Here is a 57,671-nt window from a genome sequence, read left to right on the forward strand (position 1 = left end):
TAAACTATTTTCTTGCGGACATTTTTATTTTATCGGCTGAAAAACAGCCGATAAAATTGTCATGGCGGAAAATAGAATGGTTACAAGAACTATTTATCCACTTTTACGGGACAGTAGTGTAATAATATATCAAATGAAAAACATCATTATCACTTTCTTCTTGATGCTTGCTCCTGCCGGAGTAACAGCCCAATATCAGAAAACACAGGAAAAAGCCCCTCTAGTCAATGTACCTTTGGAAAATTTTGCATCACAGCAGAAAGTTCTTTTTAACTTTGGCTGGAAATTCCAATTGGTTACAAACGAGAATAAAAATACCAATTTTGCCTCACCTGCTTTGGATGACTCTTCCTGGCGTACTCTAGACCTTCCTCATGATTTCCAGTTCGAACAACCCTGGACTGAAAGCGGTGGAGGTGCACGCGGATTCAAACCCATGTGCGAAGGATGGTACCGCAAGTCTTTCCCTACCGATCCGTCGTGGAAAGGGAAACGGGTAATTCTGGATTTCGGAGGTATCATTTATCTGGGCGATGTCTATCTGAACGGTACAAAAATAGCCTCAACAGATTATGGATATGTGGGGCTTGAAGCGGACCTTACCCCCTATCTGAGTCACGACGGAGAAAACGTGGTAGCCGTTTATGCTTCTACTGGTCCCAAGAAAGGTTCACGCTGGTACACGGGAGGCGGTCTGTTCCGTGATGTATATCTGCAGGTGCAGAATCCCACACACATCGCCCGCCACGGAGTGTATATCACCACCCCCGAGGTTTCCTCCTCCCGGGCAACGGTAGCCGTACAGGTAGAGGTGGACGGCTGGCAAAAGCATGATGTACGGGTACGGGCCACCCTCCGCAATCCAGAAGGTGTCATCGTGGGTTCCGTGCAATCCGATATGCCCGAACATACGCACCAAACCTGCACGGAAGTGAAGTTACCGACGCTTACTCTGGAAAATCCACAGCTTTGGTCATGTGAGTTACCACAGCTCTACAATGCTGAAGTGGTAGTGACGGCAGACGGTATGGTGGTGGACAGCTTGACCGAACAGTTCGGTATCCGCAGTCTGGAATTCTCACCGGAGTTCGGTTTCAAACTCAACAGGAAGAAGATATTCCTGCAGGGCAATGCCAACCATCATGATCTGGGCGCACTGGGAGCCGCTAGTTACGACAAGGCCATCGAACGCATGATGCTGCAACTCAAATCCTTCGGTTACAACTGTATCCGCTGCTCACATAATCCGTACAGTGACAGTTTTGCCCGCATTGCAGACCGTGTAGGAATGCTGGTGGTGGACGAACTGACGGACAAATGGAGTGACAATGACTATTGGGGCGGACGTCAGCCGTTCACACATATCTGGCACAAACTGATAACAGAATGGATCAAACGCGATCGTAACCGTCCGTCCATCATTTTGTGGAGCTTGGGAAACGAGCTTCAGATTCGTGAAGGATGGGCAGGCTTCGAAGGAACTAACGATTGGGGAATCACTACCTATAACATATTCAACCAGCTGGTAAAGAGATGGGATCATACACGTCTCACCACTGTAGCCATGTTCCCCGCCCGTGCGGGAGCTATAACTCGGCACGACAAGGAGTTCAACGACTATTTGGTACCGCCCGAACTGGCTTGCGCCACAGAAGTGGCATCGTTCAATTACCAGTCGGACAAATATGACGCTTATTTGAAATACCAACCAGACCTTATCCTGTTTCAAAGTGAGGCTGAAACCAGTAATCTGTTACAGCCTTATTATAATATGGACAGAAAACGGACGGTGGGCATGGCCTATTGGGGCTCCGCCGAGTATTGGGGAGAATCCAACAAATGGCCCAAGAAAGGCTGGAACTACTCCTTCTTTGACCATACCATGCGCCCCTATCCCCAAGCTTACCTTATTAAATCTGCTTTCATGCCGGAAGTTCCCGAAGTGCATATCGGCGTGGTCGATGCGGCGGGGATGGAAAGCATCAGCTGGAATGACGTCATAGTGGGACGCATGGTACTGAACGAGTGCTGGAACCATATCCCGGGCAGCAGACAGTCACTCTTTACCTTCACTAATGCACATTCTGTAGAGTTGTTGGTAAACGGTCAAAGCATGGGAGTTCAGCAAAACGATACAACACAGGCAAACCTGCGTAATATGATTTATTGGAAGGATGTCCCTTATGGCAATGGTGGTTCTGTGGTAGCAATAGCTCGTGACAAGTCGGGCAAAGAAGTGGCTCGTCATCGTATCGAAACTGCCGGAAAGGCTGTGGCACTCCGGATTGAGGCGGAAACGCCGACGGACTGGAAGGCAGACGGTATGGACTTACAATATATAAACGTGACGGCCATAGACAAAAAAGGTCGTCCGGTATGGGACTACAACGAGCCGCTTACTTTACAAATGGAAGGGGCGGCACAGTTGGTGGCATTGGATAACGGGGATCATTATACGGACGAACTCTTTCATGGTATAACTTCCAAACGAATGTATCAGGGAAGAATGCAAATCATTCTCCGAAGCACGAAGATTCCCAGCAATGTGAAGCTGAAAATTAGTTCTGCTGATTTGAAAGAAAAATTCTCATTAAAAACTTCTTTGAAATAAAAAGCTATATCTTTAAAACGGGAAGTATAAATTTTAGTCTATGGTTCAGATATCAATGATTAGAACGGACTATTAGTATCTTAATTACCAATGAAAAAATAAAAGAATATGATGAAATATTTACCATTCTTGTTGTTCCTCTTATTGAACGCAGGAACAGCCACAGCTCAAAACAATTTAGTAATCAATGGTATTCCATGGTTTGATGACAAGGGAAATATTGTCAATGCGCATGGCGCTTGCATTGTGGAAGAAAACGGAAGATATTATCTTTTCGGAGAATGGAAATCGGACAAAAGTAACGCTTTCCCCGGTTTCTCATGTTATTCTTCGGATGACCTTGTAAACTGGAAATTCGAGAATATTGTTCTTAAAGTCCAACCCGATGGCATCCTCGGTCCCAATCGCGTAGGTGAGCGTGTAAAAGTAATGAAATGCCCTAAAACGGGCGAGTATATCATGCTGATGCATGCCGATGATATGGGATACAAAGACCCTTATATTGGTTTAGCTACTTGCAAAACGATTGCAGGTGACTATCAGTTGCAGGGACCGTTGCTATATAAGGGACAACCGGTAAAACGCTGGGATATGGGAACTTTTCAGGACGCCGATGGAAAAGGATATTTACTGATTCATCATGGCCCTGTTTATCGGTTAAGTGATGATTACCGTTCGATAGAGGCTGAAGTGGCTCACATTAAAGGCATGGGTGAATCACCGGCCATGTTCAAAAAGAACGGTGTCTATTTCATGCTTACCTCAAACCTGACCAGTTGGGAGAAGAATGACAACTTTTATTTCACGGCTCCCCAAATAGAAGGTCCTTGGACGAAACAAGGACTGTTCTGTCCGGAAGGCAAACTGACCTACAATTCGCAAACTACATTTGTATTCCTACTGAAATGCGGTAATGATACTATACCTATGTTTATGGGAGACCGTTGGTCGTATCCTCATCAGGCCTCTGCTGCAACGTATGTATGGATGCCTTTGCAGGTAGAAGGCACTAAAATATCCATACCTGAATATTGGCAAGCCTGGGATATTAATGAGCTTAAGCCTGTAAATCCGTTGAGCGGTAGTTTACAAATAGAGAAAAAGCAGATTTACGCTGATAGTTGCTGGCATATTACCAAAGATAAAATGGAGTCAGATGCGAAAGGAAGTGTATTATCGGCTTCGTTTCGAGGAACACGAGCTGCTATCATAGGAGAGTCTACTCCTTTGGGAGGGTATGCTCGGGTAAATGTAATAAATGAGAAAAGGGATACCGTATACAGTTCTTTAATAGATTTCTATAGTAAATATCCAGAGATGGCAATCCGTGTTATTACTCCTGTGATGGAAAAAGGAGAATATACTATTTCTGTAGAAGTTACAGGCATTCGGCCGGTTTGGTCAGACAAAACCAAACGGGTTTATGGCAGTAAAGGAACTTGTGTAAGCATCAATCAAATTTTATATTTTGAGGAGGAATAACGATGAAAAAATACATTCTTACTTTATTTATGTGTATCATAACCCAATTTTTATGGGCGCAATTTAAAATATCTACCGGAAATCCTATAAATGTAGCTTGTAATCCAAACGAGAAAAATGTGGTATGGCAGGCATTAGAGTTGTTTAAACGTGATTATAGGAATGTTTTTTCTGATAGTGTTCGAATCTCAGAATCCCAAGGAAACATCATTGTGGCTACTATGGGTAAGAATAATCCTTTGATGACATCTTTGCAAGTAGACCTTTCTTCCTTAGAAGGGAAAAAGCAGGGCTTCATGATAAAGGTATTGCCAGACAGTAAATTGTTAGTAGTAGGAAGTGACAGGCATGGTACTGCTTATGGTATTATGGAGCTCTCTCGTATGATAGGTGTTTCCCCTTGGGAGTGGTGGGCTGATGTGACTCCAAGAAAAAGAGATTTTTTTGAACTTCCGGAAAATTTTGAGATGGTTCAATCACCATCCGTTGAATATCGAGGAATTTTTATAAATGATGAAGACTGGGGCTTGATGCAATGGAGCAGTTTAAATTATGAGCCCTGGTATAAATCTGGAAGAATCGGACCACGCACTAACGAAAGAATCTTTGAATTGATGCTTCGCTTACGTGCCAATTATTATTGGCCGGCCATGCATGAGTGTACGGAGCCTTTTTTCCTTACGGAAGGAAACCGGGAGATGGCCGAGAAATACGGCATTTATATTGGAGGGTCTCATTGTGAGCCTATGGCTTCAAGTACTGCTGTGGAGTGGTACAGACGGGGAAAGGGGGAGTATGATTATGTAAACAATCCCAATGAGGTATATAAATTCTGGGAGGAACGTGTTAAGGAGATCTCAAAACAAGATATTCTTTATACAATAGGTATGCGTGGGGTACATGACGGACAAATGAATGGAGCAAAAACCGTAGAAGAACAACGTAAGGTGCTGGAGCGTGTATTAGTTGATCAAAGAACATTATTGCAGAAATATGTTAATCCGGACATTACAAAGGTGCCGCAAGTTTTTATTCCATATAAAGAAGTGCTAGATATATACAATTCAGGATTGCAAGTCCCTGAAGATGTGACTTTAATGTGGTGTGATGATAATTATGGGTATATTCGTCATTTCCCAACAGTTGAGGAACGTGCCAGAAAAGGTGGTAATGGTGTGTATTATCATGTTTCTTACTGGGGGCGTCCCCACGATTATCTTTGGTTAGGTATATTCAGTCCTTACCTGCTTTTCCAGCAAATGAAATTAGCTTATGACCGTGGAATACAAAAAATGTGGATTCTCAATGTGGGTGATATTAAACCTGCAGAATATCAAATAGAATTGTTCTTGGATATGGCTTGGGATATAGAAAAAGTTGCAAAAGGTGGAGTTGGGGCTCATTTAGAAAGTTTTTTAAAAAGGGAGTTCGGCGAATCAATAGGTAAAACATTATGTCCTGTCATGAATGAACATTATCGTTTGGCTTATATTAGGAAGCCTGAGTTTATGGGAAATACCCGCGTAGAAGAGTATCGTAATTCTGAATATTTTCAGACGGTAAAGGATTTGTCCTGGAGTTCGGCTTATCTTAAGCAGCGTGTGGAAGATTACAACAAACTTTCGGATAAGGTTCAAATAATAAACTCTCAAATTCCAGATAATCGAAAGGATGCGTTTTTTCAATTGGTAAAATATCCTGTACAAAGTGCTGCCGAGATGAATAAGAAGATGATTTTTGCTCAGTTTGCACGTCACGGTGAAATGGGGTGGGATAAGAGTGATGCGGCTTATGATAGCATTGTGTCATTGACTCAGATTTATAATGTGGGTATACAGAATAATGGGAAGTGGAATTATATGATGGATTTTAAACCCCGTAATTTGTCTGTTTTTGAAAAAGTGAAACGCGTTTCACTTTCAAAATCTATGAAAGAAGAAAGAAGTGATATCGTTTGTATGTGGAATGCTTCGGAATGTAATTCTGGTAGTTTTATTCCTTGTGAAGGATTGGGATATGAAGGAAAGACCGTAAATATACCTAAAGGTAAGGGTATTAATTTTAATTTCCTGAAGATAAACTCAGATTCAATAGGTATTGAACTTTATTTTTTACCCTCTCATCCGGTAGAAGGAGAACATTTACGCTTTACTGTAACTTTGGATGGGAAGGAGACTTCTCCTATTCATTATGAAACAAAGGGGCGCAGTGAAGAATGGAAAGAGAATGTGTTGCGTAATCAGGCATATCGGAGAGTTGTCTTGCCAATTTCATCAGAACTTGAAAATCATTGTCTGGAAATAAAGGCACTTGATGAGGGGATAATTTTAGATCAATTGATTTTAAAGAGAATTTTCTTGTAATAATTTTCTGTTATGCAATGATTCTGTATAGTGTTGAGTACTAGTTTTTTTGTCTAAGTTTTAGAAATAAATATGAATGAAATAATAATAAGGCTTAAGATTATATTTCTTTTGGGGGCTGTAATTTTATCATATCAGGCTGTTGCACAAAAAGTGTCTAAAGTACATTTAAAGTTTGTAAAAGTGGAAGCCCCTTTTCCAATGGACTCTGTTCGTATGTGTATATTTCCTGATCAAGATTTTCCTATAACTCAATATGGTGCTAAGAAGGGAAGTATATTGTTTAATACACGGGCTTTTGCCAAAGCTATCGAAGTTTGTCATCGGGCAGGTGGTGGAAGGGTTATAGTTCCTTCTGGAGAGTGGAAAACAGGTCCTATACATTTGAAAAGCAATGTAAATCTTTATTTGGAAGAAGGAGCTATTATTAGATTCTCAGATAATCCTGATGATTATCTTCCAGCAGTCATGACTTCTTGGGAGGGATTGGAATGTTATAATTATTCTCCTTTGATTTATGCCTTTGAATGTGAGAACATAGGTATTTCAGGAAAAGGAATCCTTTCTCCTGTTATGGATACTTGGCGTATTTGGTTTAAACGACCGAAAGCTCACTTAGATGCATTGAAACAGTTATATGCTATGGGATCAACTGGTGTTCACGTGGAACAACGGCAAATGGCAAAAGGTGAAAACAATCTTCGTCCTCATCTGATTCACTTCAACCGCTGTAGAAATATATTGCTGGAAGATTTTCATATCCGCCAAAGCCCTTTTTGGACTATTCATTTGTATATGTGTAACAGTGGGCTCGTTCGTCGACTTGACGTGCAAGCGCATGGTCATAATAATGATGGTATAGATTTAGAAATGAGTCGAAATTTTCTGATTGAGAATTGTCGATTTGACCAAGGAGACGATGCTGTAGTTATAAAGGCTGGACGTAACCAAGATGCATGGCGTTTGCATACTCCTTGTGAAAATATTGTAATTCGAAATTGTGATATTCTTAATGGACATACGTTGTTAGGAATTGGAAGTGAAATTTCTGGTGGAATACGTAATATTTATATGACTGATTGTAACGCTCCTAGGGAGGTTCATCGCTTACTCTTTCTGAAGACAAATCATCGGCGAGGAGGATTTATAGAGAATATTTATATAGAAAACATTGAAGCGGGAGATATGTTGCGTACATTTGAAATTGATTCAGAGGTTTTATATCAGTGGAAAGACTTAGTTCCAACTTATGAAACTCGTATTACTAAAATAGATAATATTCATGTAAAAAACATTCATTGTCGGTCAACTGATGTTATTTATGATTTGAAAGGAGATGCACGATTGCCGATTCGTAATGTCGTAGTAGAAAATGTACATGTAGATACTGTTCGTCAGTTCATCAACAGATTATTGAATGTAGAAAATTATAGGGAGAATAATATCTCTGTTGGAACATTATTAAAGAGGGATATTCAGTAAATGTCTTTACCTAATAAGATGGCATATGAACTTATAATTTGAAATTTGAGCATCCTGAAAGACTAAAGAAAGGGCCGTATTATTACTCAATACAAAGTTTGATACGACCCTTTTAAATATTATTAGTTATAATCTGTAACTTTGAGAAGTAGTCATTTTAGTTTTGACACACTCTCTTTATTATGATTAAATATTTACAATTTATATCCCCACTGCTCCAAGGCGAACGACCAGTTCTTTTCCACCAGTTCTACCGTCTCAGGCTTGTATTGGTATTTGTTTTTCTTGTAACCTTTCTTTTTATTGACATAAGCTTCGATGTCGGCACGAGCGTCTTCAAAGCCTGGAATCTGCAGTTTTTGGTAGATTTCCTGCGTCATGTCAAATGCATTGGTTTCGTAGTCTTCAAAGCGGACTTCTACCAGGTTGCCTTCCGGAATGAACTTCTTGTCGGCTTCGTACTTGTGGTACAATTTGGCATAAACCGAAAGGATGTTCTCTTGCAGTTCTTCGTTGCTGATGTCCTGCAATTTCAGCGGTTGAATGGTGTTGGTGAAGAAGCTGCGTGTTGATTCAAATACGGTGTACGGGTTACGCATCAGGTAGATGAATTTAGCATTGGGGAACATTTTTACCAGCTCTTTCACACGTCCGGTATGCGGTGGATTTTTGCTGAGGAACTGTGTACCGTGGGTGTTCCACAAAGAAATCTTGATGAGTTTGGTAAAGGTTTCTTCAAACACTTTCAATTCGGCATCGCTGATATCATCGAACAACAGGTACTTATCTGCATATTCCTGCATGTGTTTAGGCAGGAACCAGAAGTTATAGTACGTGTAGGGCATCATGTTAGCCAAGGCAAATTCTTCTTCTTGCGGAAGGTCTACGGCCAGTTCCATGTTGTCTGTCGGGCGTTTGTCCGGCATCAGCCAGCTCATGTTCTTTTTGAAGAAAGGCTGCCCCCACATCATCAGGTGCGGGAATACTGTTTGATAGGTAGTATTATAGCCGAAGTGCTTGTCGCAGGAGAATACGTTGTGCATGAATGTGGTTCCGCTACGCCAGTGTCCGAGGATAAATACCGGATCATGTTCCAGCGGCTTGTCGGCCAACAGCTTTTCGTAACGTCTGTCCTGTAGGGGAGCCAGCGTAGATAACAGGCGACATACGGCCTTGGTCAGGCGGTATTTTCCTTTATACGCTGGATCGATGGTACGACCAGCGGTTATCTGGTTGAAGGTTTTCCAGTCGGCTCCCACTAAAGTATTGATGGGGAGTTTATTGAATTCAAGTAATCCCATTTCTTTTAATTGATAATTAATAATTGGCAATTGACAGTTGAAAAACTCAACTTGTCAATTAAACTTTTAATTCAATTGCGATACCTTGACGTTCCAGTTCTTTTACGGCACGTTTAATGGCATCGTAGTGTTCTGGAGCGATTCCCAGTTTCGGCAGATTGAGGACAGGCAGTTCCATCTGGTTGTGCATGTCTTTGTCGGCCACCTGATTGATAATCATACCTACTGCACTGGTGTTGTTGGTAATCGGGTCAATCAGGATGAAGGCACCGGTAGCTTTGTTCTTTGTATATGGGTCGAAGAATAACTCCTTGGAAGAAGTCAGTACCACATGGGCAATCTGGTTGAGCTGCATAGGAACATCTTCCTTGGTCAGACGTCCGTTTTCTACTGACAGGTGTTCCATGGTGTTGATATCTACCTTGTATTTGATGCTGTCGATACGGGTACGGCTGGTATTGGTGGTCTGTTTCAGGAAGAAAGATTTTTCCATGTCCATCTTTTCTTCGTCCATCCATACGAGCATGGCTTCGAAGTTACGTCCAACCAACGGCATGCTGTCCGGGTGTACCAGCATTTCACCACGGGATACATCGATTTCGTCTTCCAGTGTCAGGGTTACAGACATAGGCGGGAAGGCGTAGTCGAGTTCGCCGTCATAGGTCACGATACTCTTCACGTGAGAACGTTTGCCGGAAGGAAGAGCTACTACTTCATCACCTTTGCGGATGACGCCGGAAGCCACTTTTCCACAGAAACCACGGAAGTCGAGGTTCGGGCGGAGTACATATTGTACTGGATAGCGGAAATCGTTCAGGTTATGGTCGTTACCGATGTGTACGGTTTCAAGGAATTCCAGCAAGGCTGGACCTTCGTACCATGGAGTACGGTCTGATTTTTCTACTACATTGTCACCTTCAAGGGCTGAAAGCGGAATGCACTGTACGTCGGGAACTCCTAATGGAGAGATGAAAGCGGTATATTCGGCTACAATCTTGTCGAATACATCTTTGGAGTAGTCTACCAAGTCCATCTTGTTGACAGCCAATACCACGTGCTTGATACCTAGCAGGGATACCAGATAAGTGTGGCGGCGGGTCTGCGTGATGACACCGGTGCGGGCATCAACCAGGATGACAGCCAAGTTGGCGGTAGAACCACCAGTAATCATGTTACGGGTGTATTGTTCGTGTCCCGGAGTGTCGGCAATGATGAATTTACGGTTGTTGGTAGAGAAATAACGGTAAGCTACATCGATAGTGATACCTTGTTCACGTTCAGCTTTCAGTCCGTCGAGTAGCAGGGCATAGTCGATGTGTTCACCAGCATTTCCCATACGTTTGCTGTCGCGTTCCAAAGCGTCGAGCTGGTCTTCATACAATTTCTTACTATCGAACAGCAGACGACCGATTAGTGTAGATTTACCGTCGTCTACTGAACCTGCGGTCAGGAAACGGAGCAGGTCTTTTTGTTCATCTTTTGCCAGGAATTCTTCGATGGACATCTTGCCTCTGGCTTCTCCTTCCATCGGGTTGCCTGATTTACTTTTATCTAATTCTTCCATGTTGTTGCGTAATTAAAAATATCCTTCACGTTTCTTTTGTTCCATACTGGCTTCCTGGTCGAAGTCGATGACACGGGTAGTACGTTCACTCTTGGTGGTAGTCATCATTTCCTCTACAATCTTTTCGATGGTATCGGCTTCGCTTTCAATGGCTCCTGTCAGCGGCCAGCACCCTAAGGTACGGAAACGGATTTTCTTCATTTCAATCTTGTCGCGGTATTTTTCCGGCAGACGGTCATCGTCGGGCATAATCAACTGTCCGTCCATATTGACTACCGGGCGTTCTTTGGCGAAATACAGCGGTACGATTGGAATATTTTCAAGGCGGATATACTGCCAGATGTCCAGTTCTGTCCAGTTGCTCAATGGAAATACACGGATGCTTTCACCTTTGCGGATACGGGCATTGTAGATGTCCCAAAGTTCCGGACGCTGGTTTTTAGGATCCCACTGGTGGAATTCGTTGCGGAAAGAGAAGATACGTTCTTTGGCACGTGATTTCTCTTCGTCGCGGCGTGCGCCACCGAAGGCAGCGTCAAATTTATATTTGTCGAGGGCATGAAGCAGGGCCTGTGTCTTCATCAGGTCGGTATGTACCTTACTTCCGTGAGTGAAGGGGCCTACGCCTGCCTTGAAAGCTTCCATGTTACTTTCTACAATCAGGTTCCAGCCGTATTTTTTGGCATATTCATCACGGAACTGAATCATTTCCTTGAATTTCCATTTAGAGTCGATGTGCATCAGTGGAAAAGGTACTTTTCCCGGAGCGAAGGCTTTTTCAGCCAGACGGACCATGACGGATGAGTCTTTTCCGATACTGTATAGCATTACCGGATTTTCAAATTCGGCAGCCACCTCACGAATAATGTGAATAGACTCGGCTTCGAGTTCTTTCAGGTGGCTTAAATTGTATTCTTCTTGCATGGTTATATATGTTTATTTTTTGATTACTTTCGGAAGAATCAAGTCGAGCAGCTGGTCAACAGATTCTTTAAGGGATAATTTCGACGTGTCGAGCGAAAGAGCCGGATGGGCTGGCGCTTCGAACGGGGCAGAGATACCGGTGAAGTTTTTGATTTCTCCACGGCGTGCCTTGGCATACAGACCTTTTACATCACGACGCTCACATTCTTCTAATGGCGTGCTGACATAGATTTCTAAGAAATCCTCTTTTCCGATAATTCCGGCAGCCATTTCACGTATCTCATTGTTGGGACTGATAAAAGCAGCCAGAGTGATGATGCCGGTATCAACGAACAGCTTACCGACTTCTGCAATGCGGCGAATGTTTTCTACACGGTCTTCTGCCGAGAATCCTAAGTTATTGTTGATACCGCTGCGGATGTTGTCGCCATCCAGAATACGGCACAGCAGACCGCGCTGCTGCAGTTCACGTTCCAGAGCAATGGCGATGGTACTCTTTCCAGAACCACTCAATCCGGTAAACCAGATCATGAGTCCGTGTTGTTTCAGCAATTCTTCTTTGTCGGCACGACCTAACATGCGGTCGAATATCGGATAGATATGATTTGTTTCTTGGTTGTTCATATATTAAAGCGTATTTAAATCAGTTTTAAAACGGCCATATCAGCGGGATGAGGAAAACGGAAATCAGGAACGTGATGATGTTCAGCGGTAATCCGATGCGGACGAAGTCGGTGAACTTGTAGTTCCCGATACCTTGTACAATCAGGTTGGTCTGATAGCCGATAGGGGTAGAGAAACTGGCTGAGGCTGCCATACAGATGACCACGAAGAAGGGCATCGGGTTGACACCTAACTGGGTGGAAAGGGACAAGGCGATGGGGAAAGCCAGTGCGGCCGCTGCATTGTTGGTAATAAGCTCTGTAAAGATGTTCGTAATGATAAATAGTACGGCCAGCAATACGTAGGGGCCATAATCGTGACTCAGGCTGATGATATATCCAGCCAATAAATCCGCTACTCCTGAATTTTCCATGGCTTTACTAATAGCGAAAGCACAGGCAATCGTAATCAGAATATCCCATGAAATATATTTGGTATACTTCTGTGGAGGGAAAATCTTGCTCCACGCCATAATAACTGTTGTGATGGATACGAAGAAGAACATATCCAGTTTGATGCCTTCAGGAAGGTATTTCTCGATGCCTGGCAGTTCGCCTACGGTGGCTCCCACAATCATGAACAAGAGCAGGAAAAGGGTAAACCAGCGCTTCTTTTTTCCGGCGGGTTCGTATTCCTTTCCGTTGGCCAGCATCAGGAAGACAGATGATTCTCCCCATGTCTGGATAAAGCTGTCGTCGGTTAGTACCACCAGTGTATCTCCTTCTCGGAAGCTCACTTCATTTAAATCGGTATAGGTACGTCCGCTACGGCGAAGTTCCTTGATTTCGGCTCCATAATGGCGCTTGAAATCAAATTCACGAACTCTTTTGTTGATACCCGGAAATCGGGGACCGATAACGGCTTCTACAAGGTGTAGGGAGGAATCGCTATCTTCTTCATTCGTCGTTTCCGGGCGGTTAGCTGGTAGCAGTTTCTTAGAAAACAGAAACAGATAGATGATACCGGCTAGTGCGATGAAGATACCGACCTTTCCTAATTCGAACATGCTGAATCCTTTCATTCCCGCATCAAGAATCATGCTGTGTACCACCAGGTTGGTAGAAGTTCCTATCAGGGTACAGATACCTCCTAAAATCGTTACATACGAAAGAGGTATCAGGAAGTACGTGGCCGGAAGCTTGACATAGTTGGCCCAGCGTTTGATGATGGGGGCAAAAATGACAACAACCGGTGTATTGTTCAGAAATGCCGAAATGAAGGCAATACTGGGCAACATACGTACTTGAGCCTTGAATACGGAAGTCTTTTCCTGAGGAAGCAGTTTCTTGATAAGCTGAGTCAAGGCACCGCTCTGGCGGACACCTTCACTTACCAGAAACAGCATGGCGACGGTAATCATACCTTTGTTGCTGAAGCCTTCCAGCATTTCTTTAGGGGTAAGAATACCCGTACAAAGGAAAATGACAACCACCGAGAACAGAATCATTCCCGGGCGCATCTTGTCCATAATCAATGCGGTCAGCATGGCCACAAGTGAAAGAAGTACGATGATAATCTCGATAGACATAAATTAGTGGGTTATTCTGCAATGAACCAGGGGTTCAGCAGATCTGTTTTATTGTATTGTAGCGGTTCATTCTTTCCAGCCTGATATACTTCCTTCCCGGAAGCACGTATAATAGCATGTCCGGCTGCAGTATCCCACTCCATAGTAGGAGCAAAACGAGGATATACGTCGGCATTCCCTTCAGCAATGAGACATAGCTTTAACGAACTACCCTTGGAGATTGTTTCCACGTGTGCATGTTTTTGCTGCATTTCATGGATGTAATTTTCCGTTTCGGGAGTCAGGTGTGAGCGTGAAGCTACGATGACAAATGTATCGTCTGTCCGGTTGGCATACGGCAGACGTTCGGCTTGCTCCATCAGTGTATCCAGCGACGGATAAGCTTCTATATCGGTAATGTCTTTGATTTTGTAGGCTCCCAGTTCAATGTCGGCAAAATAAAGTTCCTGCTTTACCGGAATGTAAATGACTCCAGCTTCAGGACAACCATTCTTTACATAGGCAATGTTTACGGTAAATTCTCCGTTACGTTTGATAAATTCCTTGGTGCCGTCTAATGGATCGACTACCCACAATTCTTTCCATTGCTGTCTTTCTTCTGGAGCAATTTTAGCTCCTTCTTCGCTCAAAACGGGGTAAGGAGTCGCAGTCAGTGCTTGGGCTATAATTGCATGCGACTTGCGGTCGGCAATGGTCAATGGAGAATTGTCCGCTTTCTTTTCTATTTCAAAATCTGCTTTCGGGTCTGTATAGACAGACATAATTTCTGCTCCCGCAGCAAGGGCGGCCTGAATAGCCGTGTAAAATATATTCTTATCCATAATAGTATAAATCGCTGTAAAATAACTGCTTTTTTATATGCTGGTTGTGGTTTATTATTCGTTTTTTCTGTTCCTGACGATTTTTATAACTTCTTTTAAGAAATTTTGGCCCGATTGTGTGGGTGTTTCCAAATTCGCCACATGTAAAAAGCGCAGTGTGTGAAGGCAAACACAAAAGAAATGGTCAGCAGGGTTTTGTCTGCATCCCATCCTACGGTTTGCTGATGCCATAGTCCGGTAATCACACTCAGAATAGACAAAATAAGTCCCGTCAGGTTTAATACAATATCTCCTTTACGGTGCTTTTGACCATACTCCAGTTTGCTGTGATGGATTCCGTATGAAGCATAGACATCCAATCCGACAAGCATCCATAGCACCAGGCGTATCCATGTATCGGCCGGCAGGAAGCTCATCATGCACAAGCAGGTGAGGATGCCCATAATTGGAACGAAGGGTACGAAGGGAGTCTTGAAGGCACGGGGCACATCGGGCATAGTCTTGCGTACAATCAGGATGGCTGCACAGACTAAGGTGAATGCCAGAAGTGTACCGATACTGGTCATTTCACCTGCTACTTGTGCCGGGATAAATCCCGCCAACAGGCTGACGACTACCATAAACAGGCAGTTGCTGTGTACCGGTGTACGGAAGCGTTGGTTGATTTTGGAGAAGAACGGTGGCAAAAGACCGTCGCGACTCATGCTCAGGAATACACGGCTTTGTCCGAGCAGGGTGACCATGATTACCGAGCAATATCCGAACAGAATAGCCAGGATGATAGCCTTGTTCAACCAAGGATAAGCGGGTTGTATGATGCCTGTGGCATCGGGATGCCCCATCTTTTCAATGGCTACAGCTACCGGAGCAATTCCCACCTGTCCGCTGAAATCGGTATAGTGGGCTACTCCTGTCATGACATGTGCAAAGAGGATATATAAGATGGTGCAGACCAATAAGGATACTAAAATACCGATAGGCATATCCCGTTTCGGATTTTTGGTTTCCTGCGCTGCCGTGCTTACCGCATCGAATCCTAAAAAGGCAAAAAAGACAATCGCTGCTCCACGGAAAATGCCGGAAATTCCGAACTCTCCCAATGTACCGGTATTAGCTGGAATGTAAGGGGTATAGTTGTCATTTTGAATAAACTGCCAACCGAGTACTACGAAAATCAGGATGACTGCTATTTTCAGAAAGACAATCAGTCCGTTAAAGAAAGAACTTCCTGCGGTGCCTCGCATCAAAATCAAGCTCATGAGAACTACGATAATCATGGCTGGAATGTTGACGATACCCCCGTCCCATGGACATGCCGTAAATGCATGGGGTAGCTCAATGCCTACTCCTTGCAGGAATACGGTCATGTAGCGGCTCCAACTGATACTGACTGTGGTAGCTGCTACGGTATATTCCAATACTAAGTCCCATCCGATAATCCAGGCAATAAGCTCTCCCATGGTGGCGTAGGAATAGGTATAGGCACTCCCAGATACCGGAATCATGGAAGCAAATTCTGCATAACAGAGTCCGGCAAAACAACAGCCGATAGCTGCAATGATAAAGGAAAGTGTGATGGCTGGTCCGGTATAAGAAGCAGCTACGGTTCCCGTTATTGAAAATAATCCGGCTCCGATGATTACGCCTACCCCAAGAGCTACCAGGCTGACAGGACCTAGTACTCGTTTAAGGGTACCACTTCCAGTTTCTTTGGCTTCTGCTTGTAAAGCCTCTATACTTTTTCGAATAAAAAGCCCCATTTCTTTGTCTGTTTTTTATTGTCCGACAAAGGTAGGAAAAATTACTGAATATCTTATTTCAGATATTGTGTAACCTTTCCGCTGAGCTGTAGTAAAGAGATTTCGCACATCTTGGTATCGTATTCGGCAGAAAGAATTCGTTCTTCGGCATCAAGCAGACTTTTTTGTGCTTCACGCATTTCAATACCCGATAAGTCACCCAGTAGGTAGCGTTCTTTGGCGATTTCATGGTTTTCCTTGGCAGAAACCAGGTTTTGACGTTCCAGTTCCAGCAGGCGAAGGTTGTTTCGGTAAGCCTGCCACAGGTTGCTCAGGTCGGCCCGTAAACTTTGTTCCAGTTCATCACGGGCAAATTGTGCGTTGCGGATAGCCAGGCTGGCATTTCGTTTTTCCCGTTTCCGGTTACCGTCGAAGATATTGAATCCGATAGTGACACCTCCGCTGAATCCCCAGTTGCTTCGTTGGCGTGTGGCATTTACGTCGTATTTGTTGAGGGTGTATCCGTAACCTGCATTCAGTTGTACGTACGGATAATTACGTGACAATACCTTTTTATAATCCAACTGAGCCAATACGGTGTTTTGGTCCGCTTGCAATAAAGAAGCGTTGGTTTGAAGGGCCCCTTCCCACAAATCATTGAATTCCAGGCTTTCGTTTACGTCAATCACAGAATCTTTTACACTGAGTGGGCGGTCCATGTCCTTGGCGGCCATCAGCTCATTGAGATTGATACGCGAGGTGTGTACCAGCTCTCTTTGTTTGATATACTGCGCACGGTCAGCATTAAAGTCGACGGTGGCCTGTTGATAGTCCAGTCGGGAGAAATTTCCGATATGATAACGTTCTTCTACGATACGCAGGCGTTCTCTGGACAGCGACACAGCATAACGGAAGTTTTTCAAGCGGATTTCCTGTTGGATGTAATTATAATACTCAGCAGTAAGACTGGCAATGAAATCTTCAATGGCAATTCGGGTGTTGGTGGCACCTTGACGTTCCAGTTCTTTCAGTTGTTTGTAAGTGGTGCTGATGTTGAAACCGTCAAAGATGGTCCAGTTCAAATCTACTCCAGCATCCAAGGTCTGGTCATACACACCACGAAGCTTGGTAGTTTCACCTGTAGCCCGTGCCTGCGTATTGCTGTTGTCTGCATTTCCGGTATATCCGGCAGTCAGATCCACAGTGGGCAAGTAACCGGCATTTCCTAATGTCGCATTGTTTTTGCTCATCTGCTCCTCGTTGCGGGTGATGCGGAGTGAATAGTTGTTCGCCAGTCCCTCTTCCAGGCACTGTTTTAGCGTATAGGTGTATTGGGCTTGTGTGGTTATTCCACCTCCCAGCAGACATATCATGAAATAAATAAGCCGTTTCTTCATTTTCTTTCTTTTTTAGCACGGTTTGTCGAAATATACGAATAGATAGCAGGTACAATGTACATGGTCAGGAAGGTAGATACCAACATACCACCCACTACAGCTACTCCCATGGCAATGCGCTGATTGGCTCCTTCTCCCGAGGCAAAAGCCAGCGGCAGCAAGCCCAGGATGGTAGAAGCACTTGTCATCAGGATGGGGCGTAAACGCTGAAGGGCAGCATCGCGGATAGCCTGCATCTTGTCTTCACCTGCTTCTTGCTTTTGGTTGGCAAACTCTACAATCAAAATACCGTTCTTGGCTACCAGACCAATCAGCATGATGATACCAATCTGACTGAAAATGTTCATGGTAATGTCTCCAAAATACATGAATACCAACGCTCCGGCAATGGCCAGAGGAACAGTCAGCATGATGATGAATGGGTCCTTGAAACTTTCAAACTGTGCAGAAAGTATCAGGTAAATCAGTACGAGTGCCAGAATAAAGGCAAACATCAGACTGGAGGAACTTTCGCGATATTCCTTTGAGTCGCCCGACAAAGCCGTACGGAAGGTGTCATCCAGTACGTTGGCTGCAATCTTATCCATCTCGTCCAGACCGTCACCAATGGTTTTTCCTTCAGCCAGTCCGGCAGAAATCGTAGCTGAGATAAAACGGTTGTAGTGATACAGTTTGGGAGGCGCTACGGCTTCTATGAATTCCACCAGGTTATCCAGCTGAATCATTTCACCCTTGTCGCTGCGAATATAGATGGATTTAATATTGGCGGGTTGGTTGCGTTGTTGGCGGTTAATCTGACCGAGAATTTCATATTGCTTCCCGTTCATGTAGAAATATCCCATACGCTGTCCGCTTAATCCGTATTGCAAAGTTTCTCCAATGTCGCGTACGCTTACTCCCATGGTACCCGCTTTGTCGCGGTTGATGGTGACACGCATTTCCGGACTACTGAATTTCAAGTCTACGTCGGCCATCTGGAAGGTCGGGTTGTCGTACACTTGTGCCAGGAACTCCGGTAGAACCTCCTGTAGCTTTTCGATGCTGACAGCCTGTAGCACGTATTGTACCGGCATGCTGGCTCTTCGGCCACCGAAAGAAGATTGCTGCTGCACGAAGGAACGTGCTTTGGTGTGGGTACGGATGGCTTTCGAAATCTGTTCGGCCACCTGCATTTGTGTATAGTCGCGTTCCTTGATATCTTTCAAGGTAATCTGGATGTTTCCGCTACCACTGGATACGCGGGCGGAGACGAAGGCGGCATCCGGAACGATTGAGTCTACCAGCGTGTTGATCTCTTCCGTATAATCGCGTATGTACTCATAGCTGGCCCCTTCTGCCGCACGGGTTCGGATATTGATTTGTGAACGGTCCTCCAACGGAGCCATTTCTGCAGGAATTTCTCCCCATAAATAACCGATGAGCCCTAAGGTGATAATAGTAAACGGAATGGCAATGACACGTTTCCGGAGGAAGGCGTTGAGCGAACGTGAGTAGATACGGTTCATTCCTTCAAAGAAAGGCTCTGTCTTCCGATAGAACCAGTTTTGCTTTTCCCTGTGTTTCAAAAGTTTGGTAGCAAGCATCGGGGTGAATGTCAGGGCTGCAAAAGAAGAGATGATAACCGAACCGGCTACCACGAAACTGAATTCCCTGAACAGACGTCCGCTAGTTCCTTCCATGAACACAATCGGGATAAATACAGCCGCCAGCGTAATGGTAGTAGAGATGACGGCAAAGAAGATTTCCTTGGCTCCTTCAATACCGGCTTCAAAAGGCTTCATTCCCCGTTCGATGCGAATATAAATATTTTCCGTCATAACAATGGCATCGTCCACAACCAGTCCCACAGACAAGACGACAGCCAGCATCGTAAGCACGTTGATGGAGAATCCTGCCACGTACATCACGAAGAATGCTCCAATTAGGGAAACCGGAATCACGATACAGGGTATCAGTGTCACGCGCCAGTCGCGCAAGAAAAGGAAAATGATGATGATAACCAGTACAAAAGCTTCGTATACCGTACTCTCTACTTCTGCAATGGAGGCGCGGATGAAGCGGGTATTATCGAAGCCGTAGGTATATTCTACGTCATCGGGTAAGTCCTTCTGCATCTGCTCCATACGTTCGTACACGGCATCTGCAATATCAATGTGGTTGGCTCCCGGCTGAGGGATAACTACCACACCGACCATGGGCACACCGTTCATTTTCATATAGCTTTTGATGTCGGCAGGTCCCAATTCGGCATACCCGATATCACAGAAGCGTACTACCTGTCCATTCTGTTCCTTTAAGATGATGTTGTTGAATTCTTTAGCCGTATGCATCTGTCCCATGGTGCGCAGGGTAAGCTCCATAGTATTTCCTTCGATACTTCCTGAAGGAAGTTCCAGGTTTTGGTCGTTGATAGCATTCTTGACGTCTACAGGCGTGATTCCGTAACCAGCCATTTTTACCGGGTCCAGCCACAGGCGCATGGAGTAACGTTTCTCTCCCCAAATGGACACGCTGCTGACATCCGGAATGGTCTGTAACTGCTCCTTGACCGTTAAATCGGCTATTTCACTCAGTTCCAGCAGTGAACGGGTATTGCTTTGGATGGCTACCATCAGGATGGGGCTGGCATCCGCATCGGCTTTGGAAACGGTAGGAAGGTCACAGTCACGTGGCAGGTAACGCTGCGCACGTGATACCTTGTCGCGCACATCGTTGGCGGCTGTTTCCAAATCCACTGACAACTCAAACTCTACCGTAATACGGCATTGTCCCTGCTGGCTGGTACTCGACAGGGAGCGGATACCCGGAATACCGTTGATGTTCTGCTCCAGAGGTTCCGTAATCTGGTTTTCAATGACTTCCGCATTCGCTCCCGGATAACTGCAGGTCACTGAGATAATCGGGTTATCCACCGACGGATATTCACGTACTCCTAAAGTCGTATAACCAATCAGTCCGAATAGCAGGATGATGATGGTGAGTACGGTGGCCAGTACCGGCCTTCGTATACTAAGTTCGGATATGTTCATACGGCAGAAGGTTAGTTGATTTGGTCAAGAATTACCGGCATGCCGGTACGTAGCTGCAAGGTACCGGAAGTAAGTATGGTATCTCCTGCAGACAGGCCTTTTAATATTTGTACTTCTGCTTCCGTGCGGATACCTATCTCTACATCCACTGGTTCAGCCAGTCCCGAACGGTACAAGAACACCTTGTTCTTTCCCATTTCCGGCACGATGGCTTCCGAGGGGATGGCAATGGCATCTTGAATTTCCTGTTGTTTCAGCGCGATGTCTGCATAACGTCCGGGGAGCAGTTCTCCATTTCGGTTCGGATAGAGGGCACGTACGGTCAGAGTATGTGTTTCCTCATTGATACGTGACTCAGTTGCATATACTTGCGAATTGAAAGTTTCCAGCCGTCCTTCAATTTTAAAGGTCAGGTTGGTACCTTTCTGAATCTGTCGGGCATAACGTTCCGGCACGGCAAACTCTACTTTCAACGGAGTGATTTTAGTCAGCTTGGCAATGACCGTAGTCGGAGAGGCATAGGCTCCCAGACTGACCTGTCGCAATCCGATGATACCGTCAAACGGAGCGCGGAGTTCCGTCATGGCAATATTGGCCTTTACATTTTCTATGTCGGCATTGAGGGTGGCCAGTTCTGTTTTTACCTGTTCGTAGGCTTCCTTACTGACCGCATCGCGTTGCAGCAAGGCATTTTGGCGAAACACGCGGTCTTCAGCCAGTGGCATTTGGGCTTCCAGGCGTTTCAACTGAGCCTGTAGCTGGCTGTCGTTCACTTTGGCCAGCAACTGTCCCTTTGATACGAAACTACCTTCTGTAAATTCGATGCTGGTAATTTTTCCGGAGGTTTCAAATGACAGATCCACTTCTTCGTCCGGCATCAACTTTCCGCTTACGAACAATTGGTCCGTAAGCAGATGGGGTTTAATAATCTTCGCATTTACATTCAGCGCTTTATTTTTGTCGACTGGTGATTTCTTTTCGGCTGCAGTCAGTTCCTTGTTCTCTCCGGGAGTAAATGTGTGAATGCCCAAAGCGGTCAGCCCTGCACCTACCAAAACGATAATTCCCCATTTGATTCGTTTGTCCATGTGTTTATTAGAGTCTGGTTAAATAATTATTTGGCAAACATATTGATTTATTGAAAGAATACCATGTTTTTTATATTTTTTATAGTTAAAAGAACCCTTTTAGGGAAGTGAAATCGTAATTATCGGGAAGGGATTTGTGAAAAATAGAGACTGAAGTTGTTAATTTTATAGAAAAATGAGAATCGCTTTTTTATATTCGTTATTGTACTGCTATCTTTGCATGCCGATTGTGTATTTATACTATGTTATCTCATATTGTTAGAAAAAATAAGTTTTTCCGGGCCTTATGTATGATGATGTTGTTACTCATACATTTGGATGCGTATGCGTATGAGGTAATAAGTGCATGTCAGATTGATACACAAGAAGAAATGACGATACCTTCTGCCGCTGATACCTTTCAGGAAGAAGATACCAATATCCTTGAGTGGGAGGATTTATCTTATTCAAAAACCTCTGTGCGTTCTTTTTTCTGGTGGTTTGTATTAGGTTCGCTTCCTTCATTTTTCATTTGCTTTCGAAACTTTATTGCTGATATTTCTGTAATAGTCCGTACTGTATCCTTACGCGTATTTCCTGTACGCCCGTATGTGACTTTTTGTACCTTATTGATTTAGTCTTTTCGCGTATTGCGTGAAAAAAAGCGTGTTCCGGTCTGGTGTTATACCCGATCGGAAGGTTATTCTTGTTTTTTTTTATCAAATTACATAGTAATCTTTATTTTGTCATCTTATGAAAAATTTTCTTCACAAGGTTGCAATCTGGTCATGTGTGGCCGGACTGTTGCCTGCCTGTCAGTCGTCAGGCGAAAAACAAGTAAAGAGTAAGGAAACCATACCGGTGACGTTACTTCAACCTACTACTATTGATTTGCCGCGGTCGTATGTGGCCGATATTCAGGCGATTCAGTTTGTGGAAATAAAGGCTCGTGTAGAAGGCTTTATCCAGCAGGTATTGGTCGACGAAGGTCAGCTGGTGAAAAAAGGACAGCCCATGTTCCGTCTGAATTCGGAGAATTATATGGAGGTGCTTAAGGCGGCTGAAGCTAACTACAAGCAGACACAGGCCCAGTTGGAACTGGCGAATTATGAAACTGAACGCGTACAGCGTCTAGTGGATAAACAGATTATTTCACCGATTCGTCTGGACCAGGTAAAACGTGAGCGGGAAGTAGCTCGAATGAAAGTAGAGCAGGCGCGTGCAGAGATGCAACGGGCGCAGATGGAATATAGTTACACCACGATTACCGCTCCTTTTACCGGCTATGTAGACCGTATTCCTTATAAGGTGGGAAGTCTGGTGAACCCGGAAAGTCTGTTGACTACCGTGAGCGATATTTCAGAAATCTTTGCTTATTACAAGGTAAATGAAAGCGAATACTTGCGCTTGAAACGTGCGCAGTTGAGTGGAGAAAACTTGCAGCAGCTGGATAACGTGGAGCTGATTTTGCCCGATGGGTCGGTGTATTCATATAAAGGAAAGCAGGAAACGGTGGAAGGTGACTTTGAACGGGGAACCGGTTCTATCGCATTCCGTGTACGCTTTCCGAATCCTGACGGACTGTTGAAGCATGGAGTAACCGGAAAGGTATGTATGATGACTCATATGGAGGATGTGTACATGATTCCTCAGAAATCGACCTTTGAAATTCAGGACTTTACGTATGTGTATTTATTTAATGAAGAAGGTAAGGTAGAGGTGCGCAGCTTTAACCCGATTGAGCGTTTCCAGAACTATTATGTGACGCAGGATTTTCCGGCGGGTACGACAATTGTGTACGAGGGTGTGCAGTTGGTGAAAGACGGTATGCAGATTAAGGCAGACACCATTCCGTTTGAAGATGTGAGAAAGGAATTGAAGTTGAATATGTTGCAAAGATAAGGGCCTATGTTTAAGTTGTTTATTCGTCGCCCGATTCTTTCGGCAGTTATCTCTGTCATCATCGTTTGTTTGGGAGGTCTGGCATTGGTATCGTTGCCTATTACGCAGTTCCCGGATATTGTGCCTCCTTCGGTAACGGTGACGACCCGTTATACAGGAGCTAGTGCTGATGTGATGGCAAAGACAGTAGCTACTCCGTTGGAACGTGCCATTAATGGCGTACCGGGCATGACCTATATGACCACGGTATGTACGAATGACGGTATGTCGCTCACAACCGTTTATTTTAAGGTTGGAACCGACCCGGATGTAGCCGCAGTAAACGTGCAGAACCGTGTGACCACCGTACTGGATGAGTTGCCCGAAGAGGTAATCCGTGCCGGTGTGGTGACAGAGAAAGAAGTGAACAGTATGTTGATGTACTTGAATGTGTTCAGTACAGATACCACGCATACGGAGAAGTTTGTGTATAACTTTGCCGACATCAATGTGCTTCGTGAGTTGAAACGTATTGACGGAGTGGGGCTGGTAGAAATCATGGGAAGCCGTGACTATGCCATGCGTGTATGGTTGAATCCGGCTCGTATGGCAGCCTATAACTTGGTGCCGCAGGATGTAACGGATGCTATCCGTCGGCAGAACATTGAGGCAGCTCCCGGAAAGACAGGTATCAGTTCTGATAAATTGCCTCAGCAGCTACAGTACGTATTACAGTACACCGGAAAGTTCAGTACCCCCGAAGAGTATGGGGAAATTGTGCTCAAGGCTTTGCCCGACGGTTCGTTGCTGCGTCTGAGGGATGTGGCTACCATCGAATTTGATTCTGAAGATTATAATATGGTATCTATGACCGACGGACGTCCTTCTGCCTCTATTATGATTAAGCAGCGTCCGGGCTCCAATGCACGTGAAGTGATTGAAAATATCAAGCAGCGCATGGAAGAAATCAAGGAAAGTAGTTTTGCTCCCGGTATGGACTATAATATTGCATATGATGTATCCCGCTTTCTGGACGCTTCCATTACTTCTGTGTTGAAGACCTTGTTGGAGGCTTTCTTGTTAGTATTTGTCGTGGTGTATCTTTTCTTGCAGGATTTACGTTCTACACTCATTCCGGCCATTGCCGTACCGGTTTCTTTGATTGGAACCTTCTTCTTCATGCAGATGTTAGGTTTCTCCATTAACATGCTGACCTTGTTTGCACTGGTACTGGCCATCGGTATTGTGGTCGATAATGCGATTGTGGTGGTCGAGGCTGTTCATGTCAAGATGCACGAAGAAAAGCTGAGTCCTTATAAGGCATCTGTAGCCGCTATTAAAGAAATTGGTGGAGCCATCATTGCCATTACGCTGGTCATGTCGGCGGTATTCGTGCCGGTGGGCTTCATGGAAGGTACGGTAGGTATTTTCTACCGTCAGTTCTCTTTGACATTGGCTGTGGCTATCGTGATTTCGGGTATCAATGCGCTTACGCTTTCGCCTGCACTTTGTGCCTTGCTACTCCGACCGGCAGGTCACGGACGCAAGAAAGCTACCTGGCTCCGCAAGTTCTTTGTGGTGTTCAACCGCCGTTACGACCGTTTTGAACGCAGCTATCAGTTAGGATTGCACAAGTATTTAGGACGGAAATCTTTTACTTACGCTACGTTAGTGTTGTTCTTCCTGGCTACGTATGGCATCAATTTGGTACTTCCTACCGGATTTATTCCGAATGAAGACCAGGGTATGATTTATGTAAATGTGGATGCCCCTCCGGGAGCGACGGTGGAGCGAAGCGAAAAGGTACTGAATCAGATTCAGGCTGCTTTGCTGCCTTTTGATGAGATTGAAAGTATCTCTACACTGGCCGGCTACAGTTTGATGACGGAGACAGAAGGAGCCAGCTACGGCATGGGTATGATCAACCTGAAAGCTTGGGATGAGCGTGATAAGGGAGTAGAGGAACTGATGCAGCTGTATAAGGAGCGTACTTCTCATATCAAAGACGCCGACATACAGTTCTTCTTGCCACCTTCCGTGCCCGGTTTCGGTAATGCCAGTGGTTTTGAGCTTCGTTTGCAGGATAAGACGGCAGGCGATTTTCATGATTTTGCGGAAGTGGCCAATACATTGGTGGAGAAGTTGAATGCCGACCCGCGTCTTCAGGGAGTTACGTCTGGTTTTAATCCGAACTTCCCGCAGTATTTGTTGAAAGTGGATTTGGCAAAAGCCGCCAAGTTAGGTGTAGACTTGGATAAGGCCATGGAAACCCTCCAGGCTTATATCGGAAGTTTCTATTCGTCCAACTTTATCCGTTTCGGACAGATGTATAAGGTGATGATTCAGGCTTCACCGGAGTATCGTATGAATCCGGAGGATTTGTATCGCCTGTATGCGAAGAACAACGATGGCAATGTAGTGCCTTATTCAAACTTTATGACCATGGATCGTGTGTTCGGGCCCAGTCAGATTACTCGTTATAACATGTTTACTTCTGCCTTGATTACGGGTGAAGGAGAAGGAGGAATCAGTTCGGGTGAGGTGATTCAGGCCGTAGAAGAAATCAGCAAGGAAGTGCTTCCCCGTGGTTACGACGTGGAATGGTCAGGTATTACCCGTGAGGAAAAGGATTCAGGCGGACAGACCATATTGATTTTCGGAATCTGTCTGTTGTTCGTGTACTTGCTGTTGGCGGCACAGTATGAAAGTCTGCTGTTGCCTTTCCCTGTCATTCTTTCGTTGCCTGCGGGAATCTTCGGTTCTTATTTCTTCCTGCAACTGGCCGGACTTGAGAACAATATTTATGCACAGGTGGCTCTGGTTATGCTGATAGGTTTGTTGGGTAAGAACGCGATTTTGATTATTGAGATGGCCAACCAATATCGTCAGAGCGGACTTTCGATTATGGAAGCTGCAGTGAAAGGGGCAGTAAGCCGTCTGCGCCCTATCTTGATGACTTCGTTTGCCTTTATCTGCGGATTGATTCCGTTGCTGGTAGCCACTGGAGCAGGTGCGTTAGGAAACCGTTCCATCGGTACAGCCGCTGCCGGAGGTATGTTTATTGGAACCTTTGTAGGAATCTTCCTTGTACCCGGTTTGTATATCTTGTTTGAAACCTGGTCGTCTCGTTTAAAGACCGATAAAAAATATGATGAAGATGAAGACTAATAGTTTACGAAATTATATCGCAATTGCCGTTGTTATACTGTTGTCGAGTGGCTGTAAGTCGCCTTCTCTCCTTTCGGAAGAGAAGGTGGCTCTGCCCGAGACTTTTGTCGGGGGAACCTCGGACACGCTGAGTATGGCCAACTTGTCATGGAAAGAATTCTTTCCGGATACCTATTTAAAGGCATATATTGATACGGCACTGGTAAGAAATCATAGCTTCCTGCAAACCTTGGAGAGGGTGTCGCTTGCCCGTGAACAATTACGGGTGGGCCGGGGCGCTTTGCTGCCTGAAGTATCTTTAGGCTTGAGTGCCGGTGTGCAGCGTTTTGGTGAATACACCATGGATGGGGTAGGAAACAGTACGACCAATACCCCTGATTTGGCTAAAGACAAGCATATCCCTGATCCTTATAAAAACTTGAATTTAGGTGTAAGCTTTCAATGGGAAGCCGATGTATGGGGAAAACTGACAGATAAAAAACGTGCAGCAGCATTTCGCTGGATGAATTCGCTGGAGGCTGCGCGCTTGGCACAAGTCATGTTGGTTTCTGAAGTGGCTTCGCAGTATTATCATTTGGTGGGGCTGGATAAGAAATGTGTCATCCTGAAAGAAGAAATCCAGAAGGCACAGGAATCTTATGAACTGACCAATGAGCTGATGAAGGAAGGTGAAGTTTCCCGTTTGTCAGTCGACCAGTTCCAGTCGCGTGGACTGAAGTTGGAAGAAATGCTTCTCGATACGCGTCAGCAGATTACAGAAGCAGAACGTGCATTGGCTCTGTTGTTGGGAAAATTGCCTTTTGAAATCAAGCGTTCCACTTTTGAGGAAATTTCGGAATCGCAATTCCCCGTAGCTTCCGGTATACCGGCCCAGTTACTGTGTAACCGTCCGGATGTGAAAGCTGCCGAACTGGAACTGTTGGCTTGTAAGGCGGATGCTTCTGCTGCCCGTAAGACTTTCTTCCCTTCCTTGCTTATCGGGGGAGGTGGCGGGTTCAATGCCTTTGATTTGAGTAAATGGTTTGTCTCACCTGCTTCTTTGGTTTATGATTTGGCAGCAGGTATCAGTGCTCCTCTATTCAAGCGGCATGAAATCAGGGCTTTGTGGAATGAATCGAAAGCACGTCAGCGTATGGCATTGCTGGAATATCACCGGGTGGCATTGAAATCCTATCAGGAAGTAGCCGATTTGCTGGAGGCATCTGAGCGGATGGACGAACGTAAATTGTTGAAAGCCAAGGAAAGTCGTGTGCATCGCCGTTCCATTGAGAATGCGAACGAATTGTTCCGTACCGGTTTTGTAGGTTATCTGGACGTGTTGTCAGCTGATGAACGCTATTTGGATTGCGAGCTGGAACGTATCGACTTGAATGTAGCTTATTGTCAGCTTCATACCCTTCTTTACCGTTCTTTGGGAGGAGGACGTTTCTGATATTACCCTATATTATAAAAACAGCCCCGCTCTGATGTTAACATATTATCGGAGCGGGGCTGTTTTTATTTGCTGTTAGTATGCGGAACGGTATTTTCCTTCTTCTTTATCTTCTAAGATATTCAGGTAGGAAGTGTACCTTGATTCACTGATGTAGTGATTTTCTACGGCTTCACGTACGGCACATCCAGGTTCATGGCGGTGGGTACAGTTGCCATATTTGCATTGGGCAGAGAATTCAAAGATTTCTTTGAAATAGTGTCCCACCTCTTCGTCTTTCATGTCAAACGTACCAAATCCCTTGATACCCGGTGTGTCAATGATGTATCCGTCGCCTGCCACCGGAAACATTTCTGAGAATGTGGTGGTGTGCATACCTTTGTTATGTGCGGTGGAGATTTCTCCTGTCTTGACGTTCTGTTCGGGCAGGATGGCATTGATGAGGGTGGATTTTCCCACACCGGAGTGGCCGGAAAATAAGGTTACTTTTCCTTCTAATGCCTGTTTGATTTCGTCTACTCCCGTACCGTCTAAGGCAGAAATCCGGTAACACGGGTAGCCGATGTGCGTGTATAAGTTTGTCAAGCCATCCAGGTAATGCAGTTCTTCTTCCGTATAGCGGTCTACCTTGTTGAATACCAGGCAGACTGGCACTCGATAAGCTTCTGCAGAGGCCAGAAAACGGTCAATGAAGACTGTCGAAGTCTCCGGATAGTTCACTGTAACCACCAGCATGCACTGGTCCAGATTGGCTGCAATGATGTGTGACTGTTTGGAAAGATTGGAAGAACGGCGGATGATGTAATTTTTCCGGTCTTCAATTTCAGTAATGAATGCGGTTCCCTCCGCATTGACATTGATTTGTACACGGTCGCCCACCGCAATGGGGTTCGTGCTGCGTATTCCTTTCAGGCGGAAATTTCCTTTTATCTTACATTCAATCAGCTTTCCCTCGTCCGTCTTGACCAGGTACCAGCTTCCCGTATTTTTAATGACCAGACCTTTTTCCAAAATGAATATGTGCAAAATTAAAAAGAGGAGGGAAGAGACCATAAGGACTCTTCTCTCCTCGTGTATGGTGAATAAGATTATACTGTCATGATTTCTTTGTCCTTGGCAGCCAGCATATCGTCAATCTGCTTGATGTACTTGTCGTGTACTTTTTGCAGTTTGGCTTCCGAGTTCTTCTGTTCATCTTCCGGCATACCATCTTTTACGGCTTTTTTCAGTGCATCGATGGCGTCGCGGCGTGCGTTGCGCACACTTACTTTTGCAGTTTCACCTTCACCCTTGCACTGCTTGCTCAACTGTTTACGGCGTTCCTCTGTCAACGGCGGGATACCGATACGGATGATTTCACCGTTGTTTTCCGGCATGATACCCAGTTCAGAGTCGATGATAGCCTTTTCAATTACGCGAAACATGCTTTTGTCCCACGGCTTGATGGCGATGCTGCGCGCATCAGGAGTAGTTACTGCTGCTACGTTATTGATGGGCACCATGCTTCCGTAAGAATCTACGCGGATACCGTCCAACAAACGTACGTCAGCCTTTCCGGCACGGATGTGAGCCAGTGACTCATCCAGGTACATGACTGCCATATCCATTTTCTCTTCAGCTTCGCTGATAATTGTTTTAGAATCTGCCATATATTTCTTGCATTTATAGGTTTTATATTCGTTGATAAGTATTTATGTGAACAAAAATAAGCTATTTTTTATTTCCTTGCAATACTTCTGAAAATAAGTTTGTGTCTTCCGGTTTCGGAAATATCCTGAAAAACTTCTTATCTTTGTTTTATCACTATAAAACAGCACGGTTGTATGATTACACTTTATTTGGCGCGCCACGGGCAGACGGTGGAGAACCTGAGCCGTATTTTTCAAGGGCACTTGCCCGGTACATTGACAGAAGAAGGAAAAAAACAGGCGATGGAATTAGGAGAGTCCCTGCGGGATATTGCACTGGATGCAGTGGTCAGCAGTGATTTGCAACGGGTAGTGGATACCGTGCAACTGGCTGTTGGGAGCCGGCAGCTGCCTTGGCAACAGACTACGTTGTTGAGGGAAACAGACTGGGGGCCTTGGACTGGATTGTCTGTGGGTAGTGTCGATTTAAGTAATCCTCCTGCTGGAGTGGAAACTCGCCAGATGATGTACGACCGGGCCGGCACTTTTTTGGACTATCTGTGGCAGCATTATGACGGAAAACGTGTGTTGGTAGTGGCACACGGACAAATCAATCGTTGCCTGGAAGCCCGTATTACAGGTGTTTCGCTGGAGGAACTGTGTACGGTTCCACTGATGAAAAATGCAGAACTTCATCGTTACGAACTGGCACGTGAATAAACAAAAACGGCAAGACCAGGATGCGTTTCCAGTCTTGCCATATATTTTTTGATTCAAATGAATAATCAGTTGTGTACCAGCGTACCGATGCTTTCGCCAGACATTACCTTTTTCAGGTTGCCCACTGTATCCATGTCGAATACAATAATTGGCAGGTTGTTTTCCTTACACATACAAGTAGCGGTCAGGTCCATTACTTTCAGTCCTCTTGCCAGTACTTCATCGTAAGTGATGTCATCGAACTTGGTGGCAGTCGGATCCTTTTCCGGATCGGCAGTATAGATACCGTCCACGCGCGTACCTTTCAGCATCACGTCGGCTTCAATTTCAATACCTCTCAATGAAGAACCAGTGTCTGTAGTAAAGAACGGATTACCTGTTCCGGCCGACATGATTACTACTTCTCCGTTTTCCATGGCTTCAATGGCTTTCCATTTGGTGTAAAACTCGCCGATGGGTTCCATGCGGATGGCTGTCAGTACGCGGGCCTTTACACCGGCTGCTACCAAGGCAGAACTTAATCCCAGGCTGTTGATAACCGTAGCCAGCATACCCATCTGGTCACCTTTCACACGGTCGAATCCTTTTCCGGCTCCAGACAATCCGCGGAAGATGTTACCGCCACCAATCACGATACCAATCTGTACCCCCATGTCGTGGATTTCCTTGATTTGCTGTGCATATTCGCCCAGACGTTTTTCGTCAATACCGTATTTCTTTTCTCCCATCAAGCTTTCGCCGCTGAGTTTTAACAGGATGCGTTTGAATTTTGCCATAGTTCTTTTGTTTTAGTAATTTGGAACAAAGGTAGAAATAATTGGGGATATGTGGCGTATTTCAATGACGAAAAAGAATTGTGGATTGATATTTGTAAGTAATTTATTTTTACAAATATTCAGATTGTTTGCTTTTTTTGCTATATTTGTGTCTATAACTCAATAAATTTAAAGAAATGGATTATTATTTATTGATTGGTGGATTGAAGAAGGGCCCATTCGGCTTTGAAGAATTATTACAGAATGGGCTTACAGCTGATGTGCTGGTATGGCACGTAGGTATGACCGATTGGCGAAAAGCGTCCGAGATGGAGGAGTTGGGTGAGTTGCTGGCTCAATTGCCGCCTCCGCCCCCTAACACTTCTGCTGCGTCTCCTTCTGTACCGCCTAAGTCTTGGCTGGTGGAATCAATTTTAGTTACTTGTCTTTGCTGCCTTCCTTTTGGAGTGGTTGGTATTGTCTACGCTGCAAAGGTTGATTCCGCTTTTAATTCCGGTCGTTACAATGATGCCTTGCGCTATTCACAAACCGCTAAAAACTGGACTTTGTGGGGCTTTTTTGTCGCGCTAGGCTGCATTGTGTTGTACCTCCTTTTTTTAGGAATGATTGCATTGATTGGTAGTCAATCATTATATTAATGTTACTTTAAAAATTTAATCTATGAGTGAACAAGTATGTCCGAAAACGTGGATGGCAGAGTCTATCCTTGTTACAGTGTTTTGTTGCTTGCCTTTTGGTATAGCTGGAATTGTTTTTGCTAGTAAAGTGAGTTCGTTATATGCAGCAGGTAATTATGAAGCTGCTCTTCAGGCCAGTAAAGATGCCGGGAAGTGGACGAAGATTGGCTTCATTGTGGGACTGGTTGTAATCGTATTGTATCTGCTCGTATATGGAGCTGCATTCTTTTCGATGCTAAATTAAAGAAATGACTAAGCATTGGAAATACTTGGGAATAGGAGGAGGGATGATTCTGGCTGGAGTGGTATATTATACATTAAACCCAACTTCTTCTTCTCTTTTTCCCAAGTGTCCTTTTTTTGTATGGACCGGATGGAAATGTCCGGGGTGCGGTTCACAGCGGGCTGTTCATGCTTTGTTACATGGAGATGTGGCAGCAGCATGGGGGTACAATGCCTTATTGGTCGTTTCTTTACCGATTATCATAGGACTGTTTTATGTTGAGTCTATTCGTTCCAAGTACCCCAAACTTTATATAAAGGTACATCGGCCTCTTTTCATTTGGATTTATTTCTTTATTGTGATAGCCTGGTGGTTATGCCGCAATTGGATGGGGTGGTAGGTGTTTAATTTTTCCAGGGAAGTTTGTAGGAAAAATAGTAAAAGGCTTGCACAATGCCTCGCAGTGCCAGGTACACAATAAAAGCCATCCATAACGCATGATTCCCTAACGTGGTATGGAGTCCATAATAGAGTAGGAAGAAGCTGGCCGAGGCCACTAACATGGAGCGAAGCATCACGCGGGTAGCTGTGGCACCGATACAGATTCCATCGAGCAGAAAGGCCGAGAATCCTGCCAGCGGAATGGCCAGCACCCAATAGATATATTCCTCAGAAGCCGAAATGACAGAAGTGTCGTTGGTGAGCAAGCCGAGAAAACTTTTTCCTCCTGCTCCGTAGAGTAACGTGAACAGTAGTGACAAGGCGATTCCCCACTTAAAAAGATGTCGTATGGTCAGTCTTAGCGACTGGTCGTCTTTGGCCCCGATGTATTTTCCGGTCAGCGCCTCTCCTGCGTAGGCAAATCCATCCATGAAATAAGAAAAGAGGGTGAATAGCTGCATCAGCAGGGCATTCACGGCCAATACCACATCCCCGTAGGCCGCACCTGTAGAGGTGAAGAAGACGGTAACTGCAATCAGGCAGAGCGTACGGAAAAAAATATCCCGGTTTGCCTGGAAGAAACGCTTCATTTCCATACGGTCGAACAGGGCTTTCTGGCGAAGGTATTTTCGGAGCGGACGGTAATAAGTCAGCCAGAGCAGACAGGCCATACCCAGTCCGGCATATTGTGCTACGAGCGTGCCTAATGCCACGCCTTCTACTTTCATCTTCAGTACGAATACAAAAAACAGGCTGGCTGCTATATTGACAATGTTCTGGGTGATGGCGATGAACATTGGGAAACGGGAATTCTGCATGCCGATGTACCAGCCCGTGAAGCCATAGAGCCCTAAAGTGGCCGGTGCCCCCCAGATACAGATGTGGAAATATAAGGTCGCTAATTGCCGGACCTCCTCGCTGGTGTCCATGCACATAAATGCGATATTTCGTATCGGATATTGCAGTAACAGCAAGGCAAGCGCCAGTAACAGACTGATGCTCAGTGAACGAAGCAGGATACGCGTCACTTCCTGCAGGTCATGTCTTCCATAAGCCTGTGCCGTAAGTCCTCCGGTCCCCATGCGGAGGAAACCGAACAGCCAGTAAATTATATTGAACAGCATGCCTCCCACCGCAATGGCACCAATGTAAGATGCGGCTCCCAAGTGGCCTACAATGCTGACGTCAATCAGACCTAACAGGGGAACTGTGATATTGGAAACGATGGAAGGAAGGGCGATGTGAAGAATCTGTCGGTCTGTACGTGTCATAAGATGTATTCCACTTCCTTAAATAAATATCCCCTTGTCTGTCCGTCCTCGTCTTCCAGTATCAGTCGTCCGTTCGGTTCGATGTCGGCAATGCGTGCCCGGAAGTCCCCGTCTTTATCGCGGAACAGATGTAATCCTTCTTTTCGGTAAAGCGCCTCCTTGTAGCGTGTTTCCAGCACTTCTGTCCGGTTCTCTTTCAGAAGTTGATAGTACTCCGTCACTTTTTCTATAATCTGTTCCAGTATCTCCCGCGGGTTATATTGGTTGCCCGTAATCTGGCATAATGATACCGGATTAGGGGCATCGCTGAGAAAACGTTCTTGGTTCAGGTTGACGCCGCTACCCGAAATGGAACGGCTGATATGGATGCCTGTCAGGTCATTTTCGATCAGTGTGCCGCAAATTTTCTTGTCTTTCCAGTAAATATCGTTCGGCCATTTGATGGAAATGCCTTCTGTGTAGGTGGACAGTACATCGTGCAGTGCCAGGGCGGTCACTTGTGAAAGGTAGAACTGACGGTGTGCCTCCAGAAAATCCGGATAAACAACAAAACTGAAGAGCAGGTTCTTTCCGGCTTCCGACTCCCAGCTGTTGCCGCGCTGGCCGCGTCCAGCCGACTGGAAAGATGAATACACGGTGGTCAGTTCCGCACACACTTCTTTCTGGCAGAGTGTCGCCAGATATGTGTTGGTAGAAGTCGTTTCTGCCAATATAATAGGTTCAGGATATGTCATTGTTTTTTCTGTTTCAAAGTTAGTTCCACACGGGCGGGAAAAAGGCGTCCTCAATGTGTTCTATGTGGAGGGGAGGGCGGTTTCCTACTACCGTAATAATATCAAAGCGAACTGGAAGGTCAATGGCAAACTTTCGGACGTATGCATCCGTAGAGGCTACGATGCTTCTTATCTTACGCCTGTCCACCGCATCCTCCGGCTGTCCGAAACAGGCATCGCTTCGCGTCTTTACCTCCACAATGACCAGTTCACCGTCTTTCTGTGCCACGATGTCCAGGTCACGGTGTCCGGAGTGCCAGTTTCGATGCCTGATTTCATACCCTTTCTCCAGCAGGTACTTCACGGCCGCATTTTCTCCTTCTTTTCCCAGTTCATTATGTAATGCCATTTTTCCGCTTTTTCGCAAAAATACGCATTTTTATGCTTCCATTTTAACAGAATACGCTAATTTTGCACCGAAGATGGTAAATAGCGGAAAAAAAAGAAAAAAAGTACCAGTCAGTAATCCTCCCCGCCGCCAGCGGATGGTTTGTCTGATGAGCGAAGAAGAGGTGCGAATTGTAGACCGTTATCTGGAGAAATACCAGATAACCAACAAGGCACGCTGGCTTCGCGAGACTGTATTGGCTTTTATCCATCAGAATATGGAGGAAGATTATCCTACTCTTTTTAAGGAACACGATATGCGCAGATAAGTTATGGCAGACGATTCTTTTTACATGAAACAGGCTCTGGCTGAGGCCGCACGGGCAGCAGAAAGAGGAGAGGTTCCGGTGGGAGCCGTGGTAGTCTGCCGTGACCGTATCCTGGCGCGTGCGCATAACCTGACCGAAACACTGCACGATGTGACAGCCCATGCCGAGATGCAGGCACTTACTGCCGCTGCCAATTCGTTAGGAGCAAAATATTTGACAGACTGCACGCTCTACGTTACTGTGGAGCCTTGTGTGATGTGTGCCGGTGCCATTGCCTGGTCGCAGGTCGGTCGGCTCGTTTTCGGTGCAGAAGACGAGAAAAGAGGCTACCAGCGCTATGCACCTCAAGCCTTGCATCCGAAGACCGTGGTCGTGAAAGGGGTGCTGGCCGATGAATGTGCCGGGCTGATGAAAGATTTCTTCCGGAAGAGGAGATGATGGTTTATTTGATTTCTTCGAACTCTACGTATTCCCCTTCGTCTTTATCAAAAATCTTTTTGCGTTGACGCACAGGTATATCTCCTTGTGTGGAGTAAGAATCTGTTGTCTCTTCCTGACGAGGGTTCGACTGATAGTTTTGAGAAGAGTAAGTTGTTCTCTGACCCGAATTCTTACCTTGCATACGACGCTTGAATCCGAATACCAGACTGACGACTTTGGAAAGAATGAGCAATCCAATCACCAGAACAACCAGTATGATAAAAAATAGAAAGCCTAAAATATGGAACATTGTCTTTTGTTTTTAATGTGAGATATGCAAAAAATGTGCCATACGATTTCTAAGCTATTTCTTATATGTCAGTAATGACAGAATGATATACCAGACAATGACAGCCGCAAATCCGCTCAGTTGGAAAATAATTAGCAGAGGGATACTGACAATCAGAAAAATATAGCTTATCTTGTTATGCCCCCATGACAGGTCTTTAAACTTCAGTGAAAACATCGGGAGTTCTGCCACCAGCAGCAGTGACATGATTACTACTAAGATGAACAAGTATAAAGCGTTGAAATGGTCGGATACTAAAAAATTGTGTGCACCTACGGTCAGTGAGCCCCAGAATAATGCATTGGCTGGAGTCGGCATTCCGATAAAGGAGGAAGTCTGTCGTTCATCCAAATTAAACTTGGCTAATCGTAAGGCAGAGAAAACAGCTATCAGGAAAGCTGTATAGGGTATGATTCCTGACAATGGCAGAAGAAAATCCGGATAATGTACTTCTTTAAACAAAGAAAATGCGATGGCAGCCGGTGCAAGTCCAAAAGTGATATCATCTGCCAGTGAATCAAGTTCTTTTCCTATGGGAGAAGATACATGTAGCAGACGGGCGGTCATTCCATCAAAAAAGTCGAATGTGGCTCCTAATACAATAAAAAGCAGAGCCAGTTCATATTTACAATGAAAAGCCATATAGCTGGCTATGCATCCACAAAACAAGTTGCAACTTGTAATGGTGTTGGGAATGTTCCGGGTTATCACATTTGCCATATCTTATTATATAATAAGGTGTAAATATTGTATTTCAGGTTTAAGGCAGACGGGCAATTACCGTTTCATTACCGGTGGTTTTTTGTCCCATGCTGACGCAGACTTCTGTGCCCAGTGGCAGATATACATCTACCCGTGAGCCGAATTTGATAAATCCCATGTGTTCGTCAATATAACAATCTTCACCCGGTACTGCATAGGTAACGATGCGTCTTGCTACTGCACCTGCAATCTGGCGTGCCATTACTGTATGGCCCTCAGGAGTTTCAATTACCACCATGGAGCGTTCGTTTTCCGTACTGGCTTTGGGAAGCCATGCTTTCATAAAACGTCCGTTATGATGGTCTACATGCTTTACCACTCCGTCTACAGGATACCAGTTGGCATGTACATTGGTGATGTCCATGAAAATGGAAATCATCAGTCGGCGGTCATGGAAATATTCGTGTTCATCCACCTCCTCAATTACCACGATACGTCCGTCGGCAGGAGCCACTACGGTTTTTTCCGTATCTCCTTTGAACAATCGAATCGGGCAGCGGAAAAAATTGGCCATCAGTAGGTACAGAATGATACTAATGGCCGCTACAATATAAAATGGTATCCGACATTCTATCCCCCAATATAAAGCGGAGTTTACAAGAAGCAATAATATTGCGCTGGTAATCAGAATGTGAGTTCCTTCATGGTGGAGGCGGATTTTTTTTAGTTTCTTTATTTTGTTCATTCGGGTCATAACAAAGTTGAATGTTTTTATCGTGCGAAGATAGGGCTAATTTGAGAACTCTGCAAATAATAGAAACAGAAAAACAAGCTAAGGTGAATATTTCCTCTTTAAATAAAGAGGAAAAAAAGATGATTTTGATATCTGCTGAAAAAACGCAAGGGCGTTTGATTTTAAACTCTTTGACGTTTTAACTGAAACACAAGTACATTTTAAAGGAAACGTACTTGCGTTTTAGTTGAAATGTACTTGTGTTTTTGAGGGTGATGTAAAAGCATTTGGAGGTATAATTTTATTTGTGAAATAGATGTTCTTTATCATGTTTGTTTTCGTATGTATCTGATAGATAGGTGTTTATAAAGTTTGTGGTTTTTGTTTTTTTAGCTAATGAATATTTTTGTCCCCTTAAATGAACTATTTTGTCACTTCTTTCTATAATAAAACGGTACATTTGTCACGAAAACTTTAAAATCTAAATTTAATCTAAATTCATTGTATGCAAACTGAATTCCGTACTATTCTATGGAGAAGGGGATTGAGCATGATGCTGTTCGTCTTATTCTCTATGACTGTGGCTATGGCCTAGGTGCTCGTGAAGGGTACTGTGATTGACAAGACAGGAGAAAGTGTCATCGGTGCCAGTATTCAAGTAAAAGGTACTACTCAGGGAACCATTACCGATATTGATGGTAAGTTTTCGTTAGGAGTACCTGACAAAAAATCCGTTATTGTGATTTCTTTTATTGGCTATGCCACAAAAGAACTCCAGGTGGATCCCTCTAAACCAATGTCTATTGTATTGGAAGAAGATACAAAGGTATTGGATGAAGTTGTAGTCGTTGGTTACCAGGAAGTGAGAAAAAAAGACCTGACTGGTTCTGTAGCCAAGGCGGATATGAATGAATTGTTAAATACTCCAGTAGGGTCATTTGACCAGACACTGGGGGGACGTATTGCGGGTGTAAATGTGTCTTCTGGAGAAGGTACTCCGGGTGGAACGATGAATATTGTAATTCGTGGTAATAACTCATTGACACAGGATAACTCTCCACTTTATGTAATTGATGGTTTCCCGGTGGAAGATGCTGCCATTGCAAGTACTATCAACCCTTCTGATATTGAATCATTGAATATTTTGAAGGATGCTTCGGCTACGGCTATTTATGGTGCTCGTGGTGCAAATGGTGTAGTTATTATTACGACTAAAAAAGGTAAGGTAGGTAAGGCACAAATTACATATGATGGAAGTGTAACCATGCAGCATGTGACTCGTACCATTCCGATGATGGATGCATACGAATTTGTAAAATTACAGGCAGAAACATATCCTGCATCCATTGCAAATTCGACAGGTGGATACCTTATGGAATATCAAGGAAAACAATGGACTCTGGAAGATTATCGTGATATTTTCCAAGATGACTGGCAAGATGAAATTTTGCGTACAGCTTTGCAGCATAATCATAATATAAGAATTACGGGAGGTACAGAAGGTGTCTGTTACAATGCATCTGTATCTTATTATAATCAAGATGGTATTTTGCTGAATTCAGGTTATGAACGTTTTCAGGCGCGTGCAAATACGGTTGTGAAAAGAGATAAATTGGATATTAGTCTGACTACAAACTATTCTCGTAGTATACAGACTGGTAGCACTCCATCAGAAACTTCTTATAGTGGTATGAATAACCTGTTCTATAGTGTATGGGGATATCGTCCTGTTACTTATCCGAACAAGTCTATGGAGTCATTGCTGAATGATGTGATGGATGAGGCTATTGATAGCAGTAATGACTACCGTTTCAATCCTATCCGTTCTTTAAAAGAAGAATATCGCAAGTACTATATTAATACAATACTTCGGTAAATTTTTACCGAAAGATTAAAAGTTAAACAATAGAACCGGCAAAAGCTGGTTCGGAAACACTAAAGAGGTCATTGAAATGTTGTCAAAAACGAATGGTTAAGCATGAAGAAATGTGCTGAAAAAAGAGAGCTAACCTGCTGATAATAAAGGTAAAAAAGTATTGCATAATTCGTTATTTCTTAGTAAATTAGAAGTCTCTGAACTCTTCTGATTATGACTAAAGAAACACTCCTTATGCAATACCAATCCGAGTGCCTGTCGGCTCTCAAATCAGTAGCGAATGAAATTTTGATGTATGGAGGGAATTTTGTCATAAAAGGTGACGGAGCAGACAAGACGTTCCTGGAAATGGAAACTCCTAACTTGCCTAAAAAGAAATCGGATATGTATTCTTCACCAGTAATGATTAATATCAAGCATAATTTATGGCTGGGAGCTGAGTATGAAGTGACCGGAAATGCGGAAAAAGGCGCGTTTAAGGTGAAAGTGGCTGGAGCATCAAATTTCAAGGTCGGTGAGTGGGTATGCTTGTATTTGCATGACAATAATCCTGAACTGGTGAGAAGGGAATTGCTTCCGTATACTTGGGAATCTACTATGACAAATATTTCTACAGAAGGTGTGCAGGTGGAAGATTACCATCAGAGTGTGAGCGAGGCTGCTTCTATTATCTCTAGTGCGAACTTCTCTGCTTATAAAATTAATATTACCGGGAATCGCGGACATTCGGCCATTCGCTCCCAAGGTTCCAGCAGGGTGTTTATTGGTGCAGTACGTGATTGTACGGACGGACCGTTGGCAGACCAATACCCTACGTTTCAGACTAATGCCGGACAATATCATGCTTGTGGCGTATCGAAACCTAGTATGGGAGCTGTTATTTGGAGGGTAACCTGGGGGGATGATGCTTGCTTTGAATCGCATGCTACTCAGCCTCGTGCTACGTTGATTGATAATTGTACGGGTGGTTTTGTGCAGTCCAAACAAGGGGGAGATGCTAATCAGGTACCGAATCATTTGAATGATCTTACTATCTGGAATATGTGTGCTACGAAGACAGCTGTAAATGGAGGCGGAACACTACCTGGTAATGGTGAGTTTGACTGGTGGCGTATGGGATGGAAATACTGGAAGATTTTGCCTCCGGTAGTTGTGGGGTTCCATGGGGCTTCAGTTAAATTCGTAAAGGAGCAGGTAAAATTAGATGAGAGTAATGGCATTCCAGTGGAACCTCAATCGCTTTACGAGGCGCAGTTGAAGCATCGTTTAGGGACTGTCCCAGCTTGGTTAAATGCGTTGAAGCAGTTTTAATGAAATTTCTTTGTTTGTTTTATGTTTTCCTGTCCGAAGCTATATGTTTCTGGGAGCAGAAATTTATATTTCCCAATTAGCAAACGAATAGCTCTCTGACGGAAAACATAAAAAATTTTTTGATGTCATGCTTTTTTGTTTAAGAGGTTTTGTTGTCAACTTTTACCTTATTCTTTTAAAATAAGAATCCCGTTCTTCGGTATTTATACACGCGAAGAACGGGATTCTTGTCATTTATAAACCTCGTGTATCAGTCTTTGTCTATTTTAAGAATACCACCAGTCGTAGAATTGAAAACGACCCGTGTATTGATTTTTTTGTCAAACAGACCATCTACCAGTACTTCGGTATGCCCGAACTGGGTAAACGACATTTCGTCGTTGAAAAGTTTTTTGCCTTGATAGCTGACTGTGACATTGCCTTTACCGGGTACATTGTAAATGACACCGTCAATTTTTTTCTTCTTTTTCCCTTCTTCTTCAGGCACAGGCAAGGTGGAAGTGTTTCGAATGGAAATGTAAATCGGATCACCCGCCAGATTGTTCGTAGGAAGCACTCCTAGTTGGGCAGAAAAACGGGCGGCAATTTGTTCTTGTGCATTGTTGTCGGGTTCTACTAAAAACGTAAAGACTTTGTCTTTGCGGTCAGTAGTACCGGTAAATGTTTGGGTCAGCGCTTTTTCTTGTTTGTTCAGCTGGTCAATAACCAGTTGCAGGGAAGCCCCGTCCTTTGGCATGGTTTCTGCCTGGCCGCGCAGGATGATATTTTTGCTGTCGCGTATGTTGTAAATTTCGCGTGCTGTCAGTTCGGCCATCTTGGCACTGGAACCGGCCATGAGGATGTCTTCTGTCATGTACTTGCGGGCATTTTCATGTGGCTCGGGTGTCTCCAGTTTATAGTCAGGGGCAGATTCTTTCTCTGTAGAGGTTGTATTGATGGCTTTTACGATACCTTTATCTGTCAGTTCCACATTGGACGCCACACTTTTATCTTTCAGTTTCATGATGTAAGCTTTGGTGGAGTCGGGTACTCCCACAAGGCGTACATGAATATCCTTGATTTCCCAGTGACTTTCGGGCTGTGTATTGACATCATTTAAACGCAGGTAGCGGCTGGCGTAGAGGCTGAAGTCGCCTGGCTGGTAGTTTACTTTGGTTGCAATGATGTCAATAGCAACTTTGGTCTTAGGCAAGAAGTACACGATGCCTTCGCCTGCTTGTGGTACATAGCTTTCCTGGGAGTAGGCATTCAGAGAGGCCAGTAGTCCCAATGCAATGATTCCTCTTTTCATATTGTCTGTCATTTAGTTTCCATTAGTTGTTTCCAGGCTTCAGGCAGTGCTTCTACAATATCTCCGGAAGTCATGCTGATAACGCCTTTTTGCTGGCAAGCAATGTCGCCAGCCAGACCGTGTACATATACACCCAGTCGGCAGGCTTCTTCGTGTGTATAGCCTTGTGAAAGCAGTGAAAGGATAATACCGGTAAGTACATCACCGCTTCCGGCTGTGGCCATACCCGGATTGCCTGTCGGATTGAAATAGGTCACTCCGTCAGGGGTAATGACGGCGCTCCATGCCCCTTTCAGTACGATGTAGCATTGCAGGTGGGCTGCCAGCTCTTTAGCCTTTGACAAGCGTTCATAGCTGTTGCTGCAGCGTCCGATGATGCGTTCCAGTTCCTTGACATGTGGAGTCAGGATGCTGTGGCGAGGAATACGGGTCAGGTAGTTGCGGTAGTTGCTGAAGATATTGAGCGCATCTGCATCCAGCACCAAAGGAATATAACAGTTGCTTACCTGGTCAAACAGTGCCTGCACCGTGATTTCTTCCTGTCCCAGTCCCGGGCCGATGGCTACGGCCTGGAAGTTGTCGAGGTCGGCAGCTTCGGCAAAGCAGCGGTCGTGTACGTCATCTTGCACCATGGCTTCGGGCACATTGCTCTGTAGCAGATCATGGTTACATACAGGAGTGTGTACGGTAAGTAGTCCGATGCCTGAACGTAGGCAGGCACGTGAAGCTAACAAAGCGGCACCTCCCATCCCGTAGGAACCGGCTATCAACAGACCGTGGCCGAACATGCCTTTGTGGGCAAACTTCTTTCTCGGCTTGATGAGCGCACGCATTTCGCTGGCTTCTGTAATATAATAGGGAGTTTTTGCTGCTTCGATGAATTCACGGCTGATGCCGATGTCGAGTAATTGCCATTCGCCTACTACATCTGCATTTTCAGCAAAAAGGAAGGAGAGTTTAGGCAACTGGATACTTAGGGTCAGGTCGGCCTTGATGATATTTTGTCGGATGTTGTGGGTGTTGTCTTCTCCCATCAGTCCGGAAGGGATGTCGATGGATACTACCTGGGCAGGAGAGGCATTGATGTATTGTACTACGGCAGCAAATCCTCCGCTCAGCGGTTTTTGCAGTCCGGAACCGAACAGACCATCTATGACTACATCGTGACTGCCCAGATGGGGAGGATCGAACTGGTTGCTGACTTCGGTGTAGTTGGCAAAACCGCTTTCTTTCAGGCGCTGTACGTTTGTAAGACATTCTTCAGAAAGTGTACCTTTTACGTTGAACAAATAGACTTCTACCGGGTAGTTTTTCAGGAAAAGAATCCGGGCTACGGCCAGTGCATCTCCGCCATTGTTCCCGGGACCGGCAAATACGACAAGACGGTGTGATTTGTCATATCGCTCGCTAATGGCTTGTGCCAGCAGGCCAGCGGCTTTTTCCATAAGGTTGATTGACAATATAGATTCATGGGTGATGGTATATGCATCAGCCTCCTTTTGTTGTGTACAACTTAAAATTTTCATTGTATATATAAAATAGCTATTTTGTCGGTAAAAGTACGAAAAAAGCCTCGAATGGGATATATATTCTATTGAAAATATCTTTAAATACTCAGGGGGAAGTGTGGCGGTTTTAGGGAAAATCCGTAAATTTGCACAATTTCTAAAACTAGATTATAACATGGATACGATTCAGATTAAAGACAAGCGTTTCAAAACGTTTATCCCAGAGGCGGATATCCTGAAGGAGGTGGCACGTGTGGCCAATGAAATCAATCATGACTTGGAGGGTGAAAATCCGTTGTTTTTGAGTGTGTTGAATGGCTCGTTCATGTTTACGGCCGATTTGATGAAACATCTGACGATTCCATGTGAGATTTCGTTTGTGAAATTGGCCTCGTATGCAGGAACGGCTTCTACAGGAAAGGTGAAAGAACTGGTAGGACTGAATGAAGATATTTCAGGACGTACGGTAGTAATCGTGGAAGATATAGTAGACACGGGTCTGACTATGCAACGTTTGCTGGAAACCTTGAAGGCGCGTAATCCGAAAGAAATCCGTATTGCCACGCTGCTGGTGAAACCGGATAAGTTGCAGGTGGAACTGGATATAAACTATGTAGCGATGAATATTCCGAATGATTTTATCGTGGGCTACGGATTGGATTACGATGGCTTCGGACGGAACTACCGCGACATCTATACAGTGATGGAATAATTTTTTTATTTATTATAAGACAACATGTTGAATATTGTAATTTTTGGTGCTCCGGGTTCAGGTAAAGGAACTCAGAGTGCTCGTATTGTGGAAAAATATGGCTTGAACCATATTTCTACGGGAGATGTATTGCGTGCAGAAATCAAGAACGGCACGGAACTGGGTAAAACAGCAAAAGGTTATATCGACAATGGTCAGTTGATTCCGGATGCATTGATGATTGATATTCTGGCTAGCGTATTCGACAGCTTCAAGGATAGCAAAGGTGTGATTTTCGATGGATTTCCTCGTACAATCGCTCAGGCTGAGGCTTTGAAAGAAATGTTGAAGGTACGCGGACAGGAAGTTTCTATCATGCTTGACCTGGAAGTTCCTGAAGATGAACTGATGACTCGTCTGATCAAACGTGGACAGGAATCTGGTCGTGCTGACGACAATGAAGAAACTATCAAGAAGCGTCTGGTAGTATACCACTCTCAGACTGCTCCGTTGATTGACTGGTACAAGAACGACGGTAAATATTGCCACATTCAGGGATTGGGTACTATGGACGGTATCTTCGCTGATATTTGCGCGGCTATTGATAAACTTTAAATAATAAAAAAACTGGCGGGCCGGTGACGGTCTGCCAGTTCTTAAACTTGAATTTATGGCTGAATCGAATTTTGTTGATTATGTAAAAATCTACTGCCGCTCCGGAAAGGGAGGCCGTGGCTCGGTGCACATGCGCCGTGAGAAGTATATGCCCAACGGAGGTCCGGACGGTGGCGACGGTGGTAGAGGAGGTCATGTGATTTTGCGGGGAAACCGCAATTACTGGACATTGCTGCACCTGAAGTACGATCGTCATGTGTTTGCGGAACACGGAGGTAACGGCTCGAAAAACAAGAGTTTCGGAAAGGACGGGGCAGATAAAGTCATTGAAGTGCCTTGTGGAACGGTAGTATATAATGCCGAAACAGGGGAATACGTGTGCGACGTAACGGAGCACGGACAGGAAGTCATCTTGCTGAAAGGCGGACGCGGAGGATTGGGAAACTGGCATTTCCGTACAGCAACCCGTCAGGCACCCCGTTTTGCCCAACCGGGTGAACCGATGCAGGAGATGACGGTGATTTTGGAATTGAAATTATTGGCGGATGTAGGTTTGGTAGGTTTTCCGAATGCCGGAAAATCTACTTTGCTTTCTTCGGTTTCTGCCGCACGTCCGAAAATTGCCAATTATCCTTTTACCACGCTGGAACCGAACCTGGGAATTGTGTCTTATCACGAAGGGAAGTCTTTCGTGATGGCGGATATTCCGGGTATCATTGAGGGAGCCAGTGAAGGAAAGGGGTTGGGACTGAGGTTTTTGCGTCATATTGAGCGCAACTCATTGCTGTTGTTTATGGTACCGGGTGATACGGATGACATACGCAAAGAGTATGAGATTCTGTTAAACGAACTGGCTACCTTTAATCCGGAGATGCTGGACAAGCAGCGTGTGTTGGCCATTACGAAATGTGACATGCTGGACGAGGAACTGATGCAGATGCTGGAACCTACATTACCTGAAGATATACCTCATGTTTTTATTTCTTCGGTATCAGGAATGGGCATTCAACAGTTGAAAGATTTGCTTTGGGCCGAACTGAATAAAGACAGTAACCAGTTGGAAGCAGTACGTCGGGAAGCTATCGTACATCGTCCGAAAGATATGACCAAGCTTCGTAAGGAGTTGGAAGATATGGGTGAAGACGAAGACTTTGACTATGAGTATGAAGACGTGGATGATGAAGATGACTTTGACTACGAGTACGAAGAGGAAGACTGGGAGGACGAACCACAAAAGTAATGAATAATCTGACTGATGATAAAAGAATGTTGGTGTACGGCCCGAATAGTCTGCACACCGACATTTTTTGTTTCTCTACGACACGTCACGGCGGTTGCAGTGAGGGGAATTATGCTTCGTTTAACTGCAACCATTATTGTGGTGATGTGCCCGATAAGGTAGAACGGAACCGGGAACTGCTATGCTCGTTGTTGCCTGTGCGTCCACGGATGATGGTTGTTCCTCATCAAACACACGATACAGTGGTGAGAGTTGTGGATGAAGCTTTTTTACAACTCTCTTCAGAGGAACAATTGAATCAACTGGAAGGAGTGGATGCGATGGTTAGCGACATGAGGCAGGTCTGTCTTTGCATTTCTACTGCCGATTGTATCCCGGTACTTTGCTATGATACAAAACGGAAAGTAATTGCGGCGATACATGCCGGATGGCGGGGAACAGTGAAGCGCATCGTGGAAAAGACGTTGGACAAGATGGCGGCACTTTATGGTACGAAGGGAGAAGATGTGCAGGCTTATATCGGGCCAGGTATTTCTCTGGATGCTTTTGAGGTGGGAGATGAGGTGTATGAAGCCTTTGAAGCAGCAGGATTTGATATGGCTTGCATTGCCCGTAGAGATGAAAAGTGGCACCTCGACCTTTGGGAAGCCAACCGGATGCAGTTGCTGTCTAAAGGAGTAAAGAAGGATAATGTGGAAGTAGCAGGGATTTGTACCTATCAAAATTATACGGATTTCTTCTCGGCACGTCGGCTGGGCATTCGTTCCGGGCGTATTTTGTCGGGGATTATGCGGATGTAGAACCATTTAAGAAAATAGCGAAATGGATTTGAAAATTGAAGTATCAGAGGAATTACGGCAGGCTTGGCCGCTGTTTCGTGGAGCCGCTGTATTTGCGACGGTAAAGAATTCTCCATATAGTGAAGAACTGTGGAAACGTATCGGTGAGTTTACGGAACTCTATCGTCAGAAATATACCATTGATTCTATCAAAGAGATGCCTGCCATTCAGGCCACTCGTCAGGCTTATAAGAAATGTGGGAAAGATCCCAGCCGTTACCGTCCTTCTTCAGAAGCTTTATGCCGACGTTTGTTGAGAGGACTGTCACTTTATCAGATAGATACGCTGGTCGATTTGATTAATTTGGCATCCATCAATAGCGGACATTCCATCGGAGGCTTTGACCGGGATAAGATTCAAGGAAACAAGCTGGTATTAGGTATCGGAAAGGCGGGTGAGCCTTACGAAGGTATTGGGCGTGGAGAATTGAACATTGAGGGAATGCCGGTATATCGAGATGCCGTGGGAGGTGTAGGTACACCGACAAGCGATAATGAGCGGACAAAGATTTCATCGGAAACTACTCATCTGTTAGCCATCATGAATGCGTACAGTGGGAGTGACGGTTTGGAGGAAGCCGTAAACTATATGGTAAACTTACTGAAAGAATTTGCGGATGCTCAGGATGTAGAACTTTATTATTTTGAGTAATATGAATCGCTTGATTGTAATACTTGGGCTGTTGTTCCTTTGTATGGGAAATATACAGGCTGATGAACCTGTGAAAACAGGATTTACACACATGGAGCGTAGTCATATCAGGGTGCATACACCGGGACTGTTTTCAAAGGGAAATAGCGTGGAGATACACTTGGAGTGTCTGGCTGATTCACAGTTCTGTTTTCCACTTCCTGGAGGGAAGGTCATTTCTGCTTATGGAAGTCGCGGTGGACATTCGGGAGCAGATATAAAGACCAAGGCCAATGATTCCATTCTTTGTGTGTTCGACGGTGTGGTACGCATGGCCAAAAGTTATGGTGGATATGGAAAGGTAATTGTGGTGCGGCATTTTAATGGACTGGAAACTGTGTACAGTCATAATTCCAAAAACTTTGTTGCATCGGGTGATTCGGTAAAGGCGGGTCAGGTAATCGCATTGACCGGACGTACCGGACGTGCTACGACAGAGCATCTGCATTTTGAACTCAGGGCTAACGGACAACATTTTAATCCCGGATTATTATTTAATATGTCTACCCGTGTCCCTTTGAAACGTACACTGGTATGTACGAAAACAGGAAAACATGTGAAATTATCTCCTAAAAAATGAAAGAATATGGATATTGAAAAGATATTGACAGAAGGAATAGTGTTTAGAGGCGGGAAGTCTTCTGACGGAAAAAAGAAAGAAGAGAAAGTAAAGACCAAGGCGAAGAAGAAAACCTATATTACAGGTTTGCATGGTTCTGGCTCTGCCAAGATGAAAGCGGAATATCGCCGTCGGAGAGCCAACAGACACAAACAGGGATGAGAGTGAACAAAAAACTGTATTCAGTTGTTAATATATTTGTAAAACTAAAAAAAGAAGATTATGAGAAAATTATTTTTACTAGTAGTGATTGTAATGGCTGCAATCTCGGCCAGCGCACAGGAAGGTATTTATTTAGGTGGTGGTATCAGTTTGTGGAGAAACAATGATGTAGATAAGACTTCATTCTCTATCACACCGGATGTAGGTTATAACTTGAGTGAAAAATGGGCCGTAGGGGTGGAATTGGCTTATGCACACAATGGTTATGATGGTGATAAGCTCAATAGCAATGCGTTTGCTTTGGCTCCGTATGCACGTTACTCTTTCTATGAAAACAAGATTGTGCGTTTGTTCTTGGATATGGGATTTGGATTCTCTACTTACAAGGCAAAACATGCGGATTCTGTAAATGGTTTTGAAATCGGAGTGAAACCGGGATTGGCAGTAAAATTGAATGATAATTTCAGCTTTATTACTAAAGTAGGTTTTGCAGGTTATCGTGACGACTACTATCGTAATATGAACGGAAATGGATTTGGCGTTGCTTTGGATGGCGAGAATATTTCCATTGGTATTGAGTACGAATTCTAATAAGGACGATTGAATAACTAATAGATAGGGAGCAAAAAGAGGTGAAAACTTCTTTTTTGCTCCCTTTTTATTTGTATCTCCGCTTTATCTTTTTAAATTTGTGTAATTCATTATTATTTGAGCTTATGAAAAAGATTGCATGCATAGTGACAGGTTTGTTCGTAGCTTTGACAATGGCCGCACAGACAAAAGTAACCTGGAGTATGGAACTCGGACTGGGTATGAGTTCCTGGATGGGAAAGGATGCCGGAGATTCTTCTCCATTGTTTAACCAGAAGGTTGGGGTAGGAATTGATGTACCTTTGAGTGGACTGGTATCATTTCAGACCGGATTGTATTGGGCATCGAAGGGAGCAAGCATAGATGTGGATTATGTAGGGGCTAATACGCAGAATGTGGTGGATATGCACGTAAACCAGAATTATTTTGAGATGCCTTTGCTGGCTGCCTTTCATGTAGGTACAGCTGCTAATTTTGATATGGTGTTTACGGCAGGTCCTTATTTGGCTTATGGGGTAAACGGTAAGCGGAATATCGACATTGATGACTTGACTGTTTCTTCTAACACTTTCGGTGAATCAAAGATTGAAGGAGAAATCGTTCCAGGACTACGTCGTTTTGATGCCGGTGTGATGGCTGGTGTGGCACTCGACTTTAAACGCTGGACGGTAGGACTTGACGGAGAATTTGGATGCTGCAAATTAGCCAGCAATTCAAAGACACGTAATTTGGCGTTCTTCTTCACTGCTGGCTATAAATTCTAATTCTTAGAAATTTTATGTATGCTGGATGGCCTGTGCCGTTTCTTTACGGGCAGGCTATGCAGCATTTTGAGCGCTGCCAAGTGGCGGTCGCGCCAGATTCGGTAGCTGACACGATTACAAGAAAAACAGTTCCTAATAGACATATCCAGCCGAACAACTCTTTCAGGCTGGTCAGCATGGTCTGGGTGTTTACTTCTTCATAGAGTTGCATGAGTGATACATCCGGCATCCACTCGTGCAGGTTGTCCATGTTTCTGCTTAATAATCCCCAGTTGTCACATTGCAGGTGCTTCATCCAGCGGTTCAATATGGCTGATCCCAGCGGGGTTGCAATGCTGGTACGAATGAAACTGAGTACACATAAAGACTGGAAGAAATGCTTGAAGGGTATATGCTTTGCTACATAAATGGTCAGCGAAATATAAAGCACTCCATGACCGATGCCTTTTAAAAAGTTGGGCAGATACAAACTTTCAATATTCAAATCGGGGTATATCAGAAAATACATGTAATACTGGTACATGACTATCAGTGTAAATCCGAAAGAAATCAATAGTTTATATCCTTTCTTTAATACTGCTTGCCGGAAGAATACGATACCTGCTCCAGCCAGGATTCCTGCAAATACACACCAGTTCAATGAAATGGCATTTAGCGTATCGTACTGTAAGATGGAGGTCATGAATGCATTCTGCAGTACGGAGGAGGTGGTGAGAAACAGACAGAGCATCAAGAACAGGAACAATACTACGGGGAATTTCTTGTAGCGGAATACCTGCGGGTCTATATACGGATGCCGTATGGAAGTCATCCGGTTGATGTTTATCAACAAGGATACTACGGTTATTACAATGCAGGAGCGAATCTGCACGCTGTCCAGCCAGTCGTAAAATCTCCATAGATGCAAATAAAAACAATTGCGAACAGCATGACTGTCCATAAGAGGAGGCCTATCCAGTCTATGCCATATAAAGGAATCTTTTTACCTAGTCTAATGGTTCGAGTCAGGCACATGACACAAATCCATACCACCATTAGCATGCCGATGAAGGAGGCATAGCCTGCCATGGTTACATCTTCCTGGATACATCCTAATGCGCTCGACATTTGGGTAGCAGCCGGTAGGAAAACTCCTCCGTTAAACTGAAAGACCATGGCAAAGAAGAGCGACAGGACGATGCAGACCGGAGTCGGTAAGAATTCTTTGAAGTAAGGAATCTGAGGACGTGGTTCAGCCATTTTCTTGTTTACTGTTTAACGTAACATTCTACATTCATTCCGGCTCTCAGGCGTTGCAAATCTTCCGGGCGGTTGTTTTCCGTAAACTCGATACGGACTGGGATGCGCTGTTCTACCTTTACGAAGTTGCCCGCCGAGTTATTTTGTGGAATAAGTGAATAGGAAGCTCCGGTAGCATCCGAAATAGAAGCAATACGTCCCTCAAATTTCACATCAGGGATGGCGTCTACTCTTACTTCTACCAGCTGGTTTCTCTTCATGTCGGTAGTCTGAGTTTCCTTGTAGTTGTCAATGACCCATTTCTCCGTACCGTCTACCAGAGTAACCAAGGCTTGTCCAGGCTGAACTAACTCTCCTTCATGAATGTTTTTTCGTCCGGTTACCCGTCTGTAGTAGCCAGAATCACTGTATAAGAGAGGTTCAGTTTGGCCAGGTTGAGCGAGCCTCTGCCAGTTTGATGGCCGACTCATTCTGTTCCAGTCGCTGGGTTTGCTCCTGTTTCTGGAGTAAAGTCGATTGTTTCTGGCGCAACAGCTGTTCATAGCGTGCCTGTGTCGCTTCATAATCCGTTTTTACCCGGTCGAATTGCTGGGGAGTAACGGCTTCTTCTTTCAGCAATTCCTGATAACGTTTGTAATCCGTCTGTGCATTTTACAGGCGGATTCGCTGTTCATCAATAGCTGCATCCGTTACGAGGATGTTGTTCTGTGTGGTGTTGATAGTGGTATGCATGGCACTCTTTCCAGCCAGTGCATTGCGATAGTCGGCTTCGGCCTGTGCCACTTTCAAACGATACTCCGTATCTTCTATGATGGCCAGGGTATCTCCTTTTTTCACTGTCTGGTATTCCTCAAAGCAGATTTTCTTGATGAAGCCTTGCACCCGTGTGCTGACTGGGGTCAGGTGTTGTTTCACCTGGGCATTGTCTGTATATTCCACATTACCTAAATGGATAAATTTGCCGCAAACCCAGCTGATACCGGCTACGAGGACCAGCAGTATAAAGAAATTAGAAATAGCTCTTTTTTTGTTTCGCATCATATATTTTTTCGTTTTTGTGTAAATATGCATTTCATTAAAGTGTTCCCGTAATTTTTTTCAGCAGGTAATATTGATATAATATACCTATCTGGTAGTTGGCCAGCTGCAATTCCATATCCAGCTGCATGTTGCTGGCATCCAGCATATCGGTAATCAGTGACAGACCGTTCAGGTAACGTTGCCGCACGATGCGGAAGTTTTCATGTGCCAGCTGTACGCTTTTTTGCTGGGTATGCAGTCTTACGTAAGCTTCATTCAGGTTTACGTACGCTTCGTGCACTTTGTTCTTTATTTCTTCCTTGACCAGCTGGTAGTTCTTTTCTGCTTTTTAGGTAGCTATCCGTGCCTGTTTCAGTTTCTTCTTGCTCTTGAACAAAGCATCCAGGTTGAACGAGATACCTACTCCGGCAAACCAGTAGTTGAAGTTGTTGTTCAATGGTGGAACTTCTATCAGAATCGGCCCATTAAACTCATTAGTTGCCGTCAGGCTGATGTGAGGCCTGCGTTCAGAACGAATTAGGTTTTGCCACTCCCAACCATTTCAATCGTGTGTTCCGCCAGATTACGGGCGTATCACCTAATGCTTTTGTAAAAAATGACTGAGTCCCTTTCTCTGCCTGAAACAGGACAAAAGAAAAGGACCCAGCAATGAGTATAAATTAAATCAGCTTATACGTAAGTTTCCAGGAAAGATACTTCTCCTTCCGGTACAACTTCCAGGTTCTGGGTAGTAGCCGGGAACAATACAGATTCACCTGCTTTTACGCTGATGCGGTTGCCTTCGTTGTCAGTAACGGTGCAGGCTCCCTTCATGCAGATGTAAATAACAAACGAATCCAGTTCGCTGTAGTCCATGTTCATGGCTTCTGTCAGGTTGTAAACAGAAGTAGTGAAGTACGGACAGCTTACCAGTTCCACCGGTTCGTCTTTACGCGGTTCATAGTGCGTACGATAATCATCAGATACAGTATAGTCGATGGCATCTTTTGAGAGTTCCGTATGCAGTTCGCGCAAGTTACCGTTCTTGTCTCTACGGTTGAAGTCATAAATACGGTAAGTGATGTTGGAAGTCTGCTGTATTTCTGCCAGGAAGCATCCGGCTCCGATGCTGTGGATACGTCCTGCCGGCAAGAAGAATACATCGCCCGGCTGTACGTCATATTTGTCGAGGGCATCGCAAATCGTATTGTTTTCAATCATGTCGGCATATTCCTGCGGAGTAATCTGTTTTTTCAGACCTGAATACAGGTGTGCCTGTCCACCGGTATTGTCGATGATATACCACATTTCTGTTTTACCCATAGACTGGTGGCGTTTCATGGCCAGTTCATCGTCAGGGTGTACCTGAATAGACAAATCCTGCTTGGCGTCAATAAACTTGATAAGCAAAGGGAACTTGCCCTGGAATCGCTTGTAGTTTTCTTCTCCCACCAGCTTTCCTTTATATTCTTCCATCAGCTGAGTCAGGTTCTTGCCGGCATCTGCACCTTCTGCTACTACAGATTCGTCGCCCGGTACATCTGAGATTTCCCAGCTTTCTCCCACTTGTTCCTGCTGACAGTCTAATTGTTTGAAAGGAATAATACGTTCTCCTCCCCAAAGGGTCGATTTTAAAATAGGTTTGAATTTCAAAGGATACATAATCTTATTTATTTTGGTCTGTACAAAAATAGGAAAAACTATGATTATACCTTATATAATTGGGTGAGAAAAAAAAGATATGAAGTATTCTTTTGATTTCTCAAATCAGAAATACAAACGTAATCTTCGTGTAAATGAAATGTACATCCCATGCAGTTCTGCTGTAACATAAACACTCCATCTTTGCAACGGAAAAAAGAAATGCATGAATAGATTATGAGATTAGGTTTTAAGGAGATTGTTTTTGTTTCAGGTTTCTTTGCTTGTTCTACTATGCCGATGGTAGCAGAGACTATAAAAGGTACCATTGTAGACAAGCAGACTAAAGAACCATTGACGGGAGCTACCGTACAAGTGCTTGGAAGTACAGTAGGGGCTGTAGCCGATCTTGACGGAAATTATATTTTGGATGTCCCCGGTGGAGTATATGACCTTGTGGTGAAATACGTGGGATACACCGACATTAAGGCTGGGGCTGTAAAAGCCAAAGGTAAAGATGTGGTGCTGAACTTTGAGATGGAAAGCGATGCACAGGCTTTGAGCGAAGTCTCCGTTGTAGCACGTAAAAACCTGGAAGGTGAACGTACGTTGAGCATGGAACGTCAGAAAGCCACTGTAGCCATTGAAAACCTTGGGGCGAAAGAAATGAGCGTGAAAGGCATCAGTAATGTACAGGAAGGCGTGAAGAAGATAACCGGTATCTCGATTGCCAGTGCAGGACAGCTGATTGTGCGCGGATTGGGCGACCGTTATAGTACGACTACTTTGAACGGACTGCCGATTGCTTCCCCGAATCCAGATAACAAACTGATTCCATTGGATTTGTTTCCTTCAAGTACGGTACGGAACATTACGGTAAGTAAGGTATATGAAGCTGGAACTTTTGCAGATTATTCAGGAGCACACATCGATATCAGTACCAAAGAAAATACCGGAAAAGACTTTTTCTCCATCGGTTTCAATACAGGAGGCCGGTTCAATACAATTTTCCAGGATTTCTATAAAATGGATCAGCAGTATTCCTTGTTCCGTAATCCGGGCATTAATCAGAAGTACATTGACATGTCTAAGGCGGACTTTTCTACTGCCATTACGAAGGAAAATCCTTTTCATACAACCTTCGATGTGAATAAGAGTACAAGTCTTCCGGAATTTGGCGGTAATATAGCCGGTGGAAAGAACTGGGATGTAAATGGACAGAATCTGAGTCTGTTGGCCGCGTTGAGTGCAAGCAATACCAATGAAACCACAAAAGATGCTTTTTATCGTACACTTGAGGCCGGAGGTACTACCCTCGACCGGTTTGACTACGACAGTTACCGTCAGGAACTGAAACTGGCAGGACTTGGTAACCTGGCTTATACACTTAGAGAGGCCGACCGTATTGGGTATACCTTTTTCTATGCACGTAATGCGGAGAATACCTACATGTTGCGACAAGGAGAAGACTATGAAGACAATGAACTGATAGGTAATAACTCTGTAACCCACATTTATACACTTCAAAATCATCAGTTGAACGGACACCATGAGTTTGGAAAGCAGTGGGACTTGAACTGGAGCGGTTCGTACAGCAAGACTTCCAGTGAAGAACCAGACCGCAGACAGGTGATGTTTGAAAAGGCAGGAAACTCTCTGGAACTGTTCGACCTGAACAAGCAGGAGAATATGCGTTATTTCGGCTCGCTGAATGAAGAAGAATGGGTGGGCGATTTGCGAAGTTCTTATCGCTATGGAGACAATAACCTGATACGTATGGGAGCTACTTATAAAGACAAGAGCCGTACGTTCCGTTCTACACGTTTCTACTATGATGTAAGCCGTTTCAATCCTGAAATAGAGGATATTTACCAGAGTTCCGGCTTTATGGGGTATGACCATATTGCCAATGGAGACATTTCTATAATCCGTGACCAGCAGCCGAAAGACCAGTATGATGCCGGACATTCCATTTATGCCGGATTTATTGATGCGGAATATTACCCGACAGCCAATTTCCTGGTGAACATAGGAGTACGTTATGAATACAGCCACCAGTGGGTAAATTATGCGACTGATGGAGGTGAAGCCAAACGGAATGAGGTAAACTGCCATGATTTCTTCCCGGCATTAAACTTGAAATATACCGTGAACGATGCCAACAGTCTGCGCTTCTCGTTCTCACGTACGGTAACTCGTCCGTCATTTATCGAAATGGCTCCTTTCCTCTATCAGGAATCGTATGGAGCAGCCATGATCCGAGGTAATGCAGAATTGAAGAACGGATATAACTACAATATCGACTTACGTTACGAACGCTTCGACCAGCAGAACAGCAACAATATGTTCTCTATTACGGGTTATGCAAAAATCCTGGAAGACCCGATTGAACGTACACAGACCTTGTCGGGTGGTGCGGCTGTTCACTCTTTCCAGAATGCAGATACGGGTGTGGCTGCCGGAGTGGAAGTGGAATTCCGCAGAGAACTGTTCCGCGACTTCCGCGTAGGAGCCAACGCTTCTTACATGTACACCAACGTACAATTGCCGGAAGGTGGAGCCTATACCAACGCACAGCGTTCCCTGCAGGGAGCTTCTCCTTATCTGGTGAATGCGGATATCAGCTATGCTCCTAAGTTTAAGAACGATACACAGCTGACTGCTACACTGCTCTATAACCTGCAAGGACCACGCATTCATGCGGTAGGTATTTCCGGATTGGGCGACGTGAAACAGGAGGATTTGCATACGCTGGATTTCGTAGCCACTTACAAACTGAATGACCACTGGAACTTTAAGTTGCAGATGACTGACTTGCTGAATCAGGACATCGTCTTCAAGCAGGAAGTGAAAGACGGCAGAAAGCTGGAAGTGGAACGCTACGGAAGAGGAACTACTTTTGAATTAGGTTTTAGCTATACATTATAAAAATTCATAAAGGAAAAAATTTGAACACTATTCTAAACTTTTTATTAACGAGAAAAGTATGAAAACAATGAACTTGAAATTTATGTCGATGGCTGCAATCGCTGCTATGACTTTGTGTACTGCTTGTAGTGAAGATGACAACACTCCGAATCCGGAACCTCCTGTTGCAGATGCGTATTCTTCTGAGTTGTTCTTGGCTACAGCAAACAATAACGCAATCAATTATAATTTCAGCAATACATTTACAAACAAATTTGTCGGTACGATTGACGGTGGAGCCGACGTGACGAAGGTAGATAATTTCTTTGAAGCAGCTGCTTATCGTGGTGCAGTTCCGGCTAATAATGACTGGACAGCCGGATGGATTCGTACAAGCGGCAACGGTGATGAAACAAGTGCCAATGCTGAAGAAATTCTGCAAGGCGAACTGACTGCCAATAAAACTTTATTGAAGAATAAAGTATATGCACTTAGCGGTGAATATATTGTGAAGACTGGCGCTACACTGACTATTGAAGAAGGTGTGAAAATTGTTGCCATGACCGACGATGAGTCTGTAGACTATATCTTGGTACAGCAGGGTGCTAAGATTGAGGCTGTAGGAACAAAAGAAAATCCGATCATCATGACCTCAGACAAAAAGGAGTCTGGTGCATGGGGCGGTTTGCACATCTGCGGTAAAGCTCATACCAATGCAGAAGGTGGTACCGGTAAATCAGAAATCGGTGATGCAGCTTATGGAGGTTCTGCTGACAATGATAACTCTGGTACGCTGAAATATATTCGTCTGGAAAATACGGGATATGCATTGGACTCTGAACATG

Annotated in this window: 48 protein-coding genes and 5 pseudogenes (1 of these 53 running past the window's edge); 27 read left to right on the forward strand and 26 right to left on the reverse strand. The window is 44.5% G+C overall.

Annotated features, from left to right (window positions below; translation table 11 throughout):
- The first annotated feature begins 133 nt into the window (after positions 1–133).
- The 4 genes from WKT20_RS06545 to WKT20_RS06560 all read left to right on the forward strand — a co-directional run bounded on the left by WKT20_RS06545 (position 134) and on the right by WKT20_RS06560 (position 7,938).
- Positions 134–2,611, forward strand: a complete 2,478-nt coding sequence (locus WKT20_RS06545; RefSeq protein ID WP_340417056.1) for a glycoside hydrolase family 2 TIM barrel-domain containing protein — start codon at positions 134–136, stop codon at positions 2,609–2,611.
- A 108-nt stretch (positions 2,612–2,719) separates the two neighbouring features.
- On the forward strand, positions 2,720–4,093 hold the full coding sequence (locus WKT20_RS06550; RefSeq protein WP_340417057.1) for a family 43 glycosylhydrolase: 1,374 nt from the start codon (positions 2,720–2,722) through the stop codon (positions 4,091–4,093).
- Positions 4,094–4,095: 2 nt separating this feature from the next.
- Positions 4,096–6,456, forward strand: a complete 2,361-nt coding sequence (locus WKT20_RS06555) for a glycosyl hydrolase 115 family protein (RefSeq protein ID WP_340417058.1) — start codon at positions 4,096–4,098, stop codon at positions 6,454–6,456.
- A gap of 72 nt (positions 6,457–6,528) precedes the next feature.
- Positions 6,529–7,938: an alpha-d-galacturonidase gene (locus WKT20_RS06560; RefSeq protein WP_340417059.1), complete on the forward strand. Its 1,410-nt coding sequence runs from the start codon at positions 6,529–6,531 to the stop codon at positions 7,936–7,938.
- Positions 7,939–8,132: 194 nt separating this feature from the next.
- On the opposite strand, the gene WKT20_RS06565 is transcribed toward WKT20_RS06560, so the two are convergent.
- The 10 genes from WKT20_RS06565 to WKT20_RS06610 all read right to left on the reverse strand — a co-directional run bounded on the left by WKT20_RS06565 (position 8,133) and on the right by WKT20_RS06610 (position 21,992).
- Positions 8,133–9,239: a sulfotransferase family protein gene (locus WKT20_RS06565; RefSeq protein ID WP_118441666.1), complete on the reverse strand. Its 1,107-nt coding sequence runs from the start codon at positions 9,237–9,239 to the stop codon at positions 8,133–8,135.
- Between the two features lie 58 nt (positions 9,240–9,297).
- The gene (cysN, locus tag WKT20_RS06570) at positions 9,298–10,743 is read right to left on the reverse strand and encodes a sulfate adenylyltransferase subunit CysN (protein WP_445323267.1); all 1,446 of its coding nucleotides are present in this window, start codon (positions 10,741–10,743) and stop codon (positions 9,298–9,300) included.
- 72 nt (positions 10,744–10,815) lie between these two features.
- Positions 10,816–11,727: a sulfate adenylyltransferase subunit CysD gene (gene cysD, locus WKT20_RS06575; protein ID WP_007559812.1), complete on the reverse strand. Its 912-nt coding sequence runs from the start codon at positions 11,725–11,727 to the stop codon at positions 10,816–10,818.
- Between the two features lie 12 nt (positions 11,728–11,739).
- Positions 11,740–12,351, reverse strand: a complete 612-nt coding sequence (gene cysC, locus WKT20_RS06580; protein ID WP_022054053.1) for an adenylyl-sulfate kinase — start codon at positions 12,349–12,351, stop codon at positions 11,740–11,742.
- A 25-nt stretch (positions 12,352–12,376) separates the two neighbouring features.
- On the reverse strand, positions 12,377–13,918 hold the full coding sequence (locus WKT20_RS06585) for an SLC13 family permease (protein WP_117701733.1): 1,542 nt from the start codon (positions 13,916–13,918) through the stop codon (positions 12,377–12,379).
- 11 nt (positions 13,919–13,929) lie between these two features.
- Positions 13,930–14,739 carry a 3'(2'),5'-bisphosphate nucleotidase CysQ gene (gene cysQ / locus WKT20_RS06590; RefSeq protein WP_340417061.1) on the reverse strand — a complete coding sequence of 270 codons (810 nt, stop codon included), beginning with the start codon at positions 14,737–14,739 and terminating at the stop codon, positions 13,930–13,932.
- A gap of 95 nt (positions 14,740–14,834) precedes the next feature.
- Entirely contained in the window at positions 14,835–16,499 is a 1,665-nt protein-coding gene (locus tag WKT20_RS06595; RefSeq protein WP_340417062.1) for an amino acid permease, read from the reverse strand.
- Between the two features lie 53 nt (positions 16,500–16,552).
- Entirely contained in the window at positions 16,553–17,875 is a 1,323-nt protein-coding gene (locus WKT20_RS06600) for a TolC family protein (protein ID WP_340417063.1), read from the reverse strand.
- Positions 17,872–20,904, reverse strand: coding sequence for an efflux RND transporter permease subunit (locus WKT20_RS06605; protein WP_340417064.1), 3,033 nt, complete (start codon positions 20,902–20,904; stop codon positions 17,872–17,874). Before WKT20_RS06605 ends, WKT20_RS06600 begins: the two co-directional genes overlap by 4 nt.
- A gap of 11 nt (positions 20,905–20,915) precedes the next feature.
- The gene (locus WKT20_RS06610; protein WP_118163876.1) at positions 20,916–21,992 is read right to left on the reverse strand and encodes an efflux RND transporter periplasmic adaptor subunit; all 1,077 of its coding nucleotides are present in this window, start codon (positions 21,990–21,992) and stop codon (positions 20,916–20,918) included.
- A 732-nt stretch (positions 21,993–22,724) separates the two neighbouring features.
- On the opposite strand from WKT20_RS06610, the gene WKT20_RS06615 reads away from it, so the two are divergent.
- Genes WKT20_RS06615 through WKT20_RS06625 form a run of 3 tightly spaced genes read left to right on the forward strand, consistent with a single transcriptional unit; the run spans position 22,725 to position 28,452 of the window.
- Positions 22,725–23,873, forward strand: coding sequence for an efflux RND transporter periplasmic adaptor subunit (locus WKT20_RS06615; RefSeq protein WP_117701726.1), 1,149 nt, complete (start codon positions 22,725–22,727; stop codon positions 23,871–23,873).
- Positions 23,874–23,879: 6 nt separating this feature from the next.
- A complete protein-coding gene (locus tag WKT20_RS06620) occupies positions 23,880–27,020 on the forward strand; it encodes an efflux RND transporter permease subunit (RefSeq protein ID WP_117670388.1) in 3,141 nt (1,046 codons plus the stop codon).
- Complete coding sequence (locus tag WKT20_RS06625) at positions 27,001–28,452, forward strand: efflux transporter outer membrane subunit (protein ID WP_445323266.1); 1,452 nt, start codon at positions 27,001–27,003, stop codon at positions 28,450–28,452. Before WKT20_RS06620 ends, WKT20_RS06625 begins: the two co-directional genes overlap by 20 nt.
- Before the next feature lie 75 nt (positions 28,453–28,527).
- Here the strand turns inward: WKT20_RS06625 and rsgA are convergent, their stop codons facing one another.
- On the reverse strand, positions 28,528–29,505 hold the full coding sequence (gene rsgA / locus WKT20_RS06630) for a ribosome small subunit-dependent GTPase A (RefSeq protein WP_117701725.1): 978 nt from the start codon (positions 29,503–29,505) through the stop codon (positions 28,528–28,530).
- 35 nt (positions 29,506–29,540) lie between these two features.
- Positions 29,541–30,101, reverse strand: a complete 561-nt coding sequence (frr, locus tag WKT20_RS06635) for a ribosome recycling factor (protein ID WP_007559793.1) — start codon at positions 30,099–30,101, stop codon at positions 29,541–29,543.
- 174 nt (positions 30,102–30,275) lie between these two features.
- Between frr and WKT20_RS06640 the strand changes: the two genes are divergently transcribed.
- Positions 30,276–30,800, forward strand: a complete 525-nt coding sequence (locus WKT20_RS06640; RefSeq protein ID WP_118163883.1) for a histidine phosphatase family protein — start codon at positions 30,276–30,278, stop codon at positions 30,798–30,800.
- Positions 30,801–30,865: 65 nt separating this feature from the next.
- Here the strand turns inward: WKT20_RS06640 and pyrH are convergent, their stop codons facing one another.
- A complete protein-coding gene (gene pyrH / locus WKT20_RS06645; RefSeq protein ID WP_340417066.1) occupies positions 30,866–31,576 on the reverse strand; it encodes a UMP kinase in 711 nt (236 codons plus the stop codon).
- Positions 31,577–31,752: 176 nt separating this feature from the next.
- On the opposite strand from pyrH, the gene WKT20_RS06650 reads away from it, so the two are divergent.
- The 3 genes from WKT20_RS06650 to WKT20_RS06660 are packed head-to-tail and all read left to right on the forward strand — an operon-like array spanning position 31,753 to position 32,876.
- Positions 31,753–32,214 (forward strand): CD225/dispanin family protein, encoded by a 462-nt coding sequence (locus WKT20_RS06650; protein ID WP_118163885.1) that lies wholly within the window; start codon positions 31,753–31,755, stop codon positions 32,212–32,214.
- A gap of 22 nt (positions 32,215–32,236) precedes the next feature.
- On the forward strand, positions 32,237–32,497 hold the full coding sequence (locus WKT20_RS06655) for a CD225/dispanin family protein (protein ID WP_118163887.1): 261 nt from the start codon (positions 32,237–32,239) through the stop codon (positions 32,495–32,497).
- A gap of 4 nt (positions 32,498–32,501) precedes the next feature.
- Positions 32,502–32,876, forward strand: a complete 375-nt coding sequence (locus WKT20_RS06660; RefSeq protein WP_118163889.1) for a DUF2752 domain-containing protein — start codon at positions 32,502–32,504, stop codon at positions 32,874–32,876.
- Between the two features lie 4 nt (positions 32,877–32,880).
- Here the strand turns inward: WKT20_RS06660 and WKT20_RS06665 are convergent, their stop codons facing one another.
- The 3 genes from WKT20_RS06665 to WKT20_RS06675 are packed head-to-tail and all read right to left on the reverse strand — an operon-like array spanning position 32,881 to position 35,310.
- Complete coding sequence (locus tag WKT20_RS06665) at positions 32,881–34,188, reverse strand: MATE family efflux transporter (protein WP_118163892.1); 1,308 nt, start codon at positions 34,186–34,188, stop codon at positions 32,881–32,883.
- Positions 34,185–34,922: a biotin--[acetyl-CoA-carboxylase] ligase gene (locus WKT20_RS06670; RefSeq protein ID WP_118163894.1), complete on the reverse strand. Its 738-nt coding sequence runs from the start codon at positions 34,920–34,922 to the stop codon at positions 34,185–34,187. Before WKT20_RS06670 ends, WKT20_RS06665 begins: the two co-directional genes overlap by 4 nt.
- Positions 34,923–34,941: 19 nt before the next feature.
- Positions 34,942–35,310, reverse strand: a complete 369-nt coding sequence (locus WKT20_RS06675) for a YraN family protein (protein WP_340417067.1) — start codon at positions 35,308–35,310, stop codon at positions 34,942–34,944.
- A gap of 73 nt (positions 35,311–35,383) precedes the next feature.
- On the opposite strand from WKT20_RS06675, the gene WKT20_RS06680 reads away from it, so the two are divergent.
- The gene (locus WKT20_RS06680) at positions 35,384–35,617 is read left to right on the forward strand and encodes a hypothetical protein (protein WP_007559774.1); all 234 of its coding nucleotides are present in this window, start codon (positions 35,384–35,386) and stop codon (positions 35,615–35,617) included.
- 3 nt (positions 35,618–35,620) lie between these two features.
- A complete protein-coding gene (locus tag WKT20_RS06685) occupies positions 35,621–36,055 on the forward strand; it encodes a nucleoside deaminase (protein WP_007559773.1) in 435 nt (144 codons plus the stop codon).
- 4 nt (positions 36,056–36,059) lie between these two features.
- Here WKT20_RS06685 and WKT20_RS06690 read toward each other — a convergent pair whose 3' ends face one another.
- The 3 genes from WKT20_RS06690 to WKT20_RS06700 are packed head-to-tail and all read right to left on the reverse strand — an operon-like array spanning position 36,060 to position 37,833.
- Positions 36,060–36,347, reverse strand: coding sequence for a DUF4834 family protein (locus WKT20_RS06690; protein ID WP_340417068.1), 288 nt, complete (start codon positions 36,345–36,347; stop codon positions 36,060–36,062).
- A gap of 54 nt (positions 36,348–36,401) precedes the next feature.
- Positions 36,402–37,106, reverse strand: a complete 705-nt coding sequence (locus WKT20_RS06695) for a CDP-alcohol phosphatidyltransferase family protein (RefSeq protein WP_117701719.1) — start codon at positions 37,104–37,106, stop codon at positions 36,402–36,404.
- Between the two features lie 40 nt (positions 37,107–37,146).
- The gene (locus WKT20_RS06700) at positions 37,147–37,833 is read right to left on the reverse strand and encodes a phosphatidylserine decarboxylase family protein (RefSeq protein ID WP_117701718.1); all 687 of its coding nucleotides are present in this window, start codon (positions 37,831–37,833) and stop codon (positions 37,147–37,149) included.
- Between the two features lie 583 nt (positions 37,834–38,416).
- Here WKT20_RS06700 and WKT20_RS06705 point away from each other — a divergent pair.
- Both WKT20_RS06705 and WKT20_RS18310 read left to right on the forward strand, forming a co-directional pair.
- A pseudogene (locus WKT20_RS06705) lies at positions 38,417–39,688 on the forward strand (SusC/RagA family TonB-linked outer membrane protein); the annotation flags it as partial.
- A 645-nt stretch (positions 39,689–40,333) separates the two neighbouring features.
- Positions 40,334–41,008: pseudogene (locus tag WKT20_RS18310) on the forward strand (DUF4955 domain-containing protein); the annotation flags it as partial.
- A 250-nt stretch (positions 41,009–41,258) separates the two neighbouring features.
- Here WKT20_RS18310 and WKT20_RS06715 read toward each other — a convergent pair.
- Together WKT20_RS06715 and WKT20_RS06720 are read right to left on the reverse strand one after the other, a co-directional pair.
- The gene (locus WKT20_RS06715) at positions 41,259–42,299 is read right to left on the reverse strand and encodes a DUF4831 family protein (protein ID WP_117701756.1); all 1,041 of its coding nucleotides are present in this window, start codon (positions 42,297–42,299) and stop codon (positions 41,259–41,261) included.
- 8 nt (positions 42,300–42,307) lie between these two features.
- The gene (locus WKT20_RS06720) at positions 42,308–43,825 is read right to left on the reverse strand and encodes an NAD(P)H-hydrate dehydratase (protein WP_117701717.1); all 1,518 of its coding nucleotides are present in this window, start codon (positions 43,823–43,825) and stop codon (positions 42,308–42,310) included.
- A 157-nt stretch (positions 43,826–43,982) separates the two neighbouring features.
- Here WKT20_RS06720 and hpt point away from each other — a divergent pair, with 157 nt between their 5' ends.
- The 9 genes from hpt (at position 43,983) to WKT20_RS06765 (ending at position 50,019) form a co-directional block, all read left to right on the forward strand.
- Positions 43,983–44,519: a hypoxanthine phosphoribosyltransferase gene (gene hpt / locus WKT20_RS06725; RefSeq protein WP_117701716.1), complete on the forward strand. Its 537-nt coding sequence runs from the start codon at positions 43,983–43,985 to the stop codon at positions 44,517–44,519.
- Between the two features lie 24 nt (positions 44,520–44,543).
- A complete protein-coding gene (locus tag WKT20_RS06730) occupies positions 44,544–45,113 on the forward strand; it encodes an adenylate kinase (protein WP_007559755.1) in 570 nt (189 codons plus the stop codon).
- Positions 45,114–45,168: 55 nt separating this feature from the next.
- On the forward strand, positions 45,169–46,353 hold the full coding sequence (gene obgE / locus WKT20_RS06735) for a GTPase ObgE (RefSeq protein WP_117701715.1): 1,185 nt from the start codon (positions 45,169–45,171) through the stop codon (positions 46,351–46,353).
- On the forward strand, positions 46,353–47,153 hold the full coding sequence (pgeF, locus tag WKT20_RS06740; RefSeq protein ID WP_118441672.1) for a peptidoglycan editing factor PgeF: 801 nt from the start codon (positions 46,353–46,355) through the stop codon (positions 47,151–47,153). The genes obgE and pgeF overlap by 1 nt, the downstream gene beginning before the upstream one ends.
- Positions 47,154–47,181: 28 nt before the next feature.
- Complete coding sequence (locus tag WKT20_RS06745) at positions 47,182–47,844, forward strand: B3/B4 domain-containing protein (protein ID WP_117701755.1); 663 nt, start codon at positions 47,182–47,184, stop codon at positions 47,842–47,844.
- A gap of 1 nt (position 47,845) precedes the next feature.
- Positions 47,846–48,463: a M23 family metallopeptidase gene (locus tag WKT20_RS06750; RefSeq protein ID WP_118243271.1), complete on the forward strand. Its 618-nt coding sequence runs from the start codon at positions 47,846–47,848 to the stop codon at positions 48,461–48,463.
- 6 nt (positions 48,464–48,469) lie between these two features.
- Positions 48,470–48,664 carry a hypothetical protein gene (locus WKT20_RS06755; protein WP_007559749.1) on the forward strand — a complete coding sequence of 65 codons (195 nt, stop codon included), beginning with the start codon at positions 48,470–48,472 and terminating at the stop codon, positions 48,662–48,664.
- A 60-nt stretch (positions 48,665–48,724) separates the two neighbouring features.
- On the forward strand, positions 48,725–49,255 hold the full coding sequence (locus tag WKT20_RS06760; protein WP_117701712.1) for an outer membrane beta-barrel protein: 531 nt from the start codon (positions 48,725–48,727) through the stop codon (positions 49,253–49,255).
- Between the two features lie 125 nt (positions 49,256–49,380).
- Positions 49,381–50,019: a porin family protein gene (locus WKT20_RS06765; RefSeq protein WP_340417071.1), complete on the forward strand. Its 639-nt coding sequence runs from the start codon at positions 49,381–49,383 to the stop codon at positions 50,017–50,019.
- Positions 50,020–50,062: 43 nt separating this feature from the next.
- On the opposite strand, the gene WKT20_RS06770 is transcribed toward WKT20_RS06765, so the two are convergent.
- The 4 genes and pseudogenes from WKT20_RS06770 to WKT20_RS06785 form a co-directional block, all read right to left on the reverse strand.
- Positions 50,063–50,830 carry a hypothetical protein gene (locus WKT20_RS06770; protein WP_340417072.1) on the reverse strand — a complete coding sequence of 256 codons (768 nt, stop codon included), beginning with the start codon at positions 50,828–50,830 and terminating at the stop codon, positions 50,063–50,065.
- A 35-nt stretch (positions 50,831–50,865) separates the two neighbouring features.
- Positions 50,866–51,258 carry a hypothetical protein gene (locus WKT20_RS06775; RefSeq protein ID WP_340417073.1) on the reverse strand — a complete coding sequence of 131 codons (393 nt, stop codon included), beginning with the start codon at positions 51,256–51,258 and terminating at the stop codon, positions 50,866–50,868.
- Positions 51,259–51,266: 8 nt separating this feature from the next.
- A pseudogene (locus WKT20_RS06780) lies at positions 51,267–52,299 on the reverse strand (HlyD family secretion protein).
- A 34-nt stretch (positions 52,300–52,333) separates the two neighbouring features.
- A pseudogene (locus tag WKT20_RS06785) lies at positions 52,334–52,612 on the reverse strand (TolC family protein); the annotation flags it as partial.
- A 233-nt stretch (positions 52,613–52,845) separates the two neighbouring features.
- Here WKT20_RS06785 and WKT20_RS06790 point away from each other — a divergent pair.
- Positions 52,846–52,902, forward strand: a pseudogene (locus WKT20_RS06790) (hypothetical protein); the annotation flags it as partial.
- Positions 52,903–52,968: 66 nt separating this feature from the next.
- On the opposite strand, the gene WKT20_RS06795 reads toward WKT20_RS06790, so the two are convergent.
- Positions 52,969–53,940, reverse strand: coding sequence for a type I phosphomannose isomerase catalytic subunit (locus tag WKT20_RS06795; protein ID WP_340417074.1), 972 nt, complete (start codon positions 53,938–53,940; stop codon positions 52,969–52,971).
- Positions 53,941–54,156: 216 nt separating this feature from the next.
- Between WKT20_RS06795 and WKT20_RS06800 the strand changes: the two genes are divergently transcribed.
- Together WKT20_RS06800 and WKT20_RS06805 are read left to right on the forward strand one after the other, a co-directional pair.
- A complete protein-coding gene (locus WKT20_RS06800) occupies positions 54,157–56,847 on the forward strand; it encodes a TonB-dependent receptor (RefSeq protein ID WP_340417075.1) in 2,691 nt (896 codons plus the stop codon).
- Positions 56,848–56,905: 58 nt separating this feature from the next.
- On the forward strand, positions 56,906–57,671 hold the 5' portion of the coding sequence (locus WKT20_RS06805) for a hypothetical protein (RefSeq protein WP_340417076.1). It continues 518 nt past the right edge of the window; only the first 766 of its 1,284 coding nucleotides appear in the window; the start codon lies at positions 56,906–56,908; its stop codon lies beyond the right edge, outside the window.

It is taken from the genome of Phocaeicola sp. ICN-14070, assembly GCF_037892625.1.
GTDB classification, from domain to species: Bacteria; Bacteroidota; Bacteroidia; order Bacteroidales; family Bacteroidaceae; genus Phocaeicola; species Phocaeicola plebeius.

Excerpts from the sequence above, each read along its gene's own strand:
- WKT20_RS06545 (WP_340417056.1), top strand. The coding sequence starts at position 134 with ATGAAAAACATCATTATCACTTTCTTCTTGATGCTTGCTCCTGCCGGA.
- WKT20_RS06550 (WP_340417057.1), top strand. The coding sequence starts at position 2,720 with ATGATGAAATATTTACCATTCTTGTTGTTCCTCTTATTGAACGCAGGA.
- WKT20_RS06555 (WP_340417058.1), top strand. The coding sequence starts at position 4,096 with ATGAAAAAATACATTCTTACTTTATTTATGTGTATCATAACCCAATTT.
- WKT20_RS06560 (WP_340417059.1), top strand. The coding sequence starts at position 6,529 with ATGAATGAAATAATAATAAGGCTTAAGATTATATTTCTTTTGGGGGCT.
- WKT20_RS06565 (WP_118441666.1), bottom strand. The coding sequence starts at position 9,239 with ATGGGATTACTTGAATTCAATAAACTCCCCATCAATACTTTAGTGGGA.
- cysN (WP_445323267.1), bottom strand. The coding sequence starts at position 10,743 with ATGTCCATCGAAGAATTCCTGGCAAAAGATGAACAAAAAGACCTGCTC.
- cysD (WP_007559812.1), bottom strand. The coding sequence starts at position 11,727 with ATGCAAGAAGAATACAATTTAAGCCACCTGAAAGAACTCGAAGCCGAG.
- cysC (WP_022054053.1), bottom strand. The coding sequence starts at position 12,351 with ATGAACAACCAAGAAACAAATCATATCTATCCGATATTCGACCGCATG.
- WKT20_RS06585 (WP_117701733.1), bottom strand. The coding sequence starts at position 13,918 with ATGTCTATCGAGATTATCATCGTACTTCTTTCACTTGTGGCCATGCTG.
- cysQ (WP_340417061.1), bottom strand. The coding sequence starts at position 14,739 with ATGGATAAGAATATATTTTACACGGCTATTCAGGCCGCCCTTGCTGCG.
- WKT20_RS06595 (WP_340417062.1), bottom strand. The coding sequence starts at position 16,499 with ATGGGGCTTTTTATTCGAAAAAGTATAGAGGCTTTACAAGCAGAAGCC.
- WKT20_RS06600 (WP_340417063.1), bottom strand. The coding sequence starts at position 17,875 with ATGAAGAAACGGCTTATTTATTTCATGATATGTCTGCTGGGAGGTGGA.
- WKT20_RS06605 (WP_340417064.1), bottom strand. The coding sequence starts at position 20,904 with ATGAACATATCCGAACTTAGTATACGAAGGCCGGTACTGGCCACCGTA.
- WKT20_RS06610 (WP_118163876.1), bottom strand. The coding sequence starts at position 21,992 with ATGGACAAACGAATCAAATGGGGAATTATCGTTTTGGTAGGTGCAGGG.
- WKT20_RS06615 (WP_117701726.1), top strand. The coding sequence starts at position 22,725 with ATGAAAAATTTTCTTCACAAGGTTGCAATCTGGTCATGTGTGGCCGGA.
- WKT20_RS06620 (WP_117670388.1), top strand. The coding sequence starts at position 23,880 with ATGTTTAAGTTGTTTATTCGTCGCCCGATTCTTTCGGCAGTTATCTCT.
- WKT20_RS06625 (WP_445323266.1), top strand. The coding sequence starts at position 27,001 with ATGATGAAGATGAAGACTAATAGTTTACGAAATTATATCGCAATTGCC.
- rsgA (WP_117701725.1), bottom strand. The coding sequence starts at position 29,505 with ATGGTCTCTTCCCTCCTCTTTTTAATTTTGCACATATTCATTTTGGAA.
- frr (WP_007559793.1), bottom strand. The coding sequence starts at position 30,101 with ATGGCAGATTCTAAAACAATTATCAGCGAAGCTGAAGAGAAAATGGAT.
- WKT20_RS06640 (WP_118163883.1), top strand. The coding sequence starts at position 30,276 with ATGATTACACTTTATTTGGCGCGCCACGGGCAGACGGTGGAGAACCTG.
- pyrH (WP_340417066.1), bottom strand. The coding sequence starts at position 31,576 with ATGGCAAAATTCAAACGCATCCTGTTAAAACTCAGCGGCGAAAGCTTG.
- WKT20_RS06650 (WP_118163885.1), top strand. The coding sequence starts at position 31,753 with ATGGATTATTATTTATTGATTGGTGGATTGAAGAAGGGCCCATTCGGC.
- WKT20_RS06655 (WP_118163887.1), top strand. The coding sequence starts at position 32,237 with ATGAGTGAACAAGTATGTCCGAAAACGTGGATGGCAGAGTCTATCCTT.
- WKT20_RS06660 (WP_118163889.1), top strand. The coding sequence starts at position 32,502 with ATGACTAAGCATTGGAAATACTTGGGAATAGGAGGAGGGATGATTCTG.
- WKT20_RS06665 (WP_118163892.1), bottom strand. The coding sequence starts at position 34,188 with ATGACACGTACAGACCGACAGATTCTTCACATCGCCCTTCCTTCCATC.
- WKT20_RS06670 (WP_118163894.1), bottom strand. The coding sequence starts at position 34,922 with ATGACATATCCTGAACCTATTATATTGGCAGAAACGACTTCTACCAAC.
- WKT20_RS06675 (WP_340417067.1), bottom strand. The coding sequence starts at position 35,310 with ATGGCATTACATAATGAACTGGGAAAAGAAGGAGAAAATGCGGCCGTG.
- WKT20_RS06680 (WP_007559774.1), top strand. The coding sequence starts at position 35,384 with ATGGTAAATAGCGGAAAAAAAAGAAAAAAAGTACCAGTCAGTAATCCT.
- WKT20_RS06685 (WP_007559773.1), top strand. The coding sequence starts at position 35,621 with ATGGCAGACGATTCTTTTTACATGAAACAGGCTCTGGCTGAGGCCGCA.
- WKT20_RS06690 (WP_340417068.1), bottom strand. The coding sequence starts at position 36,347 with ATGTTCCATATTTTAGGCTTTCTATTTTTTATCATACTGGTTGTTCTG.
- WKT20_RS06695 (WP_117701719.1), bottom strand. The coding sequence starts at position 37,106 with ATGGCAAATGTGATAACCCGGAACATTCCCAACACCATTACAAGTTGC.
- WKT20_RS06700 (WP_117701718.1), bottom strand. The coding sequence starts at position 37,833 with ATGAACAAAATAAAGAAACTAAAAAAAATCCGCCTCCACCATGAAGGA.
- WKT20_RS06715 (WP_117701756.1), bottom strand. The coding sequence starts at position 42,299 with ATGAAAAGAGGAATCATTGCATTGGGACTACTGGCCTCTCTGAATGCC.
- WKT20_RS06720 (WP_117701717.1), bottom strand. The coding sequence starts at position 43,825 with ATGAAAATTTTAAGTTGTACACAACAAAAGGAGGCTGATGCATATACC.
- hpt (WP_117701716.1), top strand. The coding sequence starts at position 43,983 with ATGGATACGATTCAGATTAAAGACAAGCGTTTCAAAACGTTTATCCCA.
- WKT20_RS06730 (WP_007559755.1), top strand. The coding sequence starts at position 44,544 with ATGTTGAATATTGTAATTTTTGGTGCTCCGGGTTCAGGTAAAGGAACT.
- obgE (WP_117701715.1), top strand. The coding sequence starts at position 45,169 with ATGGCTGAATCGAATTTTGTTGATTATGTAAAAATCTACTGCCGCTCC.
- pgeF (WP_118441672.1), top strand. The coding sequence starts at position 46,353 with ATGAATAATCTGACTGATGATAAAAGAATGTTGGTGTACGGCCCGAAT.
- WKT20_RS06750 (WP_118243271.1), top strand. The coding sequence starts at position 47,846 with ATGAATCGCTTGATTGTAATACTTGGGCTGTTGTTCCTTTGTATGGGA.
- WKT20_RS06755 (WP_007559749.1), top strand. The coding sequence starts at position 48,470 with ATGGATATTGAAAAGATATTGACAGAAGGAATAGTGTTTAGAGGCGGG.
- WKT20_RS06760 (WP_117701712.1), top strand. The coding sequence starts at position 48,725 with ATGAGAAAATTATTTTTACTAGTAGTGATTGTAATGGCTGCAATCTCG.
- WKT20_RS06765 (WP_340417071.1), top strand. The coding sequence starts at position 49,381 with ATGAAAAAGATTGCATGCATAGTGACAGGTTTGTTCGTAGCTTTGACA.
- WKT20_RS06770 (WP_340417072.1), bottom strand. The coding sequence starts at position 50,830 with ATGACTTCCATACGGCATCCGTATATAGACCCGCAGGTATTCCGCTAC.
- WKT20_RS06775 (WP_340417073.1), bottom strand. The coding sequence starts at position 51,258 with ATGGCTGAACCACGTCCTCAGATTCCTTACTTCAAAGAATTCTTACCG.
- WKT20_RS06795 (WP_340417074.1), bottom strand. The coding sequence starts at position 53,940 with ATGTATCCTTTGAAATTCAAACCTATTTTAAAATCGACCCTTTGGGGA.
- WKT20_RS06800 (WP_340417075.1), top strand. The coding sequence starts at position 54,157 with ATGAGATTAGGTTTTAAGGAGATTGTTTTTGTTTCAGGTTTCTTTGCT.